This window comes from Streptomyces sp. NPDC056503 (assembly GCF_042794995.1).
Classification (GTDB): Bacteria; Actinomycetota; Actinomycetes; order Streptomycetales; family Streptomycetaceae; genus Streptomyces.
In genome coordinates, this window is the sequence record NZ_JBHTST010000045.1 from 1 (window position 1) to 53,563 (window position 53,563).

Sequence of the window (53,563 nt, forward strand, 5' to 3'; positions counted from 1 at the left end):
GGCCCGGCGCTTTCGTGTCCGCTCCTCCCCCGCCTCTCACCCGTTCGGGGGAACGCGAAGGGGCCCGCGGCACCGAGTGGTGCGGCGGGCCCCTTCGCAGGGCCGGGTGCGGACCTAGGCGTCCACGTCGCGGCGGAGTCGGGGCTTCAGGTCCTTGAAGCGCCCGAGGAGTCCGTTGACGAACGCCGGGGAGTCGTCCGTGGAGAACTCCTTGGCGAGCTGCACGGCCTCGTCGATCGCCACCGCGTCCGGGGTGCCGTCCTCCCAGATCAGCTCGTACGCGCCGAGGCGCACGATGCTGCGGTCGGCGGCCGGCATCCGGTCGAGGTCCCAGTCCACCGCGTAGGTGGCGATGAGCTCGTCGATCCGGGCCACGTACCGGGCGTACCCCTCGACCAGCTGCATCGTGAAGTCACCGACCGCGGGCTGACGCTCGTCGGCACGGTGGAGCCGGATCTGGTCCGCGAGGACCTCCTGGACCGAAGTGCCGCGCTGGTCGGCCTCGAACAGGATCTGGAAGGCCCGCCTGCGGGCCTTGCTCCGGGCGGCCACGGTTAGCTGTTCACCCGGCCGAGGTAGTCGCTGGTGCGGGTGTCGACCTTGACCTTCTCACCGGTGGTGATGAAGAGCGGGACCTGGATCTCGTGGCCGGTCTCCAGCTTGGCGGGCTTGGTGCCACCGGTGGAGCGGTCGCCCTGGACGCCCGGCTCGGTCTCGGCGATGACCAGCTCGACGGCGGCCGGCAGCTCGACGTAGAGGACCTGGCCCTCGTTCTGCGCGACGAGGGCGGTGAAGCCCTCGATGAGGAAGTTGGCGGCGTCGCCGACGACCTTGCGGTCGATGTGGAGCTGGTCGTAGGTGTCCAGGTCCATGAAGACGAAGTAGTCGCCGTCCATGTAGGAGAACTGCATGTCGCGCTTGTCGACGTTCGCGGTCTCCACCTTCACGCCGGCGTTGAAGGTCTTGTCGACGACCTTGCCGGACAGCACGTTCTTGAGCTTGGTGCGCACGAAGGCCGGGCCCTTGCCGGGCTTGACGTGCTGGAACTCGACGACGGACCAGAGCTGGCCCCCGTCGAGCTTGAGCACCATGCCGTTCTTGAGGTCGTTCGTGGAAGCCACGGTTGCGGAATCTCCTGGACTGACGCGGGACCGAGGAGGCGTACGCGCCTCACAGCGCGAGCAGCTCCTTGGTCGTGATGGTGAGTAGCTCGGGTCCGCCGTCCGCCTCCTGGCGCACGACGAGCGTGTCATCGATCCGGACCCCGCCCCGGCCCGGGAGGTGGACCCCCGGTTCGACGGTGACCGGCACGCAAGCGTCCAGTTTACCCATGGCCGAGGGGGACAACTGCGGGTCCTCGTCGATTTCGAGCCCGACCCCGTGTCCGGTGAGCGGAACGGCGGTCTCCGCATGGCCCGCGGCGTCGAGGATCTGGCGGGCCGCGCGGTCCACGTCACGGTACCCGGCGCCGGGCACGAGGGACTCCCGTCCGGCCCGCTGGGCGGCGAAGACGAGCTCGTACAACTCGATCTGCCAGTCGGCCGGCGCGGTGCCGATGACGAAGGTCCGGCCGATCTCACAGCGGTAGCCGCGGTAGTCCGCGCCGAGGCAGACCGACAGGAAGTCACCCTCCTCGACCCGGCGGTCGGTGGGCCGGTGGCCGCGCCGGCCGGAGTGGGGTCCGGTGGCGACGGAGGTGGGGAAGGCCGCGCCGTCGGCGCCGTGGTCGACGAGCCGCCGCTCCAGTTCGAGGGCGAGGTGGCGTTCGGTGCGGCCGACGAGGATGGACTCCAGGAGCTCGCCGAGGGCCTGGTCGGCGATCTCCGCGGCGATCCTCAGACAGGCGATCTCGTCCTCGTCCTTGACCACCCTGAGCTGTTCGACGGCGCAGGCGAGGTCGGAGAGCCGGAGTCCGGGAGCGGCGGCGCCGAGGCCGCGGTGACGGGCCACCGTCAGGTCGTGCTCCTCGACGGCGAGCCCGTCGGTGCCGGAGCGGCGGGCGAGTTCGGCCGCGGCGACGGCCGGATCGCCGCCGCCGAGCGGCAGCTGCTGCTGCCGGAGCAGCTCGTCGAGCCGCCCGTCGAGGGGCTCGCCCTCGACCGCCGGCGGCCGGATCAGCAGGTCCGCGCCGGGCTCGGGACCGACGAGCAGGACGGCGCCGGGCGGGGCGCCGCCCGCGAGATAGCGGACGTTGGCGGGACGGGACACCAGGGCCGCCGCGCTGCCCGCTGCCGCGACCCGGTCGCGCAGCCTGACCCGGCGGTCCGCATACACCTGTGACATGCCTCCGAGCCTACGAGCCGGGCCCCGCCCCGGCCCGTCGGCGGCGTCCGACCGGGGAACGCCCGCCGGTCAGCCGCCGGGCGGCGCGGCTATCGCCCGGGCCAGGGCCTCGTCGATGAGCCGGGCGGTGGAGTCCACGTCGAGCGCCGAGTTGTCGATGATCGGCAGCCCGGAGCCGTACCAGCCGGCCATCCGGCCGTGTATCGCGGCGACCTCCTCGTCGGTCAGCCGCCGGTTGCCGGCGCGCTGGGCGTTGCGCTCCAGGACGACCTCCAGGCCGGGGAGGAGGACCACCGGCAGCAGGCCGGGGCCGACGTGCCGCTTCCAGCCGCCGAGCCCGACGACGGGCCGGTCGGGGAAGACGGCGTCGTCGAGGATGCAGGAGATGCCGTTGGCGAGGAAGTTGCGGGCGGCGAAGCCGCAGGTGCGGCGGGCGAGCCGGTACTGCGCCTCGGAGTGCTCGTTCCACCCCGACTGCGGGTCGGCGAAACCGGAGCAGACCCATTCCCGTACGTCGTCGAGGCTGATGTGGGCGGTGGGGACGGGCCGGCGGCGCGCCCAGTGCCGGGCGACCGTGGTCTTGCCCGCGCCCGCGGGCCCGATCAGCAGCACGGCGAGGGTCGCGCCCCCGGTGCCGGGCCGGTGCTCGACGACCGGCACGGGCGGCGCCAGCGGCACGGCCCCGGTGACGTACGGGGACCCGGGCGCGTGCGGGGGCACGGAGGCGTGCGCGGGCACCGCTCCGCCGGGGTGCGGCGGTACGGCTCCGGGCGCCGCGCCCCAGCCCGCGCCGCCGGGCGCCGGGGGCGGTCCCGGCTGGACGGCGGGGTGGACGCCGAGCCGGCCGCCCGGCGCGCCGGACGGCGGTCCCGGGTAGGGCGCGGCCTGCGGGGGCGGGGGTACGGGGCCGTGGCCGCCCGCCGGGCCCTGGCCGGGCGTCAGGCCCGGCCGCTCGGGCGGTGGCAGCGGTCCCCCCACTGCGTGCTGCATCCGGTGCCACTCCGTCTCGTCGGCCTCGTAGGTCGGTGGGGGCGGCCGGTCCGGTGCCGCCTCGGCCCGGCCCCGGTCCCCCGTGGATGCCAAAACGTTACCGCCCCGTCCCCCCGCTCGGGGAACGGGCGGGGGCCTACCGAAAGTGCCCGCCCCCGGAACACCCCCGGAACACCCCTGGAGCACCCCCGGAGCGGCCCCGGAACACCCCCGGAGCGCCCCCGTGGGACCCGTGCCGGCCCTCACGCCGAGAAGGGCGGCCGCCCGTGCCGGCAGCCGCCCCTGGTCCCGCGTACGCCCGCTCAGCCCCGGCTGTCGGGCGCGATCTCCTCGGCGAGGGCGCGCAGGGCGAGCCGGTAGGAGCCGATGCCGAAGCCGGCGATCGTGCCGGTCGCCACGGCGGCCACCACCGAGGTGTGCCGGAACTCCTCGCGGGTGTACGGGTTCGAGATGTGCACCTCGATCAGCGGGGCGGTCCGCTGCGCGGCCGCGTCCCGCATCCCGTACGAGTAGTGCGTGAACGCGCCCGGGTTGAGCACGACCGGCACGCGTCCGTCGGCCGCCTCGTGCAGCCAGCGGATCATCTCGCCCTCGTCGTTGGTCTCCCGGACCTCGACGTCGAAGCCGAGCTCGGCGCCGAGCTCCCGGCAGGACTCCACGAGCCCCTTGTAGGAGGTGGCGCCGTAGATGTCGGGCTCGCGCGAGCCCAGCCGGCCGAGGTTCGGCCCGTTCAGGACCAGGACGCGGCGCGGTGCGCTCATGCCGAGAGCTCCCCGTAGGCGGCGATGAGGACGGCCGGGTCGGGACCCTCCAGGACGGCGGGCTTGGCGAGCCCGTCGAGGACGATGAAGCGCAGCAGGTCACCGCGGGACTTCTTGTCCACCTTCATCGTCTCCAGGAGCTTGGGCCACTGGTCGCCGCGGTAGGTGAGCGGCAGGCCGACGGACTCCAGGACGGCGCGGTGCCGGTCGGCGGTGGCGTCGTCGAGGCGGCCCGCGAGGCGGCCCAGTTCGGCGGCGAAGACCATGCCGACGGAGACGGCGGCGCCGTGCCGCCACTTGTACCGCTCGTTCTTCTCGATGGCGTGCGCGAGGGTGTGCCCGTAGTTGAGGATCTCGCGGCGGCCGGACTCCTTGAGGTCGCCGGAGACGACGTCGGCCTTGACCTGGATCGAGCGGACGATCAGCTCGGCGGTGTGCGGTCCGGCGGGCGTGCGGGCGGCCTGCGGGTCCTCCTCAATGAGGTCGAGGATCACCGGGTCGGCGATGAAGCCGGTCTTGATGATCTCGGCGAGGCCGCTGACGAAGTCGTGCACCGGCAGCGAGTCCAGCGCGGCGAGGTCGCAGAGGACCCCGGCCGGCGGGTGGAAGGCGCCCACGAGGTTCTTGCCCTCGGCGGTGTTGATGCCGGTCTTGCCGCCGACGGCGGCGTCGACCATGCCGAGGACGGTGGTCGGCACCGCGACCCAGCGCACGCCGCGCAGCCAGGTCGCGGCGACGAAGCCGGCCAGGTCGGTGGTGGCGCCGCCGCCGACGCCGACGATGACGTCGGTGCGGGTGAAGCCGGTCTGGCCGAGCGCCTTCCAGCAGTAGGCGGCGACCTCGGCGGTCTTCGCCTCCTCGGCGTTCGGCACCTGGATGGCGACGGCCTCGTACCCCTGCTCGGCCAGGTCCTCGCGGAGCGCCTCGCCGGTCCCGGCGAGCGCCTCGGGGTGGATGACGGCGACCCGCCTGGCCCTGTGGCCGATGAGGGCGGGCAGTTCGCCGAGCAGCTGCCGGCCGACCAGCACCTCGTACGGATCCGTGCCCGCGCTGCCGCCGACGTGGATACGGGTCACTTCCTGGTCCGTGCTCATGCGTCCTTCAGCTCCAGTGCGTCGAGGACCGCCGCGGCGACCTCTTCGGGGGTGCGGGCGTCGGTGGCGACCACGACGCTCGCGACTTCTTCGTACAGAGGGCGCCGGGCGTCCATCAGTTCGCGCCACTGCCGGCGCGGGTTGACGGCCAGCAGCGGGCGGGCCGCGCCGAGGCCGACCCGTCGCACGGCCTCCTCGACGTCCATCGAGAGGTACGCGACGGGCTGCCCGGCGAGCAGGGCGCGGGTGTCGGCGTCGAGGACGGCGCCGCCGCCGAGGGCGAGGACGCCCCCGTGCTCGGCGACGGCCTGGGCGACGGCGGCCTTCTCCAGGGCGCGGAAGCGCTCCTCGCCGTCCTCGACGAAGATGTCGGAGATCTCGCGGCCCTCGGCGGCGACGATGTCGGCGTCGGTGTCCCGGTAGGGCGCGCCGAGCCGTTCGGCCAGGAGCGCGCCCACCGTGGACTTGCCGGAGCCCATCGGGCCGACGAGGACGACCAGGGGGCCGCCGGTCACCGGATGCGCAGGTTGTCGAGGTACGACCGGACGTTGCGGCGGGTCTCGGGGACCGAGTCGCCGCCGAACTTCTCGACGACGGCGTCGGCGAGGACGAGGGCGACCATGGCCTCGGCGACGATGCCGGCGGCCGGGACGGCGCAGACGTCGGAGCGCTGGTGGTGGGCCGCGGCGGCCTCGCCGGTGGCGACGTCGACGGTGGCGAGCGCGCGCGGGACGGTCGCGATCGGCTTCATGGCGGCGCGGACGCGCAGCAGTTCGCCGGTGGTGAGACCGCCCTCGGTGCCGCCGGAGCGGCCGGAGGTGCGGCGGATGCCGTCGTCGGTCTTCACGATCTCGTCGTGCGCCTGCGAGCCGGGCACCCGGGCGAGGTCGAAGCCGTCGCCGACCTCGACGCCCTTGATGGCCTGGATGCCCATGAGCGCGGCGGCGAGCCGGGCGTCGAGGCGGCGGTCCCAGTGGACGTGCGAGCCGAGGCCGACGGGCACGCCGTAGGCGAGGACCTCGACGACGCCGCCGAGGGTGTCGCCGTCCTTGTGGGCCTGGTCGATCTCGGCGACCATCGCCTTCGACGCGTCGGCGTCGAGGCAGCGGACCGGGTCGGCGTCGAGCTTCTCGACGTCGGCGGGGGTCGGGTAGACGCCGTACGGCGCCTTGGCGGCGGCCAGTTCGACCACGTGGCTGACGATCTCGATGCCGGCGGCCTCCTTGAGGAAGGAGCGGGCGACGGCACCGAGGGCGACGCGGGCGGCGGTCTCCCGGGCGCTGGCGCGCTCCAGGATCGGCCGGGCCTCGTCGAAGCCGTACTTCTGCATCCCGGCGAGGTCGGCGTGGCCGGGGCGGGGCCGGGTGAGCGGCGCGTTGCGGCCGGTCTCCTTGAGCTCGGCGGGGTCGACCGGGTCGGCCGACATCACCTTCTCCCACTTGGGCCACTCGGTGTTCCCGACCATGACGGCGATCGGCGAACCGAGCGAGAGCCCGTGCCGGACGCCGCCGAGGAAGGTGATCTCGTCCTGCTCGAACTTCATCCGGGCGCCGCGCCCATAGCCGAGGCGCCGCCGCGCGAGGTGGTCCGCCACCAGCTCAGTGGTGACCGGGACGCCGGCGGGAAGACCCTCCAGCGTCGCGACCAGCGCGGGTCCGTGGGATTCCCCAGCGGTCAGCCAACGCAACCTGCTCAACGATGCTCCTCATGCTCGCGCCTGGGCACTGCGACGGCAGGACCGGGCGCGCGGCCCTGACCCGCCACCCCCGATCCTCCCACGTCCGGGCCCTGACCTCGGCCTGCGGTCCAGCTATCGGACGCGCGCCTCGTCCTCGTGGACGTCGGCGGCGCTCGCGGGCGCGTCGGCGGATCGTTTCAGCAGCCAGGTGACGAAGCCGTACACGACGGTCAGGCCGAAGAGCGCGAGCACGGTGTACCGCGCCCACGGCGGCAGCGAGCTGAGGAATCCCACGTACAGGAAGCGCACGACGTCGAAGCCGAGATCCGCCTTCGACGCGAGCGACACGTCCCCGTCCATCCCCGTTCCCCCTGGGTCGTCACGGCGCCCCGGGGCGGCCGCGCGGGGTCAGCGCGCGGCGAGCGCGGCCTCGCCGGCGGCGCGCATGGCGGCCAGCGGTGCCTTCGGGGTGCCTGTCATCTGCTCGACCTGGAGCACCGCCTGGTGGACCAGGAGGTCCAGGCCGCCGACGATCTTACCGCCGCGTCCGGACCAGGCGGCGGCGAGCGCGGTGGGCCAGGGGTCGTAGAGGACGTCGAAGAGGGTGCCCGGACGGTCGGGGAGCGCGGTCGCCAGGGCGTCCGTGGTCCCCGCCGGGGTCGTGGCGACGACCAGCGGCGCCGCGAAGGCCTCCGCCGCGTCGTCCCAGGCGGCGGTGTGGACGTCGACGCCGAGGCGGTCGCCCCAGCCGCGCATCTCCGCGGCCCGTGCCTCGCTGCGTACATAGGCGGTGACCGGGCCGGCGCAGACGCGGGCCAGGGCGGCGAGGGCCGAGGACGCGGTGGCGCCCGCGCCGAGGATCGCCGCGGACTCCACCTTCTCGACGCCCCGCTCGCGCAGGGCCGCGATCATGCCGGGGATGTCGGTGTTGTCGCCGACCCGGCGGCCGTCCTCGCGGAAGACCACCGTGTTCACCGCCTCCACGGAGGCGGCCGTCTCGCTGACCTCGTCGAGCAGCGGGATGATCGCCCGCTTCAGCGGCATGGTCAGCGACAGGCCCGCCCACGAGGGGTCGAGCTCCGCGACGAAGCCCGGCAGGGCCGCCTCGTCGATCTCGAAGCGCCCGTAGGACCAGTCGTCCAGGCCGAGCTCCGCGTACGCGGCCCGGTGCAGGACCGGGGAGAGCGAGTGGGCGATCGGCGAACCGAGGACGGCGGCGCGGCGGCCCGTCCCGCTAGTTCGTGTTGGCATTGAACTTGTCCTTGAGCTTCTCGAACTCGGCGTAGGTCTTGGCGAACTCGGTCTTGTGCATGCCGTCGGTCGCGACGAAGTACATCCAGCCGTCCTTCGTCGGATCGAGCATGGCCGCCAGCGCCTGGTTGCCCGGGTTGCCGATCGGGCCGGGCGGCAGGCCGGGCTGGGTGTACGTGTTGTACGGGTCCTGGTTGGAGTTCGCCTCCTTCTCCGAGATCTTGATCTCGGACTGACCCTTCAGGTAGTTCAGCGCCGAGTCGAACTGGAGCTTCCGGTTCGTCTCGGTGTTGTCCGGCTGGAGGCGGTTGTAGATGACCTCCGCCATCCGGCGGAAGTCGTCGTGCGTCTTGCCCTCCGCCTGCACGAGGCTCGCGACGGTCAGGAGCTCCCAGGCGTTCTCGACGCCGTGGGCCTTCGCCTGCCCCTCCAGGTCCAGCTTCGTGTACTCCTGGTTGGCGCGGCTGACCATCTTCTTCAGCGCGTCCTCGGGCTTGCTGCCCTTCGCGACCGGGTAGCTCGCGGGGAAGAGGAAGCCCTCCAGCGGGTCCTTGAGCTTGTCGTGGTTCTTCGCCCAGTCGGGCAGGCCCAGGGAGTCGGCCTTCGAGAGGGCGATCTCCTTCGTGCTGCCGGGCTTGAGGTCGAGCCGGGTGTCGATCTGCTCGTACACCCAGGCGTTGCGCTTGCCCTCGGGGATGATGAGGTTGGCCTGGCTCGCCGGGTCGAGCATCATCGCGACGGCGCTCTCCGCCGACATCTCCTTGCGCAGCGTGTAGGCGCCGGCCTGGATCGAGTTGCCCTTCTCGTTCTGCTGCTGCGCCGAGACGAAGGCGTCGACGCTCTTCACGACGCCGGCCTTCTTCAGGATGTTGCCGATCTCGGTGCCGAAGGCGCCCTTCGGGATCTCGACCTGGACCTCACCGGCGCCGGCGCCCTCGTAGTCGGGCGCCTCCCCGAACTGGCCCTGCCAGAACTGGTAGCCGAAGTAGCCGAGGCCGCCCACGCCGCCCACCAGGACGGTGGCGACGACGAGGCAGGCGACGCCGTTCTTGCCCTTGCGTTTCTTCTCCTTGCCGCGGCGCTCGCGGTCGCGGTCGTCGCCGCGACCGCCGCGGCCCCGGCGGGAGGAGGGCTCGTCGTCCTCGTAGCCGTCCTCGTCGTCTTCACCGGTGAAGAAGGGGTGCGACTCCTCCTGCTCCGGCTCCTGGCGTACGGGCTCCGGCTCGGGTTCCGGGGTCCAGTCGACGACCGGCTCCGGCGGCTGCCGGCGGCCTGGCGGCTGGGGCGGCGGATACGCCTCGGGCGTGCCGTAGAGGTCGGGCTGCTGGCCGCCGTACGGATCGGCGGGCGGCGCGTTGTAGGCCATGGCGGCCTGGCCGGTCTCCCAGTTGCCGTCGTACGTCTGTCCGGGCTGCCCGGGCGTGTCGTACTCCTGCCCCTGGTACCCCTGGGGCCCCTGGTCCCAGCCGGTCTGACCGTACGACTGACCGTACGCCTGAGCCTGAGCTTGGGCCTGAGCTTGGGCCTGAGCTTGGGCCTGGGCCTGGGCCTGAGCTTGGGCCTGCTGCGGGTCGAGGTATCCCTGCTGCTGGTACTGCTGCTGGTAGGCGGCCTGCTGCTGGTACGGGTCGGTCCCGTAGCCCTGCTGGGCGTACGGGTCCTGGTAGGCCTGACCACCTTGCGTGTACGGCGTCGCCTGCTGCGGATGCTGCTGCGGCTGCTGGTGGTACTGCTGCTGACCTTCCCACCCCTGGTCCCCGTACAAGGGGTCCGTGGGGTGCCACGGTTCGGAGCCAGGGCCCCGGCCATACTCAGTCATCGATCCCCAAAGAGCCGCGAGGCTTCCGGACGATCCGCCTCTACGTAGTGCGGCAGCTGTTCGAACACCGCCGCAACGCGCGGAACGTTACCGTATCGCGATCAGATGACCACTTCGACGCCCTCGCCGGGCGGATTACCTGATACCCGTTCGGACTCAAGAGCGTTCTGAAGGATGATCACAGCGGCGGCCTGGTCGATGACGGACCGCCCCTTCTTGGACTTCACGCCGGAGGCCCGCAGCCCCTGCGTCGCCGTCACCGTGGTCATCCGCTCGTCGACCAGACGGACCGGCACGGGGGCGATCCCCCGCGCCATCTCCTTCGCGAAGGCACGGACCTTGGTGGCCGCCGGCCCCTCCCGCCCGCTGAGCGAGCGGGGCAGGCCCACGACGACCTCGATCGGCTCGTACTCCTCGACGATCTGGCGGAGCCGCCGGTGGGCGGCCGGGACGTCACGTCCCGGCACGGTCTCCACCGGCGTGGCGAGGACCCCGTCGGGGTCGCACGAGGCGACCCCGATCCGGGCGTCCCCGACGTCGACCGCGATGCGGCGGCCGCGACGCATCGTCACGCCGTCTCCACCACGAGACGCTCGACGGCGGCGATGGCCTCGCCGACGGCCTCCGGGTTCTGGCCGCCGCCCTGGGCGACGTCCGGCTTGCCGCCGCCACCGCCGCCGAGGGTCTTGGCGGCCGTGCGGACCAGCTCGCCGGCCTTGAGGCCGCGCTCGCGGGCGGCCTCGTTGGTGGCGATCACCGTGAGCGGCTTGCCGTTGGCCGTGGTGAAGAGGGCCACGACGGCCGGGCGGTCGGACGGGATGCGGCCGCGCACGTCGAGGACGAGCTTGCGCAGGTCGTCGGCGCCGGTGCCGTCCGGGACCTGGCCGGTGACCAGGGCGAGACCGCGGATGTCCTTGGCGGAGTCGACCAGGCCGGCGGCGGCCTGGAGGACCTTCTCCGCGCGGAACTTCTCGATCTCCTTCTCGGCGTCCTTCAGCTTGCCGAGCATGGCGGCGATCTTCTCCGGCAGCTCCTCCGAGCGGCCCTTGACCAGCTCCTGGAGCTGGGCGACGACCGTGTGCTCCCGGGCGAGGAAGTTGTACGCGTCGACGCCGACCAGGGCCTCGATGCGGCGCACGCCGGAGCCGATGGAGGACTCGCCGAGCAGCTTCACCAGGCCCAGCTGGGCGGTGTTGCCGACGTGCGTACCGCCGCACAGCTCCTTGGAGAAGTCGCCGATGGTGACGACGCGGACCTGCTCGCCGTACTTCTCGCCGAACTCGGCGATGGCGCCCTGGCGCTTGGCCTCGTTGATCGGCATGACCTCGGCGTGGACCTCCAGCTCGCGCGAGAGGACCTCGTTGATCTTCTGCTCGACGTCGGTGAGGACGGTGCCGGGGACGGCGTTCGGCGAACCGAAGTCGAAGCGGAAGCGGCCGGGCTGGTTCTCGGAACCGGCCTGGGCGGCCGTCGGGCCGAGGGCGTCGCGCAGCGCCTGGTGGGTGAGGTGGGTGGCCGAGTGGGCGCGGGCGATGGCCAGCCGGCGGCGCACGTCGATGGTGGCGTAGGCGGTGGAGCCCACGGTCACCTCGCCGACCTGGACCGAGCCCTTGTGCACCGAGACGCCCGGGACGGGCTGCTGCACGTCACGGACCTCGATCACCGCGCCGGAGTGCAGCCGGATGCGACCCTGGTCGGCGATCTGGCCGCCGCCCTCGGCGTAGAAGGGGGTGCGGTCGAGGACGACCTCGACCTCGTCGCCCTCGGAGGCGGCCGGCGACGGGACGCCGTTCACCAGCAGACCGACGACCGTGGACTCGCCCTCGGTGTTGGTGTAGCCGGTGAACTGGGTGGCGCCGGAGGTGTCGGCGATCTCGCGGTAGGCGGAGACGTCGGCGTGACCGGTCTTCTTGGCCTTGGCGTCGGCCTTGGCGCGGTCCCGCTGCTCCTTCATCAGGCGGCGGAAGCCGTCCTCGTCCACGGAGAGGCCCTGCTCGGCGGCCATCTCCAGGGTGAGGTCGATCGGGAAGCCCCAGGTGTCGTGGAGCAGGAAGGCCTTCTCGCCGGCGAGGACCGAGCCACCGGCGGCCTTGGTCTCGGTGACGGCGGTGTCGAGGATGTTGGTGCCGCCCTTGAGGGCCTTGAGGAACGCGGCCTCCTCGGCGAGGGCGACCGTCTCGACGCGCTTGCGGTCGGTCTCCAGCTCCGGGTACTGCTCGGCCATGGTCCGGATGACCGTGTCGACGAGCTCGCCGACGACCGGGCCGGTGGCGCCGAGCAGGCGCATGTTGCGGACGGCACGGCGCATGATGCGGCGGAGCACGTAGCCGCGGCCCTCGTTGCCCGGGGTGACGCCGTCGCCGATGAGCATGACCGACGTGCGCATGTGGTCGGCGACCACGCGCAACGAGACGTCGCTGTCGTGGGACTTGCCGTAGGCGACGCCGGTGAGCTCGGTGGCCTTGTCGATGACGACCTTGAGGGTGTCCGTCTCGTACATGTTCTGGACGCCCTGGAGGATCATCGCCAGGCGCTCCAGGCCGAGGCCCGTGTCGATGTTCTTCGACGGCAGCTCGCCGAGGATCGGGAAGTCGTCCTTCCCGGAGCCCTCGCCGCGCTCGTACTGCATGAAGACCAGGTTCCAGATCTCCACGTACCGCTCGTCGTTGACGGCCGGGCCGCCCTCGACGCCGAACTCGGGGCCGCGGTCGTAGTTGATCTCGGAGCAGGGGCCGCAGGGGCCGGGGACGCCCATCGACCAGTAGTTGTCCTTCTTGCCGAGGCGCTGGATGCGCTCGGCCGGGACACCGACGACGTCGCGCCAGATCCGCTCGGCCTCGTCGTCCTCCAGGTAGACGGTGATCCAGAGCTTCTCCGGCTCCAGCCCGTAGCCGCCGTGCTCGACCGGGGTGGTCAGCAGCTCCCAGGCGAGCTTGATGGCGCCTTCCTTGAAGTAGTCGCCGAAGGAGAAGTTGCCGCACATCTGGAAGAACGTGCCGTGGCGGGTGGTCTTGCCGACCTCTTCGATGTCGGGCGTGCGCACGCACTTCTGCACGCTGGAGGCGCGCGTGAAGGGCGGCTTGACCTCACCCAGGAAGTAGGGCTTGAAGGGCACCATGCCGGCGGGGACGAGCAGCAGAGTCGGGTCGTCCGCGATGAGCGACGCCGAAGGGACGACGGTGTGCCCGCGCTCCTCGAAGAAGCTCAGCCAGCGGCGGCGGATTTCAGCCGACTCCATCAGTGGTCCTCATTCCGGTTGTACGAGATCGTGCGCGACGAAAACGTGGTCGTGGTCTTGTGCGGGGTGGGGCCGAGGGCGGCCCGGCGGCGGGGCTCGGGGAGTTCCCGGCCCTCGGGAAGCGGTGCGTCGAGGCCGAGCGCCTCGCCCAGCTCGGCCTCCCGCTGGACCATGCCCGCCCTCACGTCGAGGGCGAAGTCCTTGAGCCGGTGGCCCGCCTCGACCGCCTTGTTCGCGGCCTGCGCCGCGAGGCTCTCGGGGGTCAGCTGCCGGATCTTGCGGTTGACCTTGGTGGTGGCCCAGACGCCGGCGGCTGCGCCGGCCGTGAACCAGAACGTACGGCGGAACATCGCGGCTAGCGGCCCTTCTGCTTCCGGCGCCGTGCGAGCGGCACGGTACGGCCGACGATCACGGTACGACGCCCCCCGACGGGCGGCTCCTCCTCGCGGTCCCGGCCGCGGCCGAGCGCCTTGCGGACCCCGTAGCCGAACGCGGCGACCTTGACGAGCGGGCCGCCGAAGGTGGAGGCGACGGTCGTCGAGAGCGCGGAGGCGTTGGCGGTGACCTCCTGGACGTCCGAGGCGATGGCGTCGACGCGGTCGAGCTGGTTCTGCGCCGAGCGGACCGTCGCCGAGGCGTCGGCGAGCAGGGGAACCGCCTGTTCGGTCACCTCCGCCACGAGCCGGGTGGTCGCCCTGAGCGTCTGCGCCAGCCTCGCCAGCACCACGGCGAGGAAGGAGACGAGGATCGCCCAGAACACGGCCACCAGGATCCCGGCAACCTCTCCACCGGTCACTGAGCACCGCTCTCTGCTGTCGTCGTTGGTCGTTCGGGTCCTGCGAAAAGTCGTCCTCCGAGCCTATCGCGCCCGGGCTGTCACGCCGTACCGCATTAGCGCCCGCGTTGCCGGGCGCGGGACGGGAGCCGCGCGGTCAGATTGTACGGAGCGCGCGCGGATGAGTACGCTCCGTGTCCCATGCGACGCAGCAACCTCCCGGCGGAGCTCAACCGGTTCGTGGGACGGACCGGCGAGCGGGCCGAACTGGCCGCGCTCCTGGCCGAGTCACGTCTCGTCACGGTCCTCGGCGTGGGCGGGGTCGGCAAGACCCGGCTCGCCCTGAAGACGGCGGTGGCGGTGCAGAAACGCTACGGCGAGGGGGTCCGGCTCGCGGAGCTGGCACCGCTGCGCGATCCCGGGCTGGTCGAGCACGCCCTGGTCGAGGCGCTCGGCCTCACCGACCACACGCTGCGCGCGCCCCGCGAGGTGCTGGTGGAGCACCTCGCCGAGCGCCGGCTCCTCCTCGTCCTCGACGGCTTCGAGCACCTGGTCGAGGCCTGCGCGCCGCTCGTCCACGAGCTCCTCGCGGCCGCCCCGGGCCTGACGGTGCTGGCCACCGGACGCCGCCCGCTGCGGCTGCCCGGCGAGGCGGTGCTGAGGCTGGCGCCGATGGCCGAGCCGGACGCCCTCACGCTGCTCACGGAGCGGGCGGCCCGGGCCGGCGCCCCCGCCCTCCCCACGGACGAGTCGGTACGGGAGCTGTGCCGGCGGCTCGACGGGATCCCGCTCGCGCTCGAACTGGCCGCGGGCCGGCTGCCGCTGCTCTCCGTGGAGCAGCTGCTCACGCGGCTGGACGACCGCTTCCGGCTCCTCGGCTGCGGCGGGCGCGGGGTCCTCCCCCGCCACCAGACGCTGCGCACCGCGATCGGCTGGAGCCACGAGCTGTGCACGCCGGAGGAGCGGCTGCTGTGGGCGCGCCTCTCGGTCTTCGCCGGTCCGTTCGACCTGGAGGCCGTGGAGTACGTGTGCGGGGGCCCCGACCTGCCGCAGGAGTCGGTCCTCGACCTGCTGGGCGGTCTGCTGGCGCAGTCGCTGGTGACCCGGGAGGACACGGCGGCGGGTCCGGGCTACCGGATGCTGGACACGGTGGCGGCGTACGGGGCGGAGTGGCTGGCGCAGCTCGGGGACACCGAGCGGATGCGGCGGCGGCACCGGGACTGGTACATGGGCCTGGCCACCTGGTGCGAGCTGGAGTGGTTCAGCCCCCGGCAGGCGGAGGTGGCGGCCCGGACGGCGGCGGCGCTGCCGAACCTGCGGGCGGCGCTCGACGTCTGTCTGGAGCTGCCGGACGACGCGCACCTGGCCCAGCACCTGGCGGGGACGCTCTGGTTCGCGTGGGTGGGGTGCGGGCGGCTCTCGGAGGGCCGGCACTGGCTGGAGCGGGCGCTGGCGCTGGAGTCGGGGCACGAGGAGGCGCGGCTGAAGGCGCTCTGGGTGCTCGGCTACGTGGCCGTCCTCCAGGGCGACACGACCGCGGCGGTGGCGGCGCTGCACTCCTGCCGGGAGCGGGCGCGGGCCTCGCGGAACCGGCTGGCGGAGGCGTACGCGACGCACCGGATGGGCTGTCTCGCGCTGCTCACGGACGACTTCCCGCGCGCCGAGGAGCTGCTGGGCCGGGCGCTCGACGCGTACGGCGAGCTGGGCGAGCTGAACAGCAACGTGCTGATGGGCCAGGTGGAGCTGGCGATGGCGCGGGCGTTCCGGGGCGATCTGGAGGGCGCGACGGCGATCTGCCGGGAGGTGCGGGAGGTCTGCGAGGAGCGCGGGGAACGCTGGTCGCGGGCGTACGCGCTCTACGTGCTCGCGTACTCGGCGTGGACGCGGGGCGCGCTGCCGCAGGCGCGGGAGCTGCTCGTGGAGTGCGTGACGATCAACCACCTCTTCCGCGACCTGGTGGGGGTGGTGCTGGCGGTGGAGCTGCTGGCGCTGGTCACGGTGAGCGAGGGCGACGCGGTGGAGGCGGCGGTGCTCCAGGGGGCGGCGCTGCCGGTGTGGGACGCGGTGGGGATCCAGCTCTTCGGGTCGGGTTCCTTCGACGGGCCGCGGGCGCTGTGCGCGGGGCGGGCGGTGGAGGAGCTGGGGGCGGAGCGGTACGAGGAGGCGCTCCGGTTCGGCCGGGGGCTCTCCCTGGACGAGACGGTGGAGCGGGCGGTGGCGGACCGTCCGGCCGCGGTCGTGGGCGGGAGGCCGGGGGCGGTGGCGCCGCGGCCGTTCCGCACGGCCCGGCCGCCGGTGGTGCCGGGAACGCGGAAGCCCGCCGGCTCCCCCACCGGCAAGGGCGGGGAAGCGGCGGGCTGAACACCGCGGGGGTGAGTACTGCGGCCTGCCGGAATCAGCGGGCGTAGTACTCGACGACCAGCTGCTCGTCGCAGATGACCGGGATCTCCTTGCGGTTCGGCTCGCGGTCCAGGCGGAAGGCCAGGGCCTTCAGGTTGACCTGGAGGTAGCGCGGGGTCTCGCCGTCGGGGGCGAAGCCACCCTCGCGGGAGACCTGGAACAGGGTCTTCGCGCGGGACTTCTCGCGGACCATCACGACGTCGTCGGGACGGACGCGGAAGGACGGCTTGTCGACCTTGCCACCGTTGACCTGGATGTGGCCGTGGACGACCATCTGACGGGCCTGGTAGATGGTGCGGGCGATGCCCGAACGCAGGACCAGGGCGTCGAGGCGGCGCTCGAGCTCGACGACCAGCGCCTCGCCCGTCTTGCCCTCGGCCTTCTTGGCGCGGTCGTAGGCGCGCGCCATCTGGCGCTCGCTGATGTCGTACTGGGCACGCAGACGCTGCTTCTCGAGCAGACGGACCTTGTAGTCCGAGTTCTGCTTGCGGCCACGGCCGTGCTCGCCCGGCGGGTAGGGACGGGCCTCGAAGTACTTGACGGCCTTCGGCGTCAGCGCGATACCGAGCGCACGCGACTTCTTGACCTTGGGGCGGGCCTGGTTCGGCATGAACCAACCTCTCTCATCTGAACGAATACGGCTTCACCAGTGGTTAGGGAGGTCGCAATCCGCAGCCGGGAAAACCCTCCGGGTCCACGAGGGACCTGTCGGGCAGCCGCTTCCCGGTCTGGGCACGTACGTGCAGCACGCGAACGACCCACCGCCGGTCCCGGGAATCCGGGGGGTGGTGGGTGGCACGCGACACCTTCGAGGTGCGCGACGCTCCTGGAAACCCTGCCCGGAGGCCGGGTCTCCTGCTGACTGTCCCGATCTGGTGGCGCCGGCCTGGGCCGACACGGGACGCAGCGATCCCGACCAGTGTACCGGCTCCCCGGAGCGCCGCCGCCCAGGGCCCCGGAGGCGCCCGCCGACCGCCTTCCGCCGGCGGCCGTCGTCCGTCAGCCGCCGTCGCTCCTCAGCCGCTCGCGGACCTTCTCCACCACGTCCGCGTAGCGGGCCTCGGCGCCGTAGCGGGTGGGTTCGTAGTAGCGCTTTCCGCGCAGGACGTCGGGGGCGTACTGCTGGGCGGCGATCCCGCCGGGCACGTCGTGCGGGTACACGTACCCCTGGGCGTGGCCGAGTGTGGCGGCGCCCTTGTAGTGGCCGTCGCGGAGGTGGGCGGGGACGGGGCCCACGAGGCCGTTCCTGACGTCCGCGCGGGCGGCGAAGATCGCGTTGGTCGCCGCGTTGGACTTGGGGGCCAGGGCGAGGGCGATGGTGGCGTGGCTGAGGGTGAGGGCGGCCTCGGGGAAGCCGATCATGGCGACGGCCTGGGCGGCGGCGACGGCGAGCGGCAGGGCCTGGGGGTCGGCGAGGCCGATGTCCTCGCTGGCGGAGATCATCAGGCGGCGGGCGATGAAGCGGGGGTCCTCCCCCGCCTCGATCATGCGGGCCAGGTAGTGCAGGGCCGCGTCGACGTCGGAGCCGCGGATGGACTTGATGAGGGCGCTGGCGACGTCGTAGTGCTGGTCGCCGTCCCGGTCGTACGTCACGGCGGCCCGGTCGACCGTCTCCTCGACGGTCTGGAGGGTGATCTCCCGCTCGCCCTTGGCGAGGGCACCGCCGGCCGCGGCCTCCAGGGCGGTCAGGGCGCGGCGGGCGTCGCCGCCGGCGATCCGCAGCAGATGGGCGCGGGCGTCGTCGAGGAGCTCGACGGCGCCGCCGAGCCCGCGCTCCTCGGTGACGGCCCGGTCCATGAGGCCGCCGAGGTCCTCGTCGGTGAGCGATTCCAGGGTGAGGAGCAGGGAGCGGGAGAGGAGCGGGGAGATCACCGAGAAGTACGGGTTCTCCGTGGTGGCGGCGATGAGGGTGACCCAGCGGTTCTCGACGGCGGGGAGCAGGGAGTCCTGCTGGGCCTTGGAGAAGCGGTGGATCTCGTCGAGGAAGAGGACGGTCTCCTTGCCGTAGCCGCCGGAGGCGCGCCGGGCGCCGTCGATGACGGCGCGGACCTCCTTGACGCCGGCGGTGATCGCGGAGAGTTCGACGAAGCGCTTGTTGGTGGCCTTGGAGACCACGTAGGCGAGGGTGGTCTTCCCGATGCCGGGCGGGCCCCAGAGGATCACCGAGGACGGCCCGGCGGGGCCGCCGTCGCCCTCCCCGACGAGCCGCCGCAGCGGCGAGCCGGGCTTGAGCAGGTGCCGCTGGCCCACCACCTCGTCGAGGATGCGGGGGCGCATCCGGACCGCCAGCGGGCTGCTGGCCGGGTCCTTCTCCTGGCGTTCTTCGGCGGCTGCGGTAAAGAGGTCGGGCTCCACGTCCACGAAGCCTAGGTCACGCCACCGACAGTCCGGGCGGGCGCGGGAGCGGTCAGCTCGTCCAGAAGTCCCACCAGCGGGTCAGGACCAGCATGCCGATGATCCCGATGTGCAGGACGGGCAGGACCCAGGTGAACTCGGCGAAGAAGGTCCGCAGGCCGGCCGGGGCGGGGATGACGCCCTTGCGGACGTTGTGCGAGGTCACGTACCAGAACATCACGATGGTGGCGACCCAGGCGAGGCAGCACCACAGGCAGAGCGAGTTGATCTCGTACAGGGACTGCTGCATCAGCCAGGTGCAGAAGCCGACGCCGAAGAGGGTGCCGGCGTTGAGGCCGAGCCAGTACCAGCGGCGGTAGCGGGCGCCGGCGAGGAGGCCGACGCCGATCGCGACCACCATGCCGTAGGTGACCAGGCCGAGCATGGGGTTGGGGAAGCCGAAGACCGAGGCCTGCTCGCTCTTCATGATGTTCCCGCAGGACACGATGGGGTTGAGGCTGCACCCCGGGACGAAGTTCGGGTCCTCCAGGAGCTTGAACTTGTCGAGGGTGATGACCCAGGCGGCGAGCAGCCCGGCCGCTCCGGTGATCACCAGGAGCCAGGCGAGCCCCCTGCTCGCGCCGATGGTCCCCGTCGGCTCCGTGTCGGCTTTCGTCATGCTGTCCTTTTCCCTCGCTCGCGGGCCTGGTCGCCCGGCCATTCTGCAACAAGGCGTACGCCATCGGCCGTTCGCGGGGCATAAGGAAGGGCCCGGCCGCCCCAAGGCGGACCGGGCCCTCCCCGGGTACGGGCGGTCAGCCGAGCAGACCGCGGACGGCGTCCAGGACCTCGTCCAGGGCGACCGCGCGCTGCTCGCCGGACTCCATGTCCTTGAGCTGGGCCACTCCCTCGGCGAGGTCGCGCTCGCCGGCGACGAGGGCGAGACGGGCGCCGGAGCGGTTGGCGTCCTTCATGGCCCCCTTGAGGCCCTTGCCGCCGAAGGAGAAGTCGGCCGCGACACCGGCCCTGCGCAGCTCGGTGACCTTGCCGAAGAGGACGCGGCGCGCCTCCTCGCCGATCGCCACGGCGAAGACGCTGGTGGTCGCGGGGAGGTCCAGCTCGACGCCCTCCGCCTCCAGCGCGAGGACGGTGCGGTCCACGCCGAGGGCCCAGCCGACGGACGGCAGCGCGGGGCCGCCGATCATCTCGGAGAGGCCGTCGTAGCGGCCGCCGCCGCCGACCGCGGACTGGGAGCCGAGGCCGTCGTGGACGAACTCGAAGGTGGTCCGGGTGTAGTAGTCGAGGCCGCGGACCAGCTTGAGGTCGTCCTCGAAGACCACGCCGGCGGCGGTGATCAGCTCGCGGACCTGCTCGTGGTACGCCTTGCAGGCGTCGCACAGGTAGTCGCGGAGCAGCGGCGCGTCGACGAGCTGCTTCTGCACGTCGGCGCGCTTGTCGTCGAGGACCCGCAGCGGGTTGATCTCGGCGCGGCGCAGGGTCTCCTCGTCGAGGTCGAGGCCGCGCAGGAAGGACTGCAGGGCCTCGCGGTAGACGGGGCGGCACTCCTTGTCGCCGAGCGAGTTCAGCAGGATGCGGTACTGGCGCAGGCCGAGGGCGCGGTACGCCTGGTCGGCGAGGATGATCAGCTCGGCGTCGAGCGCCGGGTCCTCGGAGCCGATCGCCTCGGCGCCGACCTGCGAGAAGTGGCGGTAGCGGCCCGCCTGGGCGCGCTCGTAGCGGTAGTACGAGCCCGAGTACCAGAGCTTGACCGGCAGGTTGCCCTGCTTGTGCAGGTTGGCCTGGAGGGCCGCGCGCAGCACGGAGGCGGTGCCCTCGGGGCGGAGGGCGAGCTGGTCGCCGCCCTTCGTGGTGAGGGTGTACATCTCCTTGGTGACGATGTCGGTGGACTCGCCGACGCCGCGGGCGAAGAGGTTCACGTCCTCGAAGCCGGGGGTCTCGACGTAGCCGTAGCCCGCGTTCCTCACCTGGGTGGAGATCGCGTCCCGGACCGCCAGGAACACGGCGGAACGGGGCGGGATCAGGTCGTACGTGCCCTTGGGGGCCTGAAAGGTGCTCACGGAAGTCTCGTCACATTCCTCGTCGGGGAGCGTCCGCGCTCCCGAGGCCGGAGGCCACCTGCCGCAGATACGGGTTGGTGGCGCGCTCCTGGCCGATGGTCGTCTGGGGACCGTGGCCGGACAGGACGACGGTCGAGTTGTCGAGCGGCAGGACCACGCGGGTCAGCGACTCGAGCATCTCGGCCATGTCACCGCCGGGCAGGTCGGTGCGTCCGATGGAGCCGGCGAACAGCAGGTCGCCGGAGTAGAGCACGGAGGGGATCTCCGTGGTCTCCGGCGTCCGGAAGGTCACCGACCCCTTGGTATGACCGGGCGCGTGCGCGACGGAGAAGTCCATGCCGGCGAGCCTCAGCTCGGCGCCGTCGGTGAGCTCGTGCACGTCGTCCGGCTCGCCCACGGTCAGCTCGCCCATGAGGGGCATCCCGATGGAGCGGCCGAGGGCCTTCTCCGGGTCGCTCATCATGTACCGGTCGGCGGGGTGGATCCACGCCGGTACGCCATGGGCGCCGCAGACCGGGACGACGGAGGCGACGTGGTCGATGTGGCCATGTGTGAGGACCACCGCGACGGGCTTGAGCCGATGCTTCCTCAGCGTCTCCTCGACTCCCTGGGCGGCCTGGTGGCCCGGGTCGATGATGACGCACTCCTCGCCTGCGGCGGGGGCGACCACGTAACAGTTGGTGCCCCAGGCCCCGGCGGGGAACCCGGCAATCAGCACGATCGTCCTTCTGTGTCGTCCGGCAGATGACTGCGGCCTTGCGGAATGCAGCAGATCAGAGCCTACCGGCGCTGCGTATTCCACAGCCAACCCGTATACGGTACGGGCACATCCGGCCAGGACAGGAACACACGACCGACAAGGAGCGGACCCCGTGGTCACCAGCGATCAGCGGCGGCGGCAGCTCGCCAGGGACAAGTACGCGCGCCAGCAGCAGCGACGGGCGGAGGCGCAGCGCAAGGCCAAACGCCGTACCACCGTGATCGCCGCCTCCCTCGCGGTGGTGCTCGCGGCGGGCGGAGCGGTCTACGCCTCCGTGCAGTTCCTCGGCGACGACGCCAAGAACACCGAGGAGACGGCCGGCGGCGAGCCGAAGATGGCCATCGAGCCCCAGGGCACCTACGCCATGTCCCTGGCGACCAACGAGGGCGACATCACGGTCACCATGGACGCGGCGAAGACCCCGCGCACGGTGAACTCCTTCAAGCACCTCGCCGACAAGAAGTACTTCGACGGCACCAAGTGCCACCGGCTCACCACCGCCGGGATCTTCGTCCTCCAGTGCGGCGACCCGGAGGGCACCGGCATGGGCGGCCCCGGCTACACCATCCCGGACGAGAACCTCGCCGCCCTGGGCACGGCGGGCGCCGACGGCAAGGTGACGTACAAGGCCGGCACGGTCGCCATGGCCAACACCGGGCAGCCGGGCACCGGCGGCTCGCAGTTCTTCCTCGTCTACAAGGACTCGAAGCTGCCTCCGCAGTACACCCCCTTCGGCACGATCGACGCGGCCGGTCTGGCGGCGGTGCAGAAGGTCGGCGCCGCCGGGGCCGAGGGCGGCCAGGGCGACGGGGCCCCGAAGAAGCCGGTCACCATCGAGAAGGCGACCGTCTCCGCGAAGTGACGCGGGGTGACGGACGCGACGGCGGCCCGGACGTCCGCACGCACGTGACCGTGGAATTTCGGTCGCGCTGAGTGCGGACAGCCGGGCCGCCGTTCGCCTAGATTGGCGTTGTGCGGCGTGGTCCGATCCGTCGGCCGCGCGGCGAAGGCGGGCGAGGCCCGCCCAGGAACTGTGGACGATGCCCGGGGGTCACCACCCACGAGGGCATCATGGTGAGGAGGCGCTGTGAGCAGCGACCCGTGGGGCCGTGTCGACGAGACGGGCACCGTGTACGTGCGGACGGCCGAGGGTGAGAAGGTCGTCGGATCCTGGCAGGCGGGCACTCCCGAGGAGGCTCTGGCCTACTTCGAGCGCAAGTACGAGGGCCTGGTTGTCGAGATCGGCCTCCTCGAGAAGCGGGTGAAGACCACCGACCTCTCGGCGAAGGACGCCCAGACGGCGATCGAGCACATCCGGCACCAGGTCGACGAGCACCACGTCGTCGGCGACCTGGCCGCGCTCTCCGCCCGTCTGGACAAGCTCGTGGAGTCCGTGGACTCGCGCCGCGAGGAGCGCAAGGCGCAGAAGGCCAAGCAGGCCGACGAGGCGCGCTCCGCCAAGGAGGCCCTGGTCACCGAGGCGGAGGAGCTGGCGCAGAGCGAGCAGTGGCGGGTCGCCGGCGAGCGGCTGCGGGCGCTCGTGGACACCTGGAAGGGCCTCCCCCGGCTCGACCGGAAGTCCGACGACGAGCTGTGGCACCGCTTCTCGCACGCCCGCTCGGCCTTCTCCAAGCGCCGCAAGGCCCACTTCGCCCAGCTCGACTCGCAGCGCGAGGACGCGCGGAAGGCGAAGGAGCGTCTGGTCGCCGAGGCCGAGGCGCTCCAGAACTCGACCGACTGGGGCACGACCGCGGCCCGCTACCGCGAGCTGATGTCCGACTGGAAGGCCGCCGGTCGCGCGCAGCGCGAGCACGAGGACGACCTGTGGAACCGCTTCCGCGGCGCCCAGGACGTCTTCTTCGCGGCCCGCTCCGGGGTCTTCGCCGAGCGGGACGCGGAGCAGACCGAGAACCTGACGCTGAAGGAGGAGCTCGCCGACGAGGCCGAGAAGCTGCTCCCGGTGACGGACCTGAAGGCCGCCCGCGCCGCCTTCCGCTCCCTCAACGAGCGCTGGGAGGCCATCGGCCACGTGCCGCGCGACGCCCGCCCGAAGGTGGAGGGCCGGATGCACACGGTGGAGCGGGCGATCCAGGAGGCCGAGGAGGCCGAGTGGCGCCGCACCAACCCGGAGGCACGCGCGCGTGCCGCGGGTCTGACCGGCCAGCTCCAGGACGCCGTCGAGAAGCTGCGCAAGCAGATCGACGCGGCCCGGGCGGCGGGCAACGACGCCAAGGCCGACAAGCTCGCCAAGGAGCTGGAGGGCCGCCAGGCCCTGCTCGACCAGGCGCTGAAGGGCCTGGAGGAGTTCGGCGGCTGACCTCGCCGTCGTACGGACACGGGAAGGGCCCCCGGCACACGCCGGGGGCCCTTCCTCGTACCCCGTACGGCTACGGGCGCCGCGCGCTGGTCACGCGGTAGACGTCGTACACGCCCTCGACGCCCCGGACCGCCTTGAGGACGTGCCCCAGGTGCTTGGGGTCGCCCATCTCGAAGGTGAAGCGGGAGGTGGCCACCCGGTCCCGGGAGGTCTGGACGGCCGCCGAGAGGATGTTGACGTGCTGGTCCGAGAGGACCCGGGTGACGTCCGAGAGGAGCCGGGAGCGGTCCAGCGCCTCGACCTGGATGGCGACCAGGAAGACCGAGGACTGGGTCGGGGCCCACTCGACCTCCAGGATCCGCTCCGGCTCCCGGGAGAGCGAGTCGACGTTGACGCAGTCGCTGCGGTGGACGGAGACGCCGCTGCCGCGGGTGACGAAGCCGATGATCGGGTCGCCGGGCACCGGGGTGCAGCAGCGGGCCAGCTTGACCCACACGTCCTCGACGCCCTTGACGACCACGCCCGGGTCGGCGTTGGAGCGCCGCTTGGAGCGGCCGCGGGTCGGCGGGGCGGTCTCGGCGATGTCCTCGGTGGCGGCCTCCTCGCCGCCGAGCGCCTGCACCAGCTTCTGCACGATCGACTGGGCGGTGACATGGCCCTCGCCGATCGCCGCGTACAGCGAGGAGATGTCGGTGTAGCGCAGCTCGTGGGCGAGGGTGACGAGGGAGTCGCCGGTGAGGATCCGCTGGATCGGCAGGTTCTGCTTGCGCATGGCCCGCGCGATGGCGTCCTTGCCCTGCTCGATGGCCTCGTCGCGGCGCTCCTTGGAGAACCAGCCGCGGATCTTGTTGCGGGCGCGCGGGGACTTGACGAAGCCCAGCCAGTCGCGGGAGGGTCCGGCGCCGGCGGCCTTGGAGGTGAAGACCTCGACCAGGTCGCCGTTGTCGAGGGTGGACTCGAGCGGCACGAGCCGCCCGTTCACCCGCGCCCCTATCGTGCGGTGGCCGACCTCGGTGTGGACCGCGTAGGAGAAGTCGACCGGGGTGGCGCCGGCGGGCAGCGCGATGACGTCGCCCTTGGGCGTGAAGACGAAGACCTCGTTGCGCGAGAGGTCGAAGCGGAGGGACTCCAGGAACTCGCCCGGGTCCTCGGTCTCCTTCTGCCAGTCGAGCAGCTGGCGCAGCCACGCCATGTCGTTGAGGTGGTCGTCCTTGCCGGTGTTCTTCGGCACGTCGGTGCGCACCTTCGAGGCGCCGGCGACGGCCTCCTGCTTGTACTTCCAGTGCGCGGCGATGCCGTACTCGGCGCGGCGGTGCATGTCGAAGGTGCGGATCTGCAGCTCGACGGGCTTGCCGTTGGGGCCGATGACCGTCGTGTGCAGCGACTGGTACATGTTGAACTTCGGCATCGCGATGTAGTCCTTGAACCGGCCGGGGACCGGGTTCCATCGCGCGTGGACGGTGCCGAGGGCCGCGTAGCAGTCGCGGACGGTGTCCACGAGGACGCGGATGCCGACCAGGTCGTAGATCTCCGCGAAGTCACGGCCGCGGACGATCATCTTCTGGTAGACGCTGTAGTAGTGCTTGGGGCGGCCGGTGACGGTCGCCTTGATGCGGGCGGCGCGGAGGTCGGTCTGGACCTCGTCGGTCACTATGGCGAGGTACTCGTCCCGCTTGGGGGCGCGCTCGGCGACGAGCCGGACGATCTCGTCGTACATCTTGGGGTAGAGGATCGCGAAGGCGAGGTCCTCCAGCTCCCACTTGATGGTGTTCATGCCCAGCCGGTGCGCCAGCGGGGCGTAGATCTCCAGCGTCTCGCGGGCCTTCTTCTCCTGCTTCTCCCGCTTGAGGTAGCGCATGGTGCGCATGTTGTGCAGGCGGTCGGCGAGCTTGATGACGAGGACCCGGGGGTCCTTGGCCATGGCGACGACCATCTTGCGGACGGTCTCGGCCTGCGCGGCCTCGCCGAACCTGACCTTGTCGAGCTTGGTGACGCCGTCGACGAGGAGCGTGACCTGGTCGCCGAAGTCGCGGCGCAGGTCCTCCAGGCCGTACTCGGTGTCCTCGACGGTGTCGTGGAGGAGGCCCGCCATCAGCGTCGCCGGGTCCATGCCGAGCTCGGCGAGGATGGTGGTGACGGCGAGCGGGTGGGTGATGTACGGGTCGCCGCTCTTGCGCTTCTGTCCCCGGTGCCAGCGCTCCGCGACCTGGTAGGCCCGCTCGATCTGGCGCAAAGTGGCCGTTTCGATCTTGGGGTCGTTGGAGCGGACGATCCGCAGCAGGGGTTCGAGGACCGGGTTGTACGGCGACGAGCGCTGCACTCCGAGCCGGGCGAGGCGGGCGCGCACCCGGTTGGAGGAGCCGCCGGAGCGGCTTGGCGCCGGTGCCGGAGCGGGCGCAGCAGGCTTCGGCCTGTTCTCCGCGGGCTTGTCCTGGGGCGTGCCGGACCCCTGCGCGGCCTGGTCGGCCTTGGGGTCGGGCTGCGCGGCGGAGAGAGACTGGGCCTCGTCTGGCAAAGAGCGCTCCTCTGGGGTCCCCCCGGACGGGGTCTGGGGGAGGTTCCGGGTCCCCCGGTCAGGCCCGGAGAGCCCATCGTATCGAGCCACGCCGCGCCGTGCTCACGCGCCCGGGGGACGGACGGGGAGCCGGGGACCGCGACCGGGCCGTCCCTTCCGGATCCTGCCGGGCTCGCGACGCCCGGCACGCACCGGCCCCGTGGGGCGTACCGAGGCAAACACGAGGGGCGCCCCGGGAATTCCCGGGGCGCCCCTGACGTGGCCCGTCATCGGACCGGCGGTCGTGCTTCCTCGTGCCTCACACCCGGATGAGCGCGGTGAGCGGAGCGCCCTGGAGGGCGGGTTCCAGACGGGCACGGCCCGGGAGGAAGCCCAGTTCCATGAGGACCGCCACGCCGGCCACCTCGGCGCCGGCGCGGCGGATCAGCCCGATGGAGGCCTCGGCGGTGCCGCCGGTGGCGAGGACGTCGTCGATGACCATGACTCGGTCGCCCGCGGCCAGGTCCTCGGCGTGCACCTCGATCTCGGCGGTGCCGTACTCCAGCTCGTACGCCTGCCGGAGCGTGGCCCCGGGCAGCTTGCCGGCCTTGCGCACCGGGATGAAGCCCAGGCCCGCGCGGACGGCGACCGGTGCCGCGAGGATGAAGCCGCGCGCCTCCAGGCCGACGATCTTCGTCGCGCCGTGCGCGGAGCACAGTGCGGCGAGGGCGTCGGTGAGGGCGGTGAACGCCTCCGGGTCCGCGAGCAGCGGCGTGATGTCCTTGAACAGCACGCCCGGCTTCGGGTAGTCGGGGACGTCGCGGATCCGGCTGAGCAGCAGGTCGGTCACGTCCTGGGCCCCGGCGGTCATCCTCGGCGCTCCTCGGCGCGGCCGCGGCGGGCGGCGCGCGGTCCGACGACCGCGGCCTCGCCCGCGTCGGTGCCGTCGTCCAGGCCGTCCTCGCCGCGGGCGGCGGCGGAGTCGCGCTTGGCCAGGACGCGCTTCCTCAGCGCCTTCATCGCCGGCTCGCGCTCCTTGAGGTCGGCGACGAGCGGGGTGGCGATGAAGATCGAGGAGTAGGCGCCGGCGGCCAGACCGACGAAGAGCGACAGCGAGATGTCGTTCAGCATGCCGGCGCCGAGGACGCCGCCACCGATGAAGAGCAGGCCCGCGACGGGCAGCAGCGCCACGACGGTGGTGTTGATCGAGCGGACCAGGGTGCCGTTGATCGAGCGGTTGGCCAGGTCGCTGTAGGTGAAGCGGGTCTGCTTCGTGATGTCCTTCGTCTGCTCCTTGAGGGAGTCGAAGACGACGACGGTGTCGTACAGCGAGTAGCCGAGGATGGTCAGCAGACCGATGACCGTGCCGACGGTGACCTCGAAGCCGACCAGCGAGTAGATGCCGACCGTGATCGTGAGGTCGTGGATCAGCGCGATCAGCGCCGCGACGGCCATTCTCCACTCGAAGGCGATGGCCAGGTAGATCACCACGAGGATCATGAAGACGCCGAGGCCGGTCCACGCCTTGTTGGCGATCTGCTCACCCCAGCTGGGGCCGACCAGCTCGGCGGCGATCTTGTCCTCGGAGACGTTCAGGTCCTTCGCCAGCTCGGTGCGGACCTGGTCGGACTGCTCGGTGTCGAGACCGCCGACCTGGATGCGCAGGGAGCCGTTGCCGAGCTGCTGGACGATCGCGTCGTGGCCGGAGGCCTCCTCCGCGTACTCCGTGGCCTGGCTGACGGTGACGTCCGTCTTCGGGGTGGTGAAGACCGCGCCGCCCTGGAACTCGATGCCCATGTTGAGGCCGCGGACGGCCAGGGCGACGATGGCCGTGATGGTGATCAGGATGGACAGGCCGTACCAGATCTTGCGGTTGCCGATGAAGTCGTAGCCGACCTCACCTCGGTGGAGCCGGGCGCCGAGATCTCCGAGCTTCGACATCTCACGCCTCCTTCGGGTCGACGGGGGCGGTGGTACGGCGGGCGCGGCGCAGCGGCGGCTTGGCGCCCAGGCGCTTCGGGTCCAGACCGGACCACTTGTGGCCGTTGCCGAAGAACTTCGTGCGGGCGAGCAGCGTCATCACCGGCTTGGTGAAGAGGAACACCACGACGACGTCGAGCAGGGTGGTCAGGCCGAGCGTGAACGCGAAGCCCTGGACCTTGCCGACGGTGACGATGAAGAGCACCGCGGCGGCGAGGAACGACACGAAGTCGGAGACCAGGATGGTGCGGCGGGCGCGCGGCCAGGCGCGCTCGACGGCCGGACGCAGGGTGCGGCCCTCGCGGATCTCGTCGCGGATGCGCTCGAAGTACACGATGAACGAGTCCGCGGTGATGCCGATGGCGACGATGGCGCCGCAGACGGCCGGCAGGTTCAGCGCGAAGCCGATGGCCGGGCCGAGCAGGGCCATGATCACGTAGGTGAGCAGGGCGGAGACGCCGAGGCTGAGGATCGCGATGAACGACAGGCCCCGGTAGTAGACCACCAGGTAGATGATGACCAGCGCCAGGCCGATCGCGCCGGCGATGAGGCCGGCCTCCAGCTGGTCGCCGCCGAGGGCGGCGGTGACGGTGTCGACGCTCTGGGTGTCGAAGGAGAGCGGCAGGGCACCGTAGGCGAGGATGTTGCCCAGGTCCTGGGCGGACTGCTGGTTGAAGCTGCCGGAGATCTGCGCGTTGGCGCTCAGCGTGGTCTGGACGCGGGGCGCCGAGACGACCTCGCCGTCGAGGACGATCGCGAACTGGTTCTGCGGCTCGCTCTGCTGCGACAGCTTGCTGGTGATCGCCTGGAACTTCTTCGAGCCGGCGTCCGTGAACTCCATGTCCACGATCCACTGACCACTCTGCTGGTCGATGGCGGCCTTGGCGCCGTCGACGTCACGGCCCTCGACCTCGGCGGGACCGAGGAGGTACTTCTCCCACTGGTCGATCGCGTTCTTGCCACAGGCGACGATGGTGTCGGCGGGCTTGGTGCCCGCCGCGGCGGCGGTGCGCTGCTTGGGGTCCAGGCAGTTCAGCGTGGTGAACTTCTGCTGGAGCGCGGCGGTGGCGGCGTCGGCGGGCGGGGTCGCCTGCGGGGTTCCGCTCGCCTTCGGCGTGGCGGTCGCCTTCGGCGTGCCGGTGGCGGAGCCGGTGGGAGTGGGCGTGCCGGTGGCGTTCGGGGCCTTGAGGGCCTCGGAGAGGGCACGGCCCTGGGTGGAGGCGGTGGCGGTCGGGGTGGCCGACTTCTTCTCGCCCACCGAGGCGGACGCGGAAGGCTTCGGCGTGGCCGAGCCCGAGGGGGTCGCCGTCGGCGCGGCCTCGGGCGAGGCGGCCGCGACGGTGAGAACGGGCCGGAAGTAGAGCTGGGCGGTGGTACCGACCTGCTCGCGGGCCTGCTTCTCGTTCGTCCCCTTGGGGATGTTGACGATGATGTTCTCGCGGCCCTGCGTCTGGACCTCGGCCTCGGAGACGCCGAGACCGTTGACACGGCGCTCGATGATGCCGACGGCCGTGTTCATGTTGGTCTCGTTGACCGCGGACTCCTGGCCGGGCTCGGCCTTGGCCTTGAGCGTGATCGACGTGCCGCCGGCGAGGTCGATGCCGAGGCGCGGGGTGGTGTGCCCCGACCAGAACATGCCGCCGGTGAGCGCGACCATGGCGATCAGAATGAAAGCCAGGGCGCGTCCAGGCCGGCTCTGTCCCCCCGCCGGCCCTCGGCCCTTCTTCGGTGCTGCCACCTGTCGTTTCTCCCTGTCCAAACCGTCCGGGCGCCGGGTGGGCGCACGGAGGCCACGAAGTGTGTGTGGGGACCATCCCCCGCAGACGTCGGACCGTGCCCGGCCGCGCCGACGCCGGTGGGCGTCGGCCGCGATGCCGGGTGCGCGTTACTTCGCCTCGGTCTCGCCGTCGGTCTTGCCGTCCTTCTCGCCCTCGGCCGCGTCCGACTTCTTCGTCAGGTCGGCCTTGGGGGCCTCGTCGGCGGAGTCGGTCAGCGAGGAGGCGTCGTCCGGGACGACGGTCTCGGAGTCGGCGGCGCCCTCGTCCTCGGTGTCGCCGTGGACGATCCGGTTGTACTCGGCGTCGTCGAGGACCGCGCCGATGGCGTTCTTCGCGTAGACGGCGTGGACGCCGGGCGCGACCTCCAGCAGGACGGACTCGTCCTGGATCTCCTTGACGGTGGCGTACATTCCCCCGATCGTGCGTACGCCGGTGCCGGGCTGCATCTGGTTGCGCATCTCCGCCGCCTGCGCCTGCTTCTTCTTGGCCGAGCGGGTCATCAGGAACATCGCCCCGATGAGCACGATGAACGGGAGGAGCATGCCGATGTTATTCACGGGACGGAAATCCTTCGCACGGTCACGGAGAACCCGCGGCCTGATCTTCGGGGGTGGGTACGCCGACCGGAAAGGGCGGCATCGGCGGAGTCTAGGCGAGTCCGCATCGATGGAACAACGCCCAGCATGGCACCGTGGTTCCTCGTCGGGCGATACTCCGCGCCGTCACCCATCCGTCACAGCGGCCTCAGGCGCCGAAGAGCCCCTGTTGTCCGGATCCCGTCCCGCCGGGGGCCCCCGCCGGGCCCGCTGCCTGCGGCGGAACCAGTCCGAGGTGGGTCCATGCCGCCGGCGTGGCCACCCGGCCACGGGGCGTACGGGCCAGCAGTCCCTCCCGTACGAGGAAGGGCTCGGCGACCTCCTCGACGGTCTCGCGCTCCTCGCCCACGGCGACGGCGAGGGTCGAGAGTCCGACGGGGCCGCCGCCGAAGAGCTTCAGCAGCGCCTCCAGGACCGCCCGGTCGAGGCGGTCGAGGCCGCGGCTGTCGACCTCGTACACACCGAGGGCCGCGCCGGCGATGTCCCGGGTGATCACTCCGTCGGCCCTCACCTGGGCGTAGTCGCGGACCCGGCGCAGCAGCCGGTTGGCGATGCGCGGGGTGCCGCGGGAGCGGCCGGCGATCTCGGCGGCGCCGGCCGGGTCGATGGTCACGTCGAGGAGGCCAGCGGAACGGACCACGACCCGCTCCAACTCGTGCGGCTCGTAGAACTCCATGTGGGCGGTGAAGCCGAAGCGGTCGCGGAGCGGGGGCGGCAGCAGGCCGGCCCGGGTGGTGGCGCCGACCAGGGTGAAGGGCGGCAGGTCGAGGGGGATGGCGGTGGCGCCGGGGCCCTTGCCGACGATGACGTCGACGCGGAAGTCCTCCATCGCCATGTAGAGCATCTCCTCGGCGGGCCGGGACATCCGGTGGATCTCGTCGAGGAAGAGGATCTCGCCCTCCTGGAGGGAGGAGAGGATCGCCGCGAGGTCGCCGGCGTGCTGGATGGCGGGGCCGGAGGTGATCCTGATCGGCGCGTTCATCTCCGCGGCGATGATCATCGACAGGGTGGTCTTGCCGAGACCCGGGGCACCGGAGAGCAGCACGTGGTCGGCGGTGGCGCCGCGCTGCCGGGCGGCCCTGAGGACGAGGTCGAGCTGCTGGCGGACCTTCTCCTGGCCGATGAACTCGCCGAGGTCCTTGGGGCGCAGGGCGGCCTCGACGGCCTGGTCGTCGCCCTCGGCGGCGGCGCCGACGATCCGCTCCTCGTGGGCGGATGCCGTCTCGTCGTCCCAGTTCACGGTGGTGTCTTCCTTCGTACGGGGAGGGTCCGCGGCGGTCAGCGGGCGCGGTTGAGCGTCTGGAGGGCGGCGCGCAGCAGCTGGGGCACGGGCGCGGAGCCGGTCTCGGCGAGCGCGGCCTCGGCCTGCGGGGTGACGGCGGCGACGGCCTCCTCGGCCTCGCGGCTCGCGTAGCCCAGGCCGACGAGGGCGGCGGCCAGCTGCTCGGTCCAGGGGGCGGGCCCGGTGGCGACGGCACGCTGCTGGCCGACGAGTCCGCTGCTGCCGAGGGGTTGGCCGAGCTTGTCCTTCAGCTCCAGGAGGAGCTTCTGGGCGCCCTTCTTGCCGATGCCGGGGACGGCGGTCAGCGCCTTCTCGTCGCCGGTGGAGACGGCGAGGCGCAGCGCGTCCGGGCTGTGCACGCCGAGCATGGCCTGGGCGAGCCGGGGTCCCACGCCGCTGGCGGTCTGGAGCAGCTCGAAGACCTGGCGCTCGTCGTCGTCGGCGAAGCCGTACAGGGTGAGCGAGTCCTCCCGGACGACGAGGGAGGTGGCGAGCCGGGCGTGCTCGCCGAGGCGGAGGCCGGCCAGGGTGTTCGGCGTGCACTGGACGGCCATGCCGACCCCGCCGACCTCGACGACGGCGGTCGTGGGGGCGAGGGCGGCCACCGGGCCGCTGACGAAGGCGATCATGACGTGCGGCCTTTCGAGGTGTGCAGGGCGACGGCCTGCTGGAGGCGGTTCTGGGCGGGGGCGCGCCAGATGTGGCAGATGGCGAGGGCGAGGGCGTCGGCCGCGTCGGCCGGCTTGGGCGGCGCGGAGAGCCGGAGCAGCCGGGTGACCATGGCGCCGACCTGGGCCTTGTCGGCGCGGCCGGAGCCGGTGACGGCGGCCTTGACCTCGCTGGGGGTGTGCAGGGCGACGGGGATGCCGCGCCGGGAGGCGCAGAGCATGGCGACCGCGCTGGCCTGGGCGGTGCCCATCACCGTACGGACGTTGTGCTGGCTGAACACCCGCTCCACGGCGACCAGTTCGGGCTGGAAGCGGTCGATCCACTCCTCGATGCCGCGCTCGATGCCGACGAGGCGCTGACCGATGTCGGCATCGGCGGGGGTGCGGACCACGCCGACCCCGAGCATGGTGAGCGGCCGTCCGGCGACGCCCTCGACCACGCCGACACCACACCGGGTGAGCCCCGGGTCCACTCCCAGTACGCGCATGCCGCCCCCCTTCCTTCGATCAGCCATTCGTGCAGGCTATCGGCTGCCACTGACAACGCAGCGGGCCGACGGGGTGTGTCCCCGTCGGCCCGCTGCCGCGAAGGTGCCGCTCAGGCGTCGATCTTCTCCATGACCTCGTCGCTGACGTCGAAGTTGGCGAAGACGTTCTGCACGTCGTCGCTGTCCTCCAGCGCGTCGATCAGCTTGAAGATCTTGCGCGCGCCCTCCTCGTCGAGCTCGACCTGCATGGTCGGGACGAAGCTGGAGTCGGCTGAGTCGTAGTCGATGCCGGCCTCCTGGAGCGCGGTGCGCACCCCGACCATGTCGGTGGCCTCGCTGATGACCTCGAAGGACTCGCCGAGGTCGTTGACCTCCTCGGCGCCCGCGTCGAGCACGACCTCCAGGATGTCGTCCTCGGACCGCTCGCCCTTGGGGAGCACGACGACGCCCTTGCGGTTGAACAGGTACGAGACGGAGCCCGGGTCGGCCATCGAACCGCCGTTGCGGGTCATGGCGACGCGCACGTCGGAGGCGGCGCGGTTGCGGTTGTCGGTGAGGCACTCGATGAGCACCGCGACGCCGTTCGGGCCGTAGCCCTCGTACATGATCGTCTCGTAGTCGGCGCCGCCGGCCTCGAGGCCCGCACCGCGCTTGAGCGCCGAGTCGATGTTCTTGTTCGGGACCGACTGCTTCTTCGCCTTCTGCACGGCGTCGAACAGCGTCGGGTTACCGTCGAGGTCGGCGCCGCCGGTACGGGCCGCGACCTCGATGTTCTTGATCAGCTTCGCGAAGAGCTTGCCGCGCTTGGCATCGATCACGGCCTTCTTGTGCTTCGTCGTAGCCCATTTAGAGTGGCCGGACATCTGCCTGTCTCCTTCGCGTAACCAACTTCTTGGACGAACCCCAGAGATCCTACCGGGATCGTCTCACCGTTCGGCGCGCACCATGTCCACGAAGAGCTCGTGGACGCGGTGGTCACCGGTGAGCTCGGGGTGGAAGGAGGTCGCGAGGACCTTGCCCTGGCGGACGGCGACGATGTGGCCGTCGTGCTCGGCGAGCACCTCGACCCCGGCGCCGACGGACTCCACCCACGGGGCGCGGATGAAGACGCCCTCGACGGGGGTGTCCACTCCCGCGACGGTGACTCCGGCCTCGAAGGACTCGTTCTGCCGCCCGAAGGCGTTGCGGCGCACGATCATGTCGATGCCGCCGAAGGTCTCCTGGCCCGAGCGCGGGTCGAGGATCTTGTCGGCGAGCATGATCAGGCCGGCGCAGGTGCCGTAGACCGGCATGCCCGCGGCGATCCGCTCGCGGATCGGCTCCATGAGGCCGAAGAGGACGGCCAGCTTGGAGATGGTGGTGGACTCGCCACCGGGGAGGACCAGGCCGTCGACCTCGGCGAGCTCTTCGGGGCGCCGGACCGGCCTGGCCACGGCGTCCGCCGAGGCCAGGGCGATCAGGTGCTCCCGGACGTCGCCCTGGAGGGCCAGGACTCCGATCACGGGGGTGGTGCTCATCGGTGGTTACCAGCCCCGGTTGGCGTAGCGCTCGGACTCGGGGAGGGTGTCGCAGTTGATGCCGACCATGGCCTCGCCGAGGTTGCGGGAGGCGTCCGCGATGATCTTCGGGTCGTCGTAGAAGGTGGTGGCCTTCACGATGGCGGCGGCGCGCTTGGCCGGGTCGCCCGACTTGAAGATGCCGGAGCCGACGAAGACGCCCTCGGCGCCGAGCTGGCGCATCAGGGCGGCGTCGGCCGGGGTGGCGACGCCACCGGCGGAGAAGAGGACCACGGGGAGCTTGCCGAGCTCGGCGACCTCCTTGACGAGCTCGTACGGGGCGCGCAGCTCCTTGGCGGCGGCGAAGAGCTCGTTGTTGTCGAAGCCGCGCAGCTTGGCGATCTCGTTCTTGATCTGGCGCAGGTGGCGGACGGCCTCGACGACGTTGCCGGTGCCGGCCTCGCCCTTGGAGCGGATCATGGCCGCGCCCTCGGCGATGCGGCGCAGGGCCTCGCCCAGGTTGGTGGCGCCACAGACGAAGGGGGTCGTGAAGGCCCACTTGTCGGAGTGGTTGACCTCGTCGGCCGGGGTCAGGACCTCGGACTCGTCGATGTAGTCGACGCCGAGGGACTGGAGGACCTGGGCCTCGACGAAGTGGCCGATGCGGGACTTGGCCATCACCGGGATGGAGACCGCGCCGATGATCTCCTCGATCATGTTCGGGTCGGACATGCGGGCCACGCCGCCGTCCTTGCGGATGTCCGCGGGGACCCGCTCCAGGGCCATGACGGCCACGGCGCCGGCGTCCTCGGCGATCTTCGCCTGCTCGGCGTTGACCACGTCCATGATCACGCCGCCCTTGAGCTGCTCGGCCATGCCGCGCTTGACGCGCGCGGTGCCGGTCTCGGGGGACTGGGGGGTGGTGGAGCTGGACACGGGGACCTCACTCGTGACAACGGGTTCAACGGGACGTTGACGACTAGAGCGAGGAAACAGTCCACGAGCGGTCCACAGCAAGGGCCAATGCGCAGGCTGTGGATCCTTTTCGCGGGAATCCGAGGCCGCAGGGGCTCAGGACGGACGATCAGCCAGGGCCACCGGCGGTTCGTCGTCCATTTCGAAGGCCATCGGGAAGGGCGCGTGGCCCGCGAGACGGAACCAGCGGACCTTGCGGTGGCGGCGCAGCGCGCGGGCGGCCCGCACCGCGTCGTTGTGGAAGCGGCGGGCCATGGGGACCCGTCGGACGGCGGCGGCCAGCTCCCCCGCGGCCTCCTCGCCACCGGGCGCCTCCCGTACGAGCTCCACCTGCTCCGGCTCGCCGAAGACCGCGCGCAGCGCCTGGCTCAGCTCGCTCTCCGCGACCTCCCGGTGGTCCTCCTCGGCCTGCCGGGCGGCGTGCGCGGCCTCGTACAGGACGATCGAGGCGGCCGGGTCGAGGACGCCGGAGGTGGCCAGCTCCTGGGTGACCGAGGCGCGGCGCAGGAGCTGCGCGTCGAGCGCGGCGCGGGCCGCGTCGATGCGGGTGTGCAGGCGGTCCAGCCTTCCGGCGGTCCAGCTGAGGTAGACGCCGATGAGGATCAGCGCGACGACGGTCCAGATCAGGGTCTCGGTCACGACCGCACAGGCTACCCGGGCGGAGGCGGCGCCCCTTCCCGGTGGGCGTGGTCATGGGCGAACAGGACGCGGACCGGACGCCCGTCCGCGCGCTCGGCGAGCCGCCCGAGCCAGGGCCGGTACGGCGTCCCGAAGTCGGCGGCCGTGTCGTACGCCTGCCCGGCGAGGAGCGTCAGCCGGTCGCCGTGGTCGAGGAGGAGCGACTGGTGGCCGTCGACGTGCCCGGGCGTCGGCAGGACCAGGATCCCGGGGGCGATCTCGTGCTCCCCGTCGATCTCGGTCCAGGCGACGCCGGGCAGGAGGGTGTCGATGGTGTACGCGCCCGCCCGCGCGGTGGCGAGCTCGGCGCGCTGGACGAGGGCGGGGGTGCCGGGGAAGCGCTGGTTGCCGCCGATGTGGTCGAAGTGCAGGTGGCAGTTGACCAGCAGGTCGACCTCGACGGGCGGGACGGCGAGGGGCCGGCGGACGATCCGGTAGTGGGCGTCGGTCTCGGGCGAGCCCTCCCCCATGCCGGTGTCGAAGAGCAGCGTGCCCCCGGGGTGCCGGACGAGGTAGGCGAGGGCGGGCTCCACGCGCGCGTGGAGCCCGCCGTACTCCTCGGCGGGGCGGACGAAGTGGCCCAGGTCGAGCCTCGTGACGTGGATCATCCGAGCAGGGTGCGCCTCCGCCCCCGTGGTGGGCAGGCGTTCCGCTGGGGGCGGAACGGGTGGGCACGACGGAACGGCACCGCGGCGGGTGCCTCCGCGCACGTGCCCGGACCCGCACCGCGCGTGCCCGGACCCGCACCGCGCGTGCGCCGTGCGCCGGGTACGGGTTCGGGCGCGGAAAGCCCGGGCCCGGCAAAGGACCCCGCCGTCCGCGCGGGCGGGGCCTGCCCGGACCTCCGGCTCCTACAGCCCCAGCCGGGCCCTGAGGCCGCCCGTCTTCTCGTCCGTGTCGACGGCCGCCGCGCCGTCGGTCACCGTCTCGTACACCGCCAGGATGTCCGCGCCGACCGTGCCCCAGTCGAAGCGCCGGACGTGCGCGGAGCCACGGGCGCTCAGTCCGGCGCGCCGCGCGGGGTCGCCGAGGAGCCGGATCGCCGCGTCCGCGAGCGCGTCCGCGTCCTCGTTGGCGAAGAGCTCGCCGGCCGCGCCCTGGTCCAGGACCTGCGCGAACGCGTCCAGGTCCGCGGCGAGGACGGGCGCGCCGGCCGACAGCGCCTCGACGAGAATGATGCCGAAGGACTCGCCGCCGGTGTTGGGCGCCACGTACACGTCGACGCTGCGCAGCAGCCGCGCCTTGTCCTCGTCGCTGACCATGCCGAGGAACTCCACCCGGGAGCGCATCTCCCGCGGCAGCGACGCCACCGCCTCCTCCTCGTCGCCGCGCCCGGCGACCAGGAGCCGCGCGCCGGGGCGTTCGGTGAGGATCCGGGGCAGCGCCTTCATCAGGACCGGCAGGCCCTTACGGGGCTCGTCGATGCGGCCGATGAAGCCCAGCGTCTCGCCCTGCCACTCCGCCTTCGGCTCGGCGCCGGCGAAGAAGTCCACGTCGACGCCGTTGGGGATGACGACGGCGTCGCCGCCGAGGTGCTCCACCAGCGTCCGGCGCGCGTACTCGCTGACCGCGATCCGGGCGCTGATCTTCTCCAGCGCCGGCTGGAGGATCGGGTACGCCGCGAGCATCGCCCGCGAGCGCGGGTTCGAGGTGTGGAAGGTGGCCACGATCGGGCCCTGCGCCGCCCAGCAGGTGAGCAGCCCCAGCGAGGGCGAGGTCGGCTCGTGGATGTGGACGACGTCGAAGGTGCCGTCGTGCAGCCAGCGGCGCACCCGCGCGGCGGAGAGGAAGCCGAAGCTGAGCCGGGCCACCGAGCCGTTGTACGAGACGGGCACGGCCCGGCCCGCGGAGACGACGTACGGCGGCAGCGGGGTCTCGTCGTCGGCGGGGGCCAGGACGGAGACCTCGTGTCCGAGCCGGATCAGGTGCTCCGCGAGGTCGCGGATGTGGAACTGGACGCCGCCCGGTACGTCCCAGGAGTACGGGCAGACGATTCCGATCCTCACGAAGTGCGCTCCTCCAGGTCGGCCAGCCAGAGGCGCTGGAGCATGTGCCAGTCCTCCGGGTGGTCCGCGATGGCCCCGGCGAAGGTGTCGGCGAGGGCCTGTGTCATGAGGGACGCCTTTTCGCCGCGGGTACCTGACTCGGGCGGCTCCACGGGCGCGTGCACCTGTCCCCGCATGACGTCGGTGTCGTCGTACCAGAGGGTCACCGGCAGGAGGAGCGCGTCGGTCTGGAGGGCGAGCATGGCCGGTCCGGCGGGCATCCGGGTGGCCTCGCCGAAGAAGGAGACCTCGACGCCGGAGGCGGACAGGTCCCGGTCGGCGACCAGGCAGACCAGGCCGCCGGCGCGCAGCCGCCGGGCGAGCGTCCCGAAGGCGGCGCCGCCGGTGTGCGGCAGCACCTCCATGCCGAGCGACTCGCGGTAGGCGACGAAGCGGTCGTAGAGCGACTCGGGCTTGAGCCGCTCGGCGACGGTGGTGAAGGGCACGCCGAGCGCGCGGGTCACCCACACGCCGGCCAGGTCCCAGTTGCCCATGTGCGGCAGGGCGAGGATCACGCCCCGGTCGGAGGCTATGGCGTCCTTCAGGACGTGCTCGCCCTTGATCGAGAAGCTGTTCGCGGCCCGCTCGCGGCTCCAGGTGGGAAGCCGGAAGGACTCCATCCAGTAGCGCATGTACGAGCGCATGCCGGCCTTCGACAGCTCGGCGAGCCGCTCGGGCGTGGCGTCGGGCACCACGCGCGCGAGGTTGGCCTCCAGGCGCAGCACGCCCTTGCCCCGGCGCTTCCACACGGTGTCGGCGATCTTCCGGCCGAGGGCCTTGGCCACCGGCTCCGGGAGCTTCTTGACGGTGGCCCAGCCGAGTCCGTAGAGCCCGTCGGCCACCTTGTCCTTCAGCGTGCTCACGATGCCGCCCCGCTCCCCCCGGCGGCCGCGGCGGCGTCCGCCTCGGCCGACTCCCTGCGTACCGTCACGACCCGCTGCCCCAGGGTCACGGCCGAGCCGACGGCGACGATCCACAGCGCGATCGGCAGCAGCACGTCGATCCTCGGCACGCCGAAGGCGTGCAGTCCGGCGAGGCCGGCGGCGACCAGCGAGATCACCAGTCGCTCGGCCCGCTCGATCAGGCCGTTCACCGCGACCGGCAGGCCAATCGATTCGCCACGCGCCTTGGTGTACGAGACCACCTGGCCGCTCGCCAGGCAGAAGATCGAGACCGCGCACAGCACGTTGTCGTCGCCCTTGCCGGCGTACCAGAGGGCGAAGCCGCCGAAGATCGCCCCGTCGGCGACCCGGTCGAGCGTCGAGTCGAGGAAGGCGCCCCAGCGGCTGGAGATCCCGGCCTGGCGGGCCATGTTGCCGTCGACGAGGTCGGAGAAGACGAAGAGCGTGATCACGATCGTCCCCCAGAAGAACTCGCCCCTGGGGAAGAAGACCAGCGCACCGGCGACCACTCCCGCCGTGCCGATCAGCGTCACGGCGTCGGGGCTGACGCCCCGGCGGAGCAGAAACGCGGCGAACGGTGTGAGGACACGCGTAAAAAACGCACGCGCGTACTTGTTCAGCATGGCCTTCCCGAGGTTTCGGCGGGCCGCGCGGTCCCATGACCACCGGCTCACCCATCGTAGCCACGCGCGTGACGCCGCACGGGAGCGCACCCGCCCCGCCGCGTCACCGTACCCCTGGAGGCCCACCGGCGTACGACGTATGGACGCGTCACGGCGTCGGTGCAAAGCTCGAAGGAGCATCCCGCGGGCACCGCCGGAACGGCGCCGCGACGCCGCTCCCCCGCGCCCGCTCCCCTCACCGCCTCGCAGCCGGGAGGACCACCATGGGCGACAAGGCGCACACCCCCGCCGGAGCCGCCGGCAGGGCACCGACGGCCGACCGGCCCTCGGAGGTACGGAACGTGGTGCTGGTCGGCCACAGCGGCTCGGGCAAGACGACGCTGGTCGAGGCGCTGGCCCAGACCGCCGGGGCGCTCGGCCGGCCCGGCAGGGTCGAGGACGGGGCGACCGTCTCCGACTACGACGAGATCGAGCACCGGCAGCACCGCTCCGTCCAGCTCTCCCTCGTCCCGGTCGGCTGGGACGGCTTCAAGATCAATCTGCTCGACACCCCCGGATACGCCGACTTCGTCGGGGAGCTGAGGGCCGGTCTGCGCGCGGCGGACGCGGCCCTCTTCGTCGTCTCGGCCGCCCAGGAGGCCGACGCGGTCGCCGCCTCGACCCGGATGGTCTGGGAGGAGTGCGCGGCCGTCGGCATGCCCCGCGCCATCGTCGTCACCCACCTCGACACCGCCCGCACCGGCTTCGAGGAGCTCACCGGGGTCTGCGCCGGGCTCTTCGGCGCCGACGACCCCGACGCCGTGCTGCCCCTCTACCTGCCGGTGCACGGCCCCGAGGGCTCCGACGGCCACGCCCCCGCCACCGGACTGATCGGCCTCCTCTCGGAGCGGGTCTTCGACTACTCCACGGGGGCCCGGAGCGAACGGCCGCCCGAGGACGGCGACCGCGCGCCGATCGCCGCGGCGCGGGCCCGGCTCATCGAGGGGATCATCGCCGAGAGCGAGGACGAGACCCTCATGGACCGCTACCTGGGCGGCGAGGAGATCGACTTCGACACCCTCGTCGGCGACCTGGAGAAGGCGGTCGCCCGGGGCGGCTTCCACCCCGTGCTCGCCGCCGCCCCCGCCGCCGACGGCGGTGGGCAGGGCCTCGGCACCGTCGAGCTCCTGGAGCTCATCACCCGCGGCTTCCCCTCCCCCCTGGAACACGAGCCGCCCTCCGTCACCACCCCCTCCGGCGAACCCCGCCCGCCGCTCGCCTGCGACCCCGACGGGCCGCTGGTCGCCGAGGTGGTGAAGACCGCCGCCGACCCCTACCAGGGCCGGATCTCGCTGGTCCGGGTCTTCTCCGGCACGCTCCGCCCCGACGAGACCGTGCACGTCTCCGGGCACGGCCTGGCCGACCGCGGCCACGAGGACCACGACGTCGACGAACGGGTCGGCGCCGTCACCTCCCCCTTCGGCAAGCAGCAGCGCCCCATGGCGCACTGCGTCGCCGGCGACCTCGCCTGCGTGGCCCGGCTCGGCCGCGCCGAGACCGGCGACACCCTCTCCGCCAAGGACGACCCGCTCCTCATCACCCCCTGGACCATGCCCGAGCCGCTCCTCCCGCTCGCCGTGGAGGCCCACGGCAAGGCCGACGAGGACCGGCTCTCCCAGGGCCTCGCCAGACTCGTCGCCGAGGACCCCACCCTCCGCCTCGAACAGAACCAGGACACCGGCCAGGTCGTGCTGTGGTGCCTGGGCGAGGCCCACCAGGACGTCGTCCTGGAGCGGCTGCGCGGCCGCTACGGGGTGCGCGTCGACGCCGTCCCGTACCGGGTGCCGCTGCGCGAGACCTTCGGCGCCGCCGCCTCCGGCCGCGGACGGCACGTCAAACAGTCCGGCGGGCACGGCCAGTTCGCGATCTGCGAGATCGACGTCGAGCCGCTCCCGCCGGGCAGCGGCATCGAGTTCGTCGACAAGGTGGTGGGCGGCGCGGTGCCCCGTCCGTTCATCGGCTCCGTCGAGAAGGGCGTCCGGGCCCAGGCCGCGCGCGGCGTCGCCGCCGGGCATCCGCTGGTCGACGTCCGGGTCACCCTCAAGGACGGCAAGGCCCACTCGGTGGACTCCTCCGACGCCGCCTTCCAGACGGCCGGCGCGCTCGCCCTGCGCGAGGCGGCCGCCGAGGTCCCGGTCCACCTCCTGGAGCCCGTCGCGGAGGTGCGGGTGCTCGTCCCCGACGAGTACGTCGGCGCCGTGATGAGCGACCTGTCGGGACGGCGCGGCCGGGTCGTCGGCACCGACCAGGCGGAGCAGGGCCGCACGGTCGTCCGGGCCGAGGTCCCGGAGATCGAGATCGGGCGGTACGCGATCGACCTGCGGTCCGTCTCGCACGGCACGGGCCGCTTCGACCGCAGCTACGTCCGGCACGAACCGATGCCCCCTCAGGTCGCCGAACGCCTCCGCGAACAGTCCGGAAAGCGCTCATAGTTGACGCGACGACAGCGGTTTCCGCCCGCCCGGTCCGAACCGGGCGGGCGGGTTCCGGTCGGGGTTGTCCACAGCCCGTGACGCATAGCACGCCGCCCGGTTACGCTGTGGTGCCCAGCTCGGCGGCTGTGCCGGGCTCGGCAGTCGGGAACGGCCCGCACAGGTACTCGCGGTGATGGGGGCGGAAGTGGCGATCGACGGTTTCGGACCGGGGGCACAGATCCCGCTCCAGGGCGGCAGCGGCCTGACCGGGGCGACGAACGCGCTGGCCTCGGCCGCGTACCGGGACAGCCCCCTGGAGACCATCAAGGAAGCCGACAACGAGCACTACAAGACCGGGGTCAAGAAGGGCAAGTGGGAGAAGCTCTTCCGCCCCGACCTCGGCGAGGCCTTCTCCCGGGCCGTCCAGGTCCGCATGCTCGGCGGCGGCCGCAAGGCCCTCATCCAGTCCTTCGGCGCCGAGCCCCAGCCGATCGTCGAGCACTGCCTCGCCGCCACCCACATCCGCCGCCGCCGCGACACGAAGCTGACCGTCGTCACCTTCGTCTGCGGCTTCCTCTTCCTGCCCGGGCTGCTGCTCTGGCTCGCCGTGATCCACCTGCGCCGCGCCGCCGCCGGCAAGGAGAACAAGCGGACCAGCCTCATCGGCACCGTCCTGCTCTGGGCGGCGGGCATCGTCGCCGTCCTGATCCTCCTCAAGCTCCCCTTCGACGGAGTGCTCCCCAACTACCTGCGGGCGATGCTCGTCGCCCCGGTCGTCGGCTGGTACCTCGCGAGCCGGATCTGCGTCAGCGCCGCGGTGGACCTCCGCGAGCGGTGGACCGGCCTGCTCAGCGGCGGTGGCGTCGGCGCCCACGTCCCCAAGTCCGTCCCCACCGACCCGGGCGAGAAGTCCGCGGAGGAGCTCCGGCTCAACCTGGAGAAGCTCTCCGCCGAGCAGCAGTCCAACGTGGTCTTCTACGCCGGCCCCAAGGGCGTCCTCGGCCTCGGCACCCGCTGGGGCAGCTGGACGCTCGCCGAGGAGCTGGTCCCGGTGGCCGGCCGCGAGATGCACGACTTCCGCGCCTGGGACCTGGTCCGCAAGATCCACGACCAGCTCAGCCTGCTGGAGCGCGGCTCCCTCAAGACCGGCTTCCCCAAGCCGACCGTCAAGCACTGGATCGTCTCCCCGGTCGGCGAGGGCGCCGACGAGGTCAGCCGCCCCGAGGGCGACAACATCGTCCACTACCAGGTCAAGCCGCACGAGATACAGCGGATCTGCAACGAGCAGCAGTTCGGCGCCGGCAACCGCCACTACCTGGGCGTCCAGTTCACGCTCTGGGACGGCAACGTGGTCCTGACCATGATGGTCACCGTCACCTCGCTCCACCACACCCTGCGCATCGAGGTCACCGGCCACGCCCTCGGCCCCGTCCACGGCCTCTTCACCACCAAGCCCAAGGCGAAGACCAAGGAGGTCTCCAAGACCGTCCGCTTCTGGGAGACCAAGGAGATCCCGCAGCCGCTGCTCGGCACCGACGACATCGTCCGGATCGCCGTCCGCGCCCCGCTCACCTGGTACCCGCCGGTCCTGGACTTCCTCGGTGGCAAGATGACGCTGCCCGAGCCCTTCGGCCTGCGGCACGTGTGGGCCGGACCGCTCTGGAAGAACCGCTTCATGGCCGACGACGCCATCCGCATGGCCACGCCCGTGCTCCGCGCCGTCCACACCGCGACGATCCGCTTCCTCGACGAGCACAACGTCGACACCGAGCGCTTCACCAACCGCTCCCTCGTGCTCGGCGGCGGCGTGCAGGAGCCCGGCCCGAAGAAGGCCGACGTCTACGACGCCTGACGTCCCCGCGGAACGACGCGTACGGCCCCGGGGCGCGCGCCCCGGGGCCGTACGGAGAAGACGGCTCAGACGGTGGCCGGCCAGGCGTCGGCCAGCATCTTCCGGGTGTCGGCCAGCAGCTGCGGCAGCACCTTGGTGTGGCCGACGACCGGCATGAAGTTGGTGTCCCCGCCCCAGCGCGGCACCACGTGCTGGTGCAGGTGCGCGGCGATCCCGGCGCCCGCCACGGCGCCCTGGTTCATGCCGATGTTGAAGCCGTGCGCGCCGGACGCCGCCCGCAGAGCGATCATCGCCCGCTTGGTGAAGTCGGCCAGCTCGGCCGTCTCCGCGGCGTCCAGGTCCGTGTAGTCGGCGACGTGCCGGTACGGGACGACCATCAGGTGCCCGCCGTTGTACGGGTACAGGTTGAGGACCGCGTACACGCTCGCGCCCCGGGCGATCACCAGCCCGTCCTCGTCCGACTTCGACGGGATCGAACAGAACGGGCAGCCGTCGTCGGCGCCCGGCCCGGTCGGCTTGTTCTCCCCCTGGATGTACGCCATCCGGTGGGGCGTCCACAGACGCTGGAACGCGTCCGGCGCCCCCACCCCGATCTGCTGCTCCGGCTCAGTCGTCATGCTGTGCAGCATATTGCGTCGCCCGTTCGGAACGTGTCGGCGGGGCGAGGGAAGCGGCCCCGGGAGATCCTGATCCGATGAGCGAAAGGCCCCCGAAACCGCCCCGCCAGGAACGCTGGGACCGCCGCATGGAGCTGCCGCTCGCCGTGGCCTCGCTCGCCTACCTCGCGGGGTACGCGGTCCGGGTCCTCGCCCGCGACCACCTGCCGCAGCTCGGGGTGGACCTGTGCGTCGTCGTGATCCTCGGCGCCTGGGCCGTCTTCATCACCGACTACGCGGTACGGCTCCGGCTCAGCGGCCTGCGCCCGCTGCGCTTCGTCCGCACCCACCTCCTCGACACGGTCGTGCTGCTCCTGCCGCTGCTGCGCCCGGTCCGGATGGTGACCCTGTACGACCGGGTCCAGCGCCGCCGGGACAAGCCGCGGCTCAGCCTCTACGCCCGGGTCATGGTCTACTCCGGCCTCTCCGTCTCCCTGCTCGGCTTCGCCGCCGCGCTCACCGTCTACCACCACGAGGCCGACGCCCCCGGCGCCACGATCCTCACCTTCGGCGACTCGGTCTGGTGGGCCTGCGCCACCCTGGCGACGGTCGGCTACGGCGACGTGACCCCGGTGACCCCGATCGGCCGGACGGTGGCGGTCGGCCTGATGGCCTGCGGGCTCGCCCTGCTCGGCGCGGTGACGGGTTCGTTCTCGTCCTGGCTGATCCAGGCCTTCACCCGGGAGGACGAGAAGCCGGGGAACGGAGAGCCCCCGGAACGGGAGAGGCCCCCGGGGGACTCCCCGGGGGCCTCCTGAGCGCGGGCCGGCCGTCAGACCTGGACGCGCTCCGCGACGATCTTGGCGATCTTGGCGATCGCCTCGTCGGCGGGGATGCCGTTCTCCTGCGAACCGTCGCGGTAGCGGAAGGAGACGGCGCCGGCGGCCATGTCCTCGTCACCCGCGATGATCATGAACGGAACCTTCTGCTTCTGCGCGTTGCGGATCTTCTTCTGCATCCGGTCCGAGGAGGAGTCGACCTCCACGCGCAGGCCCTGCTTCTTCGCCTTGGCGGCGAACTCCTGGAGGTAGTCGACGTGCGCGTCGCCGATCGGGATGCCGGTCGCCTGGACCGGGGCCAGCCACGGCGGCATGGCGCCCGCGTAGTGCTCCAGGAGCACCGCGAAGAAGCGCTCGATCGAGCCGAAGAGCGCACGGTGGATCATGACCGGGCGCTGCTTGGTGCCGTCCGGGGCGGTGTACTCCAGGTCGAAGCGCTCCGGGAGGTTGAAGTCGAGCTGGACGGTCGACATCTGCCAGGTGCGGCCGATGGCGTCCCGCGCCTGCACCGAGATCTTCGGGCCGTAGAAGGCGGCGCCGCCCGGGTCGGGGGTGAGCGGCAGGCCCTGCTTCTCGGCGACCTGCTGGAGGACGGCGGTGGCCTCCTCCCACACCTCGTCGGAGCCGACGAACTTCTCCGGGTCCTTGGTCGACAGCTCCAGGTAGAAGTCGGTCAGACCGTAGTCGCGGAGCAGGTTGAGGACGAAGGTGAGGGTCTTGTCCAGCTCCTCCGCCATCTGCTCGCGGGTGCAGTAGATGTGCGCGTCGTCCTGGGTGAAGCCCCGGGCCCGGGTCAGGCCGTGCACCACGCCCGACTTCTCGTACCGGTACACGGTGCCGAACTCGAACAGGCGCAGCGGCAGCTCACGGTAGGAGCGCCCGCGCGCGTCGAAGATCAGGTTGTGCATCGGGCAGTTCATGGGCTTGAGGTAGTAGTCCACGCCCTCGTCGAGCTGCATGGGCGGGTACATGCCCTCGGCGTACCAGTCGAGGTGACCGGACTTCTCGAAGAGCTTGCCCTTGGTGGCGTGCGGCGAGTAGACGAACTCGTAGCCCTCCTCCTCGTGCCGCTTGCGCGAGTAGTCCTCCATGACCCGGCGGATGATGCCGCCCTTGGGGTGGAAGACGGCGAGGCCGGAGCCGATCTCGTCCGGGATGGAGAAGAGGTCGAGCTCGTTGCCCAGCTTGCGGTGGTCGCGCTTCTCGGCCTCGGCGAGGAAGTCGAGGTGGGCCTTCAGCTCGTCCTTCGACGGCCAGGCGGTGCCGTAGATGCGCTGGAGCATCGGGTTCTTCTCGCTGCCGCGCCAGTAGGCGGCCGCGTTGCGCATCAGCTTGAACGCCGGGATGTTCCGGGTCGTCGGCAGGTGGGGACCGCGGCAGAGGTCCTTCCAGCACAGCTCGCCGGTCTTGGCGTCCAGGTTGTCGTAGATGGTCAGCTCGCCGCCGCCCACCTCGACGTTCGCCCCGTCGTCGGTGGACGCGGAGCCCTTGATGCCGATGAGCTCCAGCTTGTACGGCTCGTCGGCGAGCTCCTCGCGGGCGGCCTCGTCGGTCACCACGCGGCGGGCGAACCTCTGCCCCCGCTTCTGGATCTCCTGCATCTTCTTCTCGACGGCCTTGAGGTCCTCGGGCGTGAACGGCTTCTCGACGTCGAAGTCGTAGTAGAAGCCGTCACGGACCGGCGGGCCGATGCCCAGCTTGGCCTCGGGGAAGAGCTCCTGCACGGCCTGCGCCATGACGTGCGCGGTCGAGTGGCGCAGGATGTTCAGGCCGTCCTCGGAGGAGATCTCGACACCCTCGACGACGTCGCCGTCGGCGAGCTCGTACGAGAGGTCCTTCAGCTCGCCCGCGACACGGGCGGCGATGACGGTGCGGTCGTCGGCGAACAGGGCGCCGGCCGTGGTGCCCGCGCTCACCGTCCTCTCCTCTGATCCTGAGGCGGTCGGGACGGTCACACGGACTTCGGACACGGGTACTCCATGCATCGGGGCGCAGGCAGACACGAGGTGCCGGCGCCGGCGGCGCGCGGCAGAGACGAGGTGCCACGTCCCCTCGATCTTACGGGCCCCGCCGCGGCCCGCTCACCGCCGCTCCTCCGGGCCGCACTCCTCGTCGAGGAAGGCCGCGTCCTCGGCGGTCCCCTGGAGCGACTTCATCAGCCGGTCCCGCTCCGCCTCGTCCACCTGCACCGGGACCACGCCCGAGGGGCCGGTGAGGCGGCGGAAGCCGCCGCGGCTCTCCAGCCGGCCGACCACCCGGATCGGGAGGCCGACGAGGTGGGCGTGGCCGGCCGTGCGGTACGCCTCCTCGTCGAGGGCGACCCGGACGTGCCCGACCTCCGCGCCGGCGAGCACCCGGAGTCTGACCGTGCCCCCGCCGCGCGGCCCGGAGCGGCGCAGCCGGACGACGGCGCCGGTGATCCGCACCGGGACGGAGGGCTCGTCGGTGAGGTAGCGGGCGCTCGCCTCGCGCAGCGCGGGCAGGTCGCCGGGCGAGAACTCGACGGGCTCGGGGCGGGCTGCGCAGCCCTCGGGGACACCGGCGGCCGGGGCCCATTCGAGGGCGATGCGGGCGCCTTCCGTACCCCGGACGAGGGCGACGAGCGCCTCGGTGAGCTCGCGGCTGACGCCGGCCCCGACGGCGGAGTCGAAGGCCTCCATGCCGCCGGTGGCACGCCGGTAGTCGACGGCCTCGCGGGCGGCGTGCAGGGCGTGGTAGAGCCGGACGGCGACGGGGCGGCCGGGCGGGACGGGCAGGAAGGCGGTGAGGACCCGGCCGCCCGGGTCGGTGCCGACGACGACGGGTTCGAGGGCGGCCCGGGCGGCGGCGCGGCGCCGGGAGCCGTGGTACCCGGCGCGGCCGCGCACAGCGAGGGCGCCGGCGAGGAGGATCCCCCGGGCGGCGGAGCGGAAGCGCTCCTGCACGGGCCAGGGCACGGTGCCGGCCGGACCCGTGGGCACCTCGCGCCACCAGCGGATCTCGTCGCTGGGGACGGCGAGGCCGGTGAGGACCTCGCGGGCGGAGGGCGCGCCGCTGCGGGCGAGGGCGGTGAGGGCCTCGCCGATCAGGTCCTCGCAGTCGGGGAAGGCGAGGCTGTCGGGGACGAGGAGGCTGGTGCCGCCGCTCCCCTGGCCCGCGCCGGGCGGGGTCCAGCGGCCGTAGCGGCCGGCGGCCCCGCCGCGGCGGCGCCAGCCGTGGCGGGCGAGGAGGGCGCCGAGGACGCGCGGGTCGACCCGGCCGGGGTCGGGCACGCCGTCCCCGGAGGCGGTCCAGGGGCCGGTGGTGTCGGCGGGGGGGACGGGGTGGGGCCGGTACGGCGGCGGGACGGGTCCGGGCGCGCCCCCGTCCCCCGTCCCGTGCCCGGAGTCGTCGATCGGTCGGTGCATCAAGGTCTCCCTCCCCGGCCGACCCGCGTCATGATCTCGCAGAGCGCCCGGTCGTCGAAGATCCGCGCCGTGGGAACGCGCACGGTGGTCCGGCGGCGTCCGGTGACCGGGTGACCGGCCAGGTTCGTCCAGTAGCAGCAGTGCCGCAGGTCGAGCCGGTCGTGGCTCGCTCTCAGCCAGTCCTCCGGGTCTCGCGGGACGATCATCACGACCAGGATCTTGTGCACGGCCACGGGGGTCCGGGCGAGCTTCACCAGGTGGTCGTTGTCGAGGGTGAAGGGGAAGGTGTCCCCCGGCGGGTGCGGTGGCAGTTGGTAGGTGCACTTCAGCTGCACCTTGATGGTGACCTCGTCGTCGACGGTGTGTCCGGGCGAGCCGTGGCTGACGTGCCAGTCGACGCCGTTGTCCGGGAAGGGCTGCCCGAGCGAGCAGCCCGCCGCGGCGGCGACGGCGTGCAGGTATCCCACCTGGAGGGTCTCCATGCAGGCGGTGGTGGCGAGTGAGCCGCGTGCCGGGGCCGCCCGCTGGGGCGGCAGCCCTCCCGACTCCGGCTGGGCGAGCGCCATGTGAACGTCCTTCCCCGTCATCACTGTTGTCACCGGTCCGCGTACGGCGCAAACAGGACGGGTATCACCGGATCGGGGCAGGGGGTTGGCCATCTGCCGCGCGGCTGCGAGGAGTTCGGGTATGACGACGAACTGGTACGAAGGGCCCCTGGCCGCTTTCGACACGGAGACCACCGGAGTGGACGTCGAGCAGGACCGGATCGTGTCCGCCGCGCTCGTCGTCCAGGACGCGGCCGGGGCACGGCCCCGGGTCACCCGCTGGCTGGTCAACCCCGGGATCCCGGTGCCGGAAGGGGCCACGGCGGTACACGGACTGACCGACGATCACCTCCAGCGCAACGGGCGGTGGCCGTCGCCCGTGATGGAGGAGCTGGGGCGCGCCCTGGCGGAGCAGAACGCGGCCGGCCGGCCGCTGGTGGTGATGAACGCGCCGTTCGACCTCACCATCCTGGACCGGGAGTTGAGGCGCCATCGGGCCTCGACACTGGGCCGGTACCTGGAGCACACCGCGCTGTGCGTGCTGGATCCGCGGGTCATGGACAAGCACCTGGACCGGTACCGCAAGGGCCGCCGGACGCTGACGGACCTGTGCGCGCACTACGAGGTGGAGCTGGAGGGGGCGCACGACGCGGCGGCGGACGCCACGGCCGCGCTCCAGGTGGTGCGGGCGGTGGGGCGGCGCTTCGCCTCCCGTCTGGAGCGGCTGTCGCCGGCGGAGCTGCACACCCTGCAGGCGGTGTGGCACGCGGCGCAGGCGCGGGGGCTCCAGGCCTGGTTCACCCGGCAGGGGACGCCCGAGCTGGTGGATCCCTCGTGGCCGCTCCGTCCGGAGCTGCGGAAGGCCGCGTGAACGCCGCCGGAAACGGCTGAGGCCGGTCCGTCGTGATGACGGACCGGCCTCTCCCGGTGGGCGATACTGGGATCGAACCAGTGACCCCTTCGGTGTGAACGAAGTGCTCTCCCGCTGAGCTAATCGCCCGGGAACGGGTTGAACCATACAGGGCTTCCGGGCCGGGCTCCAAATTCATTCGGCGCGCAGGCGCGCGGCCAGACCACGGCGTCCGCCGCGCATCATCAGGGCGTGGTTGGCGCGGAAGAACGGGCGGCCGGGGACGGCGAGGAGGCGCAGCAGCCGGGCGCGGACCTCGACCTCCTGCTCGTACAGGGCGCGGGTGCCGGCGCCGTCGGCGGTGACGGTCCAGCGGGCCCAGCCCTCCAGGTCGCCGTCGAGCCGGACCTCCAGGACGCGGCCGTCCGGGTCGTGGCGGAGGGTGCGGGCGGTGACCTCGATGTCGTACGGGAGCAGGGAGCGGAAGCGGGCGGTGCCGCTGGTGTCGTCGCGGGGGACGACGGCGCGGACCTGGGGCCACCAGAGGGGGTAGTCCTCGGCGCGAGCGAGGGCGGTGTAGACCCGGTCGGGCGGGGCGGCGAGCCGCCAGACGCTGCGGAAGCGGTACCGGCACCAGTCCATGGGTCCAGTGTGGGTACTCGGGCCGCATCTGAGTAGCAGCGCGCATTCCCCGTGCGGCGGCGCGGCACGACACTCCGGACATGGACATGAACCTGCCCCCGGTCGAGGAGCTGCGGCGCGTCGACGCCGAGCTGACCCGGCTCGACGCCCGCCGTGCCGAGTTGCTGGCCCGGCGGGCGTGGCTGCTCGGCGTGCTGTACTCCCCCGTCGGCCGGCCGGCGGCCCCGCCGTTCCCGGGCGCGCCCGGGGTGGCGGAGACCTCGCCGCGCGGCGCGCAGAACGTGCTGCTGACGCTGGGCGGGACGCTGCTGGCGGTCGCCGCGCTCGCCTTCACGCTGGTGAGCTGGGGCTCGATGGGCATCGCGGGGCGTTCGGCGGTGCTGCTGGCGGTGACCTCGGCGGCGTTGGCGGCGCCCGCGGTGCTGCTGCGCCGGGGGCTGGCGTCGACGGCGGAGGCGGTGGGCGCGCTGGGTCTGGCGCTGACGGTCCTGGACGCGTACGCCCTGCACCGGGTGGCGCTGCCGGAGGCGGACGGGCTCGGGTACGCGGCGGGCGCCGCCGCGGTCCTCGCGGGCCTGTGGGCCGGGTACGGCGGGCTGCTGCGGGGGCTGCGGCTGCCGCTCCCCGCGGCGGTGGCCGCGGCGCAGCTGCCGCTGCCGCTGGGGGTGCTGGCGGCCGGCGGGGGTCCGGCGGCCGTGGCCTGGGCGATGGCGCTGACGGCGGCGGCGGACGTGGCGCTGCTCGCCCGTCCGGTGGGGGCGGCGGTACGGATGACGGCCGGGGTGGCGGCGGGCGTCCTGGCGGTCTGGGCACTGCCGGCCGGCGGCTGGCTCTCGCTGACGAGCCCGTGGACCGGCGGCCCGCTGCTGCTCGGCTGGGCCGCGGTGTGCCTGTACGCGGCCCGGGCGGTCCGTCCCGCCGCCCGGGTGCTCGCGGTGGCGGCCGGGCTGGCGGTGGTGGCGGCCGCGGCGGGCCCGGTGCGGGCCGCGCTGCCGGCGGAGTGGGCGGTGCCGGCGTACGTGGTCTGCGGTCTGGCCCTGGCCTCGCTGTGGCGCCCGGTGCGGGCGGCACGGATCCCGGCGGAGGTACGCGTCGGGTTCGGGCTCGCCGGGGGCGGGGTCGCGGCGCTCGGCGTGGTGTGGGCGCTCCCGCCGGTGCCGGCGGGCCTGCTCGGCCCCGCGGACCGGAGCGCGGGCGTCTGGTCCGGGGCGCACGCGGAGCTGGTGCTCGCGGACTATCCGGCGACGGCCCTCCTGGTGCTGCTGCTCGGCGCGGGGGCGGCCGCGGCGCTCCGGGGGCCGTGGGGCCGGTGGGGCGCGGTGGTGCTGGGGTGGGCGGTGCTGACGGCGCTGCCGGTCGCCCTGGAGCTGTCGTACGCGGCGGGCCTCGCCGTCCGGCTGATGGTGACGGGCGCGGCGCTGGGTCTGGCGGTGCGGCCGGGGGTGCTCGCGCGCGGGCTGCCGGAGCCTGGTCCCGCGCCGGAGCGGCCGGAGGGCGGCCGGGGCGCGTCCTGGACGGCCGGGGCGCCCGCCGTCCCGGTGGCGGCGGACGTGCTGCTCTCCCGGACCGGGCTGGTGGCCGGGCTCGCCTCGGCGGGTTCGGCGCTGCTCCTCGCGCTGGACGTGCGGGCGGCGACCTTCGTGGTGCTGGGCGTGCTGCTGGGCCTGTTCGTGGCGGCGGCCCTGTCCGGCGCCGGGGCGGTCCGCGGGGCGGCGGCCGGCGGAGCGGTGCTCGCGGCGGCGGGTCTGGTGGGTGCCGGAGCCGCGGCGGCGGGGTGCGCCGCGGCCACGACGGGGCTCCTGCTGCTGGTCGTCCCGGCGGGCACGGCGGCCCTGGCGGCCCGGGTCCGGTCGGTCACGGCGGAGCTGACGGGGGTGGCGGTGGGCGCCCTGGCGGTGGCGCTCACGGCGCCGCGTCCGGCGCTGCTCGCCCTGGCGCTGGCGCTGGGCGGGGTGATCGCGGCGGCGACGGCGCTGCGGGCGGAGCGGCGGCGGGCGGCCTCGTGGACGGCGGGAGCGCTGTTCCTCGCCTCGGCCTGGCTGCGGCTCGCGGTGTGGGGCGTGACGGTGCCGGAGGCGTACACGCTGCCGGTGACGGTGCCCGCGCTGGTGGTGGGCTTCCTTCGGCGGCGCCGGGACCCGGCGGCCTCGTCGTGGGTCGCGTACGGCCCGGGGCTCGCGGCGACGCTGGTGCCGAGCCTGGTGGCGGTCTGGTCGGACCCGTACGGGACGCGCCCGCTGCTCCTGGGGACGGGGGCGCTGGCGGTGACGCTGCTCGGGGCGCGGTTCCGGCTCCAGGCGCCGCTGGTGCTGGGCGGCACGGCGCTCGCCCTGGTGGCGCTGCACGAGCTGGCGCCGTACGTGGTGCAGCTGGTCGGCGCGCTGCCGCGCTGGCTGCCGCCGGCGGCGGCGGGGCTCCTGCTGCTCGCGGTGGGGGCCACGTACGAGCGGCGGCTGCGGGAGGCCCGGATCCTGCGCGAGCGGCTGGCGCGGATGCGGTGATCCCGGCCGGGACGCGCCGAGGGCCCGGAGACGGTGTCGTCTCCGGGCCCTCGGACCGGGTGGTGGGCGATACTGGGATCGAACCAGTGACCCCTTCGGTGTGAACGAAGTGCTCT

At 72.7% G+C, this 53,563-nt stretch carries 49 protein-coding genes and 1 tRNA gene; 8 read left to right on the forward strand and 42 right to left on the reverse strand.

Annotated elements, in window-relative coordinates; translation table 11 throughout:
• Positions 1-114: 114 nt before the first annotated feature.
• The 15 genes from nusB to ACFQ8C_RS16160 form a co-directional block, all read right to left on the reverse strand.
• Positions 115-552, reverse strand: a complete 438-nt coding sequence (nusB, locus tag ACFQ8C_RS16090; RefSeq protein WP_383457230.1) for a transcription antitermination factor NusB — start codon at positions 550-552, stop codon at positions 115-117.
• Between the two features lie 2 nt (positions 553-554).
• Complete coding sequence (gene efp, locus ACFQ8C_RS16095; protein WP_383457233.1) at positions 555-1,121, reverse strand: elongation factor P; 567 nt, start codon at positions 1,119-1,121, stop codon at positions 555-557.
• Positions 1,122-1,170: 49 nt separating this feature from the next.
• Positions 1,171-2,283 (reverse strand): M24 family metallopeptidase, encoded by a 1,113-nt coding sequence (locus ACFQ8C_RS16100; protein WP_383457236.1) that lies wholly within the window; start codon positions 2,281-2,283, stop codon positions 1,171-1,173.
• Between the two features lie 69 nt (positions 2,284-2,352).
• Positions 2,353-3,273: an AAA family ATPase gene (locus ACFQ8C_RS16105; protein ID WP_383457238.1), complete on the reverse strand. Its 921-nt coding sequence runs from the start codon at positions 3,271-3,273 to the stop codon at positions 2,353-2,355.
• Between the two features lie 302 nt (positions 3,274-3,575).
• Entirely contained in the window at positions 3,576-4,034 is a 459-nt protein-coding gene (aroQ, locus tag ACFQ8C_RS16110; RefSeq protein ID WP_383457241.1) for a type II 3-dehydroquinate dehydratase, read from the reverse strand.
• Positions 4,031-5,128: a 3-dehydroquinate synthase gene (gene aroB, locus ACFQ8C_RS16115; protein ID WP_383457244.1), complete on the reverse strand. Its 1,098-nt coding sequence runs from the start codon at positions 5,126-5,128 to the stop codon at positions 4,031-4,033. The genes aroQ and aroB overlap by 4 nt, the downstream gene beginning before the upstream one ends.
• Positions 5,125-5,643: a shikimate kinase gene (locus ACFQ8C_RS16120; protein ID WP_383457248.1), complete on the reverse strand. Its 519-nt coding sequence runs from the start codon at positions 5,641-5,643 to the stop codon at positions 5,125-5,127. Before ACFQ8C_RS16120 ends, aroB begins: the two co-directional genes overlap by 4 nt.
• The gene (gene aroC / locus ACFQ8C_RS16125; RefSeq protein WP_383457250.1) at positions 5,640-6,824 is read right to left on the reverse strand and encodes a chorismate synthase; all 1,185 of its coding nucleotides are present in this window, start codon (positions 6,822-6,824) and stop codon (positions 5,640-5,642) included. The genes ACFQ8C_RS16120 and aroC overlap by 4 nt, the downstream gene beginning before the upstream one ends.
• A gap of 114 nt (positions 6,825-6,938) precedes the next feature.
• A complete protein-coding gene (locus tag ACFQ8C_RS16130; protein ID WP_383457252.1) occupies positions 6,939-7,166 on the reverse strand; it encodes a hypothetical protein in 228 nt (75 codons plus the stop codon).
• 48 nt (positions 7,167-7,214) lie between these two features.
• Complete coding sequence (locus ACFQ8C_RS16135; RefSeq protein WP_383457255.1) at positions 7,215-8,057, reverse strand: shikimate dehydrogenase; 843 nt, start codon at positions 8,055-8,057, stop codon at positions 7,215-7,217.
• Complete coding sequence (gene mltG / locus ACFQ8C_RS16140; RefSeq protein WP_383457258.1) at positions 8,041-9,876, reverse strand: endolytic transglycosylase MltG; 1,836 nt, start codon at positions 9,874-9,876, stop codon at positions 8,041-8,043. The genes ACFQ8C_RS16135 and mltG overlap by 17 nt, the downstream gene beginning before the upstream one ends.
• 101 nt (positions 9,877-9,977) lie before the next feature.
• Positions 9,978-10,442, reverse strand: coding sequence for a Holliday junction resolvase RuvX (gene ruvX / locus ACFQ8C_RS16145; protein ID WP_383457348.1), 465 nt, complete (start codon positions 10,440-10,442; stop codon positions 9,978-9,980).
• A gap of 2 nt (positions 10,443-10,444) precedes the next feature.
• Positions 10,445-13,114 carry an alanine--tRNA ligase gene (gene alaS, locus ACFQ8C_RS16150; RefSeq protein WP_383457261.1) on the reverse strand — a complete coding sequence of 890 codons (2,670 nt, stop codon included), beginning with the start codon at positions 13,112-13,114 and terminating at the stop codon, positions 10,445-10,447.
• Positions 13,114-13,464, reverse strand: a complete 351-nt coding sequence (locus tag ACFQ8C_RS16155; RefSeq protein WP_383457264.1) for a DUF6167 family protein — start codon at positions 13,462-13,464, stop codon at positions 13,114-13,116. The genes alaS and ACFQ8C_RS16155 overlap by 1 nt, the downstream gene beginning before the upstream one ends.
• A 5-nt stretch (positions 13,465-13,469) precedes the next feature.
• Positions 13,470-13,910, reverse strand: coding sequence for a DUF948 domain-containing protein (locus ACFQ8C_RS16160; protein ID WP_383457267.1), 441 nt, complete (start codon positions 13,908-13,910; stop codon positions 13,470-13,472).
• A gap of 180 nt (positions 13,911-14,090) precedes the next feature.
• On the opposite strand from ACFQ8C_RS16160, the gene ACFQ8C_RS16165 reads away from it, so the two are divergent.
• Positions 14,091-16,250 (forward strand): ATP-binding protein, encoded by a 2,160-nt coding sequence (locus ACFQ8C_RS16165; RefSeq protein ID WP_383457268.1) that lies wholly within the window; start codon positions 14,091-14,093, stop codon positions 16,248-16,250.
• Positions 16,251-16,284: 34 nt separating this feature from the next.
• Here the strand turns inward: ACFQ8C_RS16165 and rpsD are convergent, their stop codons facing one another.
• The 5 genes from rpsD to ACFQ8C_RS16190 all read right to left on the reverse strand — a co-directional run bounded on the left by rpsD (position 16,285) and on the right by ACFQ8C_RS16190 (position 21,419).
• Positions 16,285-16,899 carry a 30S ribosomal protein S4 gene (gene rpsD, locus ACFQ8C_RS16170; RefSeq protein WP_306313359.1) on the reverse strand — a complete coding sequence of 205 codons (615 nt, stop codon included), beginning with the start codon at positions 16,897-16,899 and terminating at the stop codon, positions 16,285-16,287.
• Between the two features lie 389 nt (positions 16,900-17,288).
• On the reverse strand, positions 17,289-18,644 hold the full coding sequence (locus ACFQ8C_RS16175; RefSeq protein WP_383457350.1) for a replication-associated recombination protein A: 1,356 nt from the start codon (positions 18,642-18,644) through the stop codon (positions 17,289-17,291).
• Between the two features lie 52 nt (positions 18,645-18,696).
• Positions 18,697-19,302, reverse strand: coding sequence for a vitamin K epoxide reductase family protein (locus tag ACFQ8C_RS16180; RefSeq protein WP_383457271.1), 606 nt, complete (start codon positions 19,300-19,302; stop codon positions 18,697-18,699).
• 136 nt (positions 19,303-19,438) lie between these two features.
• Positions 19,439-20,701, reverse strand: a complete 1,263-nt coding sequence (hisS, locus tag ACFQ8C_RS16185) for a histidine--tRNA ligase (RefSeq protein ID WP_383457273.1) — start codon at positions 20,699-20,701, stop codon at positions 19,439-19,441.
• Positions 20,702-20,711: 10 nt separating this feature from the next.
• Positions 20,712-21,419, reverse strand: coding sequence for an MBL fold metallo-hydrolase (locus tag ACFQ8C_RS16190; protein WP_383457275.1), 708 nt, complete (start codon positions 21,417-21,419; stop codon positions 20,712-20,714).
• A gap of 154 nt (positions 21,420-21,573) precedes the next feature.
• Between ACFQ8C_RS16190 and ACFQ8C_RS16195 the strand changes: the two genes are divergently transcribed.
• Positions 21,574-22,323 carry a peptidylprolyl isomerase gene (locus ACFQ8C_RS16195; RefSeq protein WP_383457278.1) on the forward strand — a complete coding sequence of 250 codons (750 nt, stop codon included), beginning with the start codon at positions 21,574-21,576 and terminating at the stop codon, positions 22,321-22,323.
• Between the two features lie 225 nt (positions 22,324-22,548).
• Positions 22,549-23,778, forward strand: a complete 1,230-nt coding sequence (locus ACFQ8C_RS16200) for a DUF349 domain-containing protein (protein WP_383457281.1) — start codon at positions 22,549-22,551, stop codon at positions 23,776-23,778.
• Positions 23,779-23,848: 70 nt separating this feature from the next.
• Here the strand turns inward: ACFQ8C_RS16200 and ACFQ8C_RS16205 are convergent, their stop codons facing one another.
• The 16 genes from ACFQ8C_RS16205 to pgsA form a co-directional block, all read right to left on the reverse strand.
• Positions 23,849-26,293 (reverse strand): RelA/SpoT family protein, encoded by a 2,445-nt coding sequence (locus ACFQ8C_RS16205; RefSeq protein WP_383457283.1) that lies wholly within the window; start codon positions 26,291-26,293, stop codon positions 23,849-23,851.
• 298 nt (positions 26,294-26,591) lie between these two features.
• Positions 26,592-27,143: an adenine phosphoribosyltransferase gene (locus ACFQ8C_RS16210; RefSeq protein ID WP_383457286.1), complete on the reverse strand. Its 552-nt coding sequence runs from the start codon at positions 27,141-27,143 to the stop codon at positions 26,592-26,594.
• Complete coding sequence (gene secF / locus ACFQ8C_RS16215) at positions 27,140-28,213, reverse strand: protein translocase subunit SecF (protein ID WP_383457289.1); 1,074 nt, start codon at positions 28,211-28,213, stop codon at positions 27,140-27,142. The genes ACFQ8C_RS16210 and secF overlap by 4 nt, the downstream gene beginning before the upstream one ends.
• Before the next feature lies 1 nt (position 28,214).
• Positions 28,215-29,990 (reverse strand): protein translocase subunit SecD, encoded by a 1,776-nt coding sequence (gene secD / locus ACFQ8C_RS16220; protein ID WP_383457291.1) that lies wholly within the window; start codon positions 29,988-29,990, stop codon positions 28,215-28,217.
• Between the two features lie 147 nt (positions 29,991-30,137).
• Complete coding sequence (yajC, locus tag ACFQ8C_RS16225) at positions 30,138-30,572, reverse strand: preprotein translocase subunit YajC (protein WP_383457353.1); 435 nt, start codon at positions 30,570-30,572, stop codon at positions 30,138-30,140.
• A 202-nt stretch (positions 30,573-30,774) separates the two neighbouring features.
• Complete coding sequence (gene ruvB, locus ACFQ8C_RS16230) at positions 30,775-31,866, reverse strand: Holliday junction branch migration DNA helicase RuvB (RefSeq protein WP_383457293.1); 1,092 nt, start codon at positions 31,864-31,866, stop codon at positions 30,775-30,777.
• A gap of 38 nt (positions 31,867-31,904) precedes the next feature.
• Positions 31,905-32,537, reverse strand: a complete 633-nt coding sequence (gene ruvA / locus ACFQ8C_RS16235) for a Holliday junction branch migration protein RuvA (protein ID WP_383457296.1) — start codon at positions 32,535-32,537, stop codon at positions 31,905-31,907.
• Positions 32,534-33,064: a crossover junction endodeoxyribonuclease RuvC gene (ruvC, locus tag ACFQ8C_RS16240; protein WP_383457299.1), complete on the reverse strand. Its 531-nt coding sequence runs from the start codon at positions 33,062-33,064 to the stop codon at positions 32,534-32,536. Before ruvC ends, ruvA begins: the two co-directional genes overlap by 4 nt.
• A gap of 110 nt (positions 33,065-33,174) precedes the next feature.
• On the reverse strand, positions 33,175-33,927 hold the full coding sequence (locus ACFQ8C_RS16245) for a YebC/PmpR family DNA-binding transcriptional regulator (RefSeq protein ID WP_383457301.1): 753 nt from the start codon (positions 33,925-33,927) through the stop codon (positions 33,175-33,177).
• A 63-nt stretch (positions 33,928-33,990) separates the two neighbouring features.
• Complete coding sequence (pdxT, locus tag ACFQ8C_RS16250) at positions 33,991-34,581, reverse strand: pyridoxal 5'-phosphate synthase glutaminase subunit PdxT (protein WP_383457304.1); 591 nt, start codon at positions 34,579-34,581, stop codon at positions 33,991-33,993.
• A 6-nt stretch (positions 34,582-34,587) separates the two neighbouring features.
• Positions 34,588-35,496: a pyridoxal 5'-phosphate synthase lyase subunit PdxS gene (gene pdxS, locus ACFQ8C_RS16255; protein ID WP_383457307.1), complete on the reverse strand. Its 909-nt coding sequence runs from the start codon at positions 35,494-35,496 to the stop codon at positions 34,588-34,590.
• A 135-nt stretch (positions 35,497-35,631) separates the two neighbouring features.
• Positions 35,632-36,174, reverse strand: a complete 543-nt coding sequence (locus tag ACFQ8C_RS16260) for a hypothetical protein (protein WP_030745424.1) — start codon at positions 36,172-36,174, stop codon at positions 35,632-35,634.
• Between the two features lie 11 nt (positions 36,175-36,185).
• On the reverse strand, positions 36,186-36,821 hold the full coding sequence (locus tag ACFQ8C_RS16265) for an MBL fold metallo-hydrolase (RefSeq protein ID WP_383457310.1): 636 nt from the start codon (positions 36,819-36,821) through the stop codon (positions 36,186-36,188).
• 243 nt (positions 36,822-37,064) lie between these two features.
• Complete coding sequence (locus ACFQ8C_RS16270) at positions 37,065-38,219, reverse strand: glycosyltransferase family 4 protein (protein WP_383457313.1); 1,155 nt, start codon at positions 38,217-38,219, stop codon at positions 37,065-37,067.
• The gene (locus tag ACFQ8C_RS16275; RefSeq protein ID WP_383457316.1) at positions 38,216-39,121 is read right to left on the reverse strand and encodes a phosphatidylinositol mannoside acyltransferase; all 906 of its coding nucleotides are present in this window, start codon (positions 39,119-39,121) and stop codon (positions 38,216-38,218) included. The genes ACFQ8C_RS16270 and ACFQ8C_RS16275 overlap by 4 nt, the downstream gene beginning before the upstream one ends.
• Complete coding sequence (pgsA, locus tag ACFQ8C_RS16280) at positions 39,118-39,783, reverse strand: phosphatidylinositol phosphate synthase (protein ID WP_383457319.1); 666 nt, start codon at positions 39,781-39,783, stop codon at positions 39,118-39,120. Before pgsA ends, ACFQ8C_RS16275 begins: the two co-directional genes overlap by 4 nt.
• Positions 39,784-40,046: 263 nt before the next feature.
• Here pgsA and ACFQ8C_RS16285 point away from each other — a divergent pair, with 263 nt between their 5' ends.
• Positions 40,047-42,254: an elongation factor G-like protein EF-G2 gene (locus ACFQ8C_RS16285; RefSeq protein ID WP_383457321.1), complete on the forward strand. Its 2,208-nt coding sequence runs from the start codon at positions 40,047-40,049 to the stop codon at positions 42,252-42,254.
• Positions 42,255-42,429: 175 nt separating this feature from the next.
• Complete coding sequence (locus tag ACFQ8C_RS16290) at positions 42,430-44,088, forward strand: hypothetical protein (RefSeq protein ID WP_383457324.1); 1,659 nt, start codon at positions 42,430-42,432, stop codon at positions 44,086-44,088.
• A 65-nt stretch (positions 44,089-44,153) separates the two neighbouring features.
• On the opposite strand, the gene ACFQ8C_RS16295 is transcribed toward ACFQ8C_RS16290, so the two are convergent.
• Positions 44,154-44,717 (reverse strand): HIT family protein, encoded by a 564-nt coding sequence (locus ACFQ8C_RS16295; RefSeq protein ID WP_383457327.1) that lies wholly within the window; start codon positions 44,715-44,717, stop codon positions 44,154-44,156.
• A gap of 65 nt (positions 44,718-44,782) precedes the next feature.
• Here ACFQ8C_RS16295 and ACFQ8C_RS16300 point away from each other — a divergent pair, with 65 nt between their 5' ends.
• Positions 44,783-45,502, forward strand: a complete 720-nt coding sequence (locus tag ACFQ8C_RS16300; RefSeq protein ID WP_383457330.1) for a potassium channel family protein — start codon at positions 44,783-44,785, stop codon at positions 45,500-45,502.
• 14 nt (positions 45,503-45,516) lie between these two features.
• Here ACFQ8C_RS16300 and thrS read toward each other — a convergent pair whose 3' ends face one another.
• From thrS to ACFQ8C_RS16315, 3 genes are all read right to left on the reverse strand, one after another.
• Positions 45,517-47,493: a threonine--tRNA ligase gene (gene thrS / locus ACFQ8C_RS16305; RefSeq protein WP_383457332.1), complete on the reverse strand. Its 1,977-nt coding sequence runs from the start codon at positions 47,491-47,493 to the stop codon at positions 45,517-45,519.
• A gap of 111 nt (positions 47,494-47,604) precedes the next feature.
• Positions 47,605-48,909, reverse strand: a complete 1,305-nt coding sequence (locus ACFQ8C_RS16310; RefSeq protein ID WP_383457335.1) for a hypothetical protein — start codon at positions 48,907-48,909, stop codon at positions 47,605-47,607.
• A complete protein-coding gene (locus ACFQ8C_RS16315) occupies positions 48,909-49,475 on the reverse strand; it encodes a DUF4365 domain-containing protein (RefSeq protein ID WP_383457338.1) in 567 nt (188 codons plus the stop codon). Before ACFQ8C_RS16315 ends, ACFQ8C_RS16310 begins: the two co-directional genes overlap by 1 nt.
• A gap of 121 nt (positions 49,476-49,596) precedes the next feature.
• Between ACFQ8C_RS16315 and ACFQ8C_RS16320 the strand changes: the two genes are divergently transcribed.
• The gene (locus ACFQ8C_RS16320) at positions 49,597-50,325 is read left to right on the forward strand and encodes a 3'-5' exonuclease (protein ID WP_383457341.1); all 729 of its coding nucleotides are present in this window, start codon (positions 49,597-49,599) and stop codon (positions 50,323-50,325) included.
• Positions 50,326-50,382: 57 nt separating this feature from the next.
• Here ACFQ8C_RS16320 and ACFQ8C_RS16325 read toward each other — a convergent pair.
• Positions 50,383-50,454, reverse strand: a tRNA-Val gene (locus ACFQ8C_RS16325).
• 45 nt (positions 50,455-50,499) lie between these two features.
• Positions 50,500-50,946, reverse strand: coding sequence for an SRPBCC family protein (locus tag ACFQ8C_RS16330; RefSeq protein ID WP_383457343.1), 447 nt, complete (start codon positions 50,944-50,946; stop codon positions 50,500-50,502).
• Between the two features lie 80 nt (positions 50,947-51,026).
• Here ACFQ8C_RS16330 and ACFQ8C_RS16335 point away from each other — a divergent pair, with 80 nt between their 5' ends.
• Positions 51,027-53,447: an SCO7613 C-terminal domain-containing membrane protein gene (locus tag ACFQ8C_RS16335; protein WP_383457345.1), complete on the forward strand. Its 2,421-nt coding sequence runs from the start codon at positions 51,027-51,029 to the stop codon at positions 53,445-53,447.
• Positions 53,448-53,563: the final 116 nt, after the last annotated feature.

Bases quoted from the DNA above. Each gene is read 5' to 3' on its own strand.
- ruvA (WP_383457296.1), bottom strand. From the start codon at position 32,537: ATGATCGCCTTCGTCAGCGGCCCGGTGGCCGCCCTCGCCCCCACGACC.
- mltG (WP_383457258.1), bottom strand. From the start codon at position 9,876: ATGACTGAGTATGGCCGGGGCCCTGGCTCCGAACCGTGGCACCCCACG.
- rpsD (WP_306313359.1), bottom strand. From the start codon at position 16,899: ATGCCGAACCAGGCCCGCCCCAAGGTCAAGAAGTCGCGTGCGCTCGGT.
- ruvX (WP_383457348.1), bottom strand. From the start codon at position 10,442: ATGCGTCGCGGCCGCCGCATCGCGGTCGACGTCGGGGACGCCCGGATC.
- ACFQ8C_RS16335 (WP_383457345.1), top strand. From the start codon at position 51,027: ATGGACATGAACCTGCCCCCGGTCGAGGAGCTGCGGCGCGTCGACGCC.
- ACFQ8C_RS16320 (WP_383457341.1), top strand. From the start codon at position 49,597: ATGACGACGAACTGGTACGAAGGGCCCCTGGCCGCTTTCGACACGGAG.
- pgsA (WP_383457319.1), bottom strand. From the start codon at position 39,783: ATGCTGAACAAGTACGCGCGTGCGTTTTTTACGCGTGTCCTCACACCG.
- ACFQ8C_RS16105 (WP_383457238.1), bottom strand. From the start codon at position 3,273: ATGCAGCACGCAGTGGGGGGACCGCTGCCACCGCCCGAGCGGCCGGGC.
- ACFQ8C_RS16180 (WP_383457271.1), bottom strand. From the start codon at position 19,302: ATGACGAAAGCCGACACGGAGCCGACGGGGACCATCGGCGCGAGCAGG.
- ACFQ8C_RS16315 (WP_383457338.1), bottom strand. From the start codon at position 49,475: ATGGCGCTCGCCCAGCCGGAGTCGGGAGGGCTGCCGCCCCAGCGGGCG.
- ACFQ8C_RS16295 (WP_383457327.1), bottom strand. From the start codon at position 44,717: ATGCTGCACAGCATGACGACTGAGCCGGAGCAGCAGATCGGGGTGGGG.
- ACFQ8C_RS16130 (WP_383457252.1), bottom strand. From the start codon at position 7,166: ATGGACGGGGACGTGTCGCTCGCGTCGAAGGCGGATCTCGGCTTCGAC.
- ACFQ8C_RS16330 (WP_383457343.1), bottom strand. From the start codon at position 50,946: ATGGACTGGTGCCGGTACCGCTTCCGCAGCGTCTGGCGGCTCGCCGCC.
- yajC (WP_383457353.1), bottom strand. From the start codon at position 30,572: ATGCTCCTCCCGTTCATCGTGCTCATCGGGGCGATGTTCCTGATGACC.
- ACFQ8C_RS16100 (WP_383457236.1), bottom strand. From the start codon at position 2,283: ATGTCACAGGTGTATGCGGACCGCCGGGTCAGGCTGCGCGACCGGGTC.
- pdxT (WP_383457304.1), bottom strand. From the start codon at position 34,581: ATGAGCACCACCCCCGTGATCGGAGTCCTGGCCCTCCAGGGCGACGTC.
- secF (WP_383457289.1), bottom strand. From the start codon at position 28,213: ATGTCGAAGCTCGGAGATCTCGGCGCCCGGCTCCACCGAGGTGAGGTC.
- ruvC (WP_383457299.1), bottom strand. From the start codon at position 33,064: ATGCGCGTACTGGGAGTGGACCCGGGGCTCACCCGGTGTGGTGTCGGC.
- ACFQ8C_RS16285 (WP_383457321.1), top strand. From the start codon at position 40,047: ATGGGCGACAAGGCGCACACCCCCGCCGGAGCCGCCGGCAGGGCACCG.
- ACFQ8C_RS16290 (WP_383457324.1), top strand. From the start codon at position 42,430: ATGGGGGCGGAAGTGGCGATCGACGGTTTCGGACCGGGGGCACAGATC.
- ACFQ8C_RS16300 (WP_383457330.1), top strand. From the start codon at position 44,783: ATGAGCGAAAGGCCCCCGAAACCGCCCCGCCAGGAACGCTGGGACCGC.
- ACFQ8C_RS16210 (WP_383457286.1), bottom strand. From the start codon at position 27,143: ATGACCGCCGGGGCCCAGGACGTGACCGACCTGCTGCTCAGCCGGATC.
- alaS (WP_383457261.1), bottom strand. From the start codon at position 13,114: ATGGAGTCGGCTGAAATCCGCCGCCGCTGGCTGAGCTTCTTCGAGGAG.
- ACFQ8C_RS16265 (WP_383457310.1), bottom strand. From the start codon at position 36,821: ATGATCCACGTCACGAGGCTCGACCTGGGCCACTTCGTCCGCCCCGCC.
- aroB (WP_383457244.1), bottom strand. From the start codon at position 5,128: ATGAGCACGGACCAGGAAGTGACCCGTATCCACGTCGGCGGCAGCGCG.
- ACFQ8C_RS16245 (WP_383457301.1), bottom strand. From the start codon at position 33,927: ATGTCCGGCCACTCTAAATGGGCTACGACGAAGCACAAGAAGGCCGTG.
- ACFQ8C_RS16310 (WP_383457335.1), bottom strand. From the start codon at position 48,909: ATGCACCGACCGATCGACGACTCCGGGCACGGGACGGGGGACGGGGGC.
- aroQ (WP_383457241.1), bottom strand. From the start codon at position 4,034: ATGAGCGCACCGCGCCGCGTCCTGGTCCTGAACGGGCCGAACCTCGGC.
- ACFQ8C_RS16165 (WP_383457268.1), top strand. From the start codon at position 14,091: ATGCGACGCAGCAACCTCCCGGCGGAGCTCAACCGGTTCGTGGGACGG.
- ACFQ8C_RS16155 (WP_383457264.1), bottom strand. From the start codon at position 13,464: ATGTTCCGCCGTACGTTCTGGTTCACGGCCGGCGCAGCCGCCGGCGTC.
- ACFQ8C_RS16135 (WP_383457255.1), bottom strand. From the start codon at position 8,057: ATGCCAACACGAACTAGCGGGACGGGCCGCCGCGCCGCCGTCCTCGGT.